The 57,671-nt window shown below is 70.2% G+C and carries 37 protein-coding genes, 1 tRNA gene and 1 pseudogene; 16 read left to right on the top strand and 23 right to left on the bottom strand.

Annotated elements, in window-relative coordinates; translation table 11 throughout:
* Positions 1-23 precede the first annotated feature (23 nt).
* Positions 24-881, top strand: a complete 858-nt coding sequence (locus tag ACFYW8_RS39560; protein ID WP_389090418.1) for a hypothetical protein — start codon at positions 24-26, stop codon at positions 879-881.
* Positions 882-1,091: 210 nt separating this feature from the next.
* The gene (locus ACFYW8_RS39555; protein WP_389090414.1) at positions 1,092-1,361 is read left to right on the top strand and encodes an SWIM zinc finger family protein; all 270 of its coding nucleotides are present in this window, start codon (positions 1,092-1,094) and stop codon (positions 1,359-1,361) included.
* Between the two features lie 188 nt (positions 1,362-1,549).
* Here ACFYW8_RS39555 and ACFYW8_RS39550 read toward each other — a convergent pair whose 3' ends face one another.
* From ACFYW8_RS39550 to ACFYW8_RS39515, 8 genes are all read right to left on the bottom strand, one after another.
* Positions 1,550-4,702 (bottom strand): hypothetical protein, encoded by a 3,153-nt coding sequence (locus ACFYW8_RS39550; protein ID WP_389090410.1) that lies wholly within the window; start codon positions 4,700-4,702, stop codon positions 1,550-1,552.
* Complete coding sequence (locus ACFYW8_RS39545) at positions 4,699-5,976, bottom strand: hypothetical protein (RefSeq protein ID WP_389090408.1); 1,278 nt, start codon at positions 5,974-5,976, stop codon at positions 4,699-4,701. The genes ACFYW8_RS39550 and ACFYW8_RS39545 overlap by 4 nt, the downstream gene beginning before the upstream one ends.
* A complete protein-coding gene (locus tag ACFYW8_RS39540) occupies positions 5,966-7,246 on the bottom strand; it encodes a hypothetical protein (RefSeq protein ID WP_389090405.1) in 1,281 nt (426 codons plus the stop codon). Before ACFYW8_RS39540 ends, ACFYW8_RS39545 begins: the two co-directional genes overlap by 11 nt.
* Positions 7,239-8,630, bottom strand: a complete 1,392-nt coding sequence (locus ACFYW8_RS39535; RefSeq protein WP_389090402.1) for a Wadjet anti-phage system protein JetD domain-containing protein — start codon at positions 8,628-8,630, stop codon at positions 7,239-7,241. The genes ACFYW8_RS39540 and ACFYW8_RS39535 overlap by 8 nt, the downstream gene beginning before the upstream one ends.
* Positions 8,631-9,338: 708 nt before the next feature.
* The gene (locus ACFYW8_RS39530; protein ID WP_389090399.1) at positions 9,339-10,859 is read right to left on the bottom strand and encodes a UvrD-helicase domain-containing protein; all 1,521 of its coding nucleotides are present in this window, start codon (positions 10,857-10,859) and stop codon (positions 9,339-9,341) included.
* A gap of 100 nt (positions 10,860-10,959) precedes the next feature.
* Positions 10,960-11,340 (bottom strand): hypothetical protein, encoded by a 381-nt coding sequence (locus ACFYW8_RS39525; RefSeq protein WP_389090396.1) that lies wholly within the window; start codon positions 11,338-11,340, stop codon positions 10,960-10,962.
* Between the two features lie 86 nt (positions 11,341-11,426).
* Positions 11,427-12,323, bottom strand: coding sequence for a DUF6083 domain-containing protein (locus ACFYW8_RS39520; RefSeq protein ID WP_389090393.1), 897 nt, complete (start codon positions 12,321-12,323; stop codon positions 11,427-11,429).
* Positions 12,324-12,481: 158 nt separating this feature from the next.
* Entirely contained in the window at positions 12,482-12,745 is a 264-nt protein-coding gene (locus ACFYW8_RS39515; protein WP_389090390.1) for a helix-turn-helix transcriptional regulator, read from the bottom strand.
* Positions 12,746-13,380: 635 nt separating this feature from the next.
* On the opposite strand from ACFYW8_RS39515, the gene ACFYW8_RS39510 reads away from it, so the two are divergent.
* The gene (locus ACFYW8_RS39510) at positions 13,381-13,905 is read left to right on the top strand and encodes a hypothetical protein (protein ID WP_389090387.1); all 525 of its coding nucleotides are present in this window, start codon (positions 13,381-13,383) and stop codon (positions 13,903-13,905) included.
* Between the two features lie 253 nt (positions 13,906-14,158).
* On the opposite strand, the gene ACFYW8_RS39505 is transcribed toward ACFYW8_RS39510, so the two are convergent.
* From ACFYW8_RS39505 to ACFYW8_RS39485, 5 genes are all read right to left on the bottom strand, one after another.
* Complete coding sequence (locus tag ACFYW8_RS39505; RefSeq protein WP_389090384.1) at positions 14,159-15,193, bottom strand: hypothetical protein; 1,035 nt, start codon at positions 15,191-15,193, stop codon at positions 14,159-14,161.
* Positions 15,194-15,293: 100 nt separating this feature from the next.
* Positions 15,294-16,067, bottom strand: coding sequence for an AAA family ATPase (locus ACFYW8_RS39500; RefSeq protein WP_389090381.1), 774 nt, complete (start codon positions 16,065-16,067; stop codon positions 15,294-15,296).
* Positions 16,064-17,563, bottom strand: a complete 1,500-nt coding sequence (locus ACFYW8_RS39495) for a Mu transposase C-terminal domain-containing protein (protein WP_389090454.1) — start codon at positions 17,561-17,563, stop codon at positions 16,064-16,066. The genes ACFYW8_RS39500 and ACFYW8_RS39495 overlap by 4 nt, the downstream gene beginning before the upstream one ends.
* Positions 17,564-18,148: 585 nt before the next feature.
* Positions 18,149-21,358, bottom strand: coding sequence for an AAA family ATPase (locus ACFYW8_RS39490; protein ID WP_389090378.1), 3,210 nt, complete (start codon positions 21,356-21,358; stop codon positions 18,149-18,151).
* Entirely contained in the window at positions 21,355-22,593 is a 1,239-nt protein-coding gene (locus tag ACFYW8_RS39485) for an exonuclease SbcCD subunit D (RefSeq protein WP_389090375.1), read from the bottom strand. Before ACFYW8_RS39485 ends, ACFYW8_RS39490 begins: the two co-directional genes overlap by 4 nt.
* 124 nt (positions 22,594-22,717) lie before the next feature.
* Between ACFYW8_RS39485 and ACFYW8_RS39480 the strand changes: the two genes are divergently transcribed.
* The 4 genes from ACFYW8_RS39480 to ACFYW8_RS39465 are packed head-to-tail and all read left to right on the top strand — an operon-like array spanning position 22,718 to position 27,582.
* Positions 22,718-23,539 carry a hypothetical protein gene (locus ACFYW8_RS39480; protein ID WP_389090372.1) on the top strand — a complete coding sequence of 274 codons (822 nt, stop codon included), beginning with the start codon at positions 22,718-22,720 and terminating at the stop codon, positions 23,537-23,539.
* Positions 23,540-23,585: 46 nt separating this feature from the next.
* Positions 23,586-24,731 (top strand): hypothetical protein, encoded by a 1,146-nt coding sequence (locus ACFYW8_RS39475; RefSeq protein ID WP_215103690.1) that lies wholly within the window; start codon positions 23,586-23,588, stop codon positions 24,729-24,731.
* Positions 24,728-26,230: a hypothetical protein gene (locus ACFYW8_RS39470; RefSeq protein ID WP_215103698.1), complete on the top strand. Its 1,503-nt coding sequence runs from the start codon at positions 24,728-24,730 to the stop codon at positions 26,228-26,230. Before ACFYW8_RS39475 ends, ACFYW8_RS39470 begins: the two co-directional genes overlap by 4 nt.
* Positions 26,227-27,582 (top strand): AAA family ATPase, encoded by a 1,356-nt coding sequence (locus tag ACFYW8_RS39465; RefSeq protein WP_389090366.1) that lies wholly within the window; start codon positions 26,227-26,229, stop codon positions 27,580-27,582. The genes ACFYW8_RS39470 and ACFYW8_RS39465 overlap by 4 nt, the downstream gene beginning before the upstream one ends.
* Positions 27,583-27,876: 294 nt before the next feature.
* On the opposite strand, the gene ACFYW8_RS39460 is transcribed toward ACFYW8_RS39465, so the two are convergent.
* A complete protein-coding gene (locus tag ACFYW8_RS39460) occupies positions 27,877-29,058 on the bottom strand; it encodes a hypothetical protein (protein ID WP_215103702.1) in 1,182 nt (393 codons plus the stop codon).
* A complete protein-coding gene (locus tag ACFYW8_RS39455; protein WP_389090362.1) occupies positions 29,055-34,307 on the bottom strand; it encodes an AAA family ATPase in 5,253 nt (1,750 codons plus the stop codon). The genes ACFYW8_RS39460 and ACFYW8_RS39455 overlap by 4 nt, the downstream gene beginning before the upstream one ends.
* Before the next feature lie 109 nt (positions 34,308-34,416).
* Between ACFYW8_RS39455 and ACFYW8_RS39450 the strand changes: the two genes are divergently transcribed.
* On the top strand, positions 34,417-34,563 hold the full coding sequence (locus tag ACFYW8_RS39450; protein ID WP_215103706.1) for a hypothetical protein: 147 nt from the start codon (positions 34,417-34,419) through the stop codon (positions 34,561-34,563).
* Here the strand turns inward: ACFYW8_RS39450 and ACFYW8_RS39445 are convergent.
* The 4 genes from ACFYW8_RS39445 to ACFYW8_RS39430 are packed head-to-tail and all read right to left on the bottom strand — an operon-like array spanning position 34,547 to position 39,788.
* The gene (locus tag ACFYW8_RS39445; protein WP_389090357.1) at positions 34,547-37,267 is read right to left on the bottom strand and encodes a TerD family protein; all 2,721 of its coding nucleotides are present in this window, start codon (positions 37,265-37,267) and stop codon (positions 34,547-34,549) included. The two genes, ACFYW8_RS39450 and ACFYW8_RS39445, sit on opposite strands and share 17 nt — an antisense overlap.
* Complete coding sequence (locus ACFYW8_RS39440; RefSeq protein ID WP_389090354.1) at positions 37,257-37,568, bottom strand: hypothetical protein; 312 nt, start codon at positions 37,566-37,568, stop codon at positions 37,257-37,259. The genes ACFYW8_RS39445 and ACFYW8_RS39440 overlap by 11 nt, the downstream gene beginning before the upstream one ends.
* Positions 37,535-39,196, bottom strand: a complete 1,662-nt coding sequence (locus ACFYW8_RS39435; RefSeq protein ID WP_389090350.1) for a DEAD/DEAH box helicase family protein — start codon at positions 39,194-39,196, stop codon at positions 37,535-37,537. The genes ACFYW8_RS39440 and ACFYW8_RS39435 overlap by 34 nt, the downstream gene beginning before the upstream one ends.
* Before the next feature lie 58 nt (positions 39,197-39,254).
* Positions 39,255-39,788 (bottom strand): hypothetical protein, encoded by a 534-nt coding sequence (locus tag ACFYW8_RS39430; protein ID WP_351490231.1) that lies wholly within the window; start codon positions 39,786-39,788, stop codon positions 39,255-39,257.
* A 564-nt stretch (positions 39,789-40,352) separates the two neighbouring features.
* Between ACFYW8_RS39430 and ACFYW8_RS39425 the strand changes: the two genes are divergently transcribed.
* From ACFYW8_RS39425 to ACFYW8_RS39410, 4 genes are all read left to right on the top strand, one after another.
* On the top strand, positions 40,353-40,616 hold the full coding sequence (locus tag ACFYW8_RS39425; protein ID WP_215072324.1) for a hypothetical protein: 264 nt from the start codon (positions 40,353-40,355) through the stop codon (positions 40,614-40,616).
* 2 nt (positions 40,617-40,618) lie between these two features.
* Positions 40,619-41,581, top strand: a complete 963-nt coding sequence (locus tag ACFYW8_RS39420) for a hypothetical protein (RefSeq protein ID WP_215111811.1) — start codon at positions 40,619-40,621, stop codon at positions 41,579-41,581.
* Positions 41,582-43,072: 1,491 nt separating this feature from the next.
* Positions 43,073-44,953, top strand: coding sequence for a DnaB-like helicase C-terminal domain-containing protein (locus tag ACFYW8_RS39415; RefSeq protein ID WP_389090343.1), 1,881 nt, complete (start codon positions 43,073-43,075; stop codon positions 44,951-44,953).
* Complete coding sequence (locus ACFYW8_RS39410) at positions 44,954-45,574, top strand: hypothetical protein (protein WP_215109913.1); 621 nt, start codon at positions 44,954-44,956, stop codon at positions 45,572-45,574.
* A 219-nt stretch (positions 45,575-45,793) separates the two neighbouring features.
* On the opposite strand, the gene ACFYW8_RS39405 is transcribed toward ACFYW8_RS39410, so the two are convergent.
* From ACFYW8_RS39405 to ACFYW8_RS39395, 3 genes are all read right to left on the bottom strand, one after another.
* Positions 45,794-46,882, bottom strand: coding sequence for a helix-turn-helix transcriptional regulator (locus tag ACFYW8_RS39405; protein ID WP_351490224.1), 1,089 nt, complete (start codon positions 46,880-46,882; stop codon positions 45,794-45,796).
* 10 nt (positions 46,883-46,892) lie between these two features.
* Positions 46,893-47,210 (bottom strand): hypothetical protein, encoded by a 318-nt coding sequence (locus ACFYW8_RS39400; protein ID WP_215109911.1) that lies wholly within the window; start codon positions 47,208-47,210, stop codon positions 46,893-46,895.
* 821 nt (positions 47,211-48,031) lie between these two features.
* Complete coding sequence (locus ACFYW8_RS39395) at positions 48,032-48,229, bottom strand: hypothetical protein (protein WP_327216512.1); 198 nt, start codon at positions 48,227-48,229, stop codon at positions 48,032-48,034.
* A 1,190-nt stretch (positions 48,230-49,419) separates the two neighbouring features.
* On the opposite strand from ACFYW8_RS39395, the gene ACFYW8_RS39390 reads away from it, so the two are divergent.
* The 4 genes and pseudogenes from ACFYW8_RS39390 to ACFYW8_RS39375 all read left to right on the top strand — a co-directional run.
* On the top strand, positions 49,420-51,381 hold the full coding sequence (locus tag ACFYW8_RS39390; protein ID WP_215109910.1) for a hypothetical protein: 1,962 nt from the start codon (positions 49,420-49,422) through the stop codon (positions 51,379-51,381).
* Positions 51,381-51,794, top strand: coding sequence for a hypothetical protein (locus ACFYW8_RS39385; RefSeq protein WP_215073653.1), 414 nt, complete (start codon positions 51,381-51,383; stop codon positions 51,792-51,794). Before ACFYW8_RS39390 ends, ACFYW8_RS39385 begins: the two co-directional genes overlap by 1 nt.
* Before the next feature lie 592 nt (positions 51,795-52,386).
* Entirely contained in the window at positions 52,387-56,163 is a 3,777-nt protein-coding gene (locus ACFYW8_RS39380) for a hypothetical protein (protein WP_389090332.1), read from the top strand.
* Between the two features lie 216 nt (positions 56,164-56,379).
* Positions 56,380-56,454, top strand: a pseudogene (locus ACFYW8_RS39375) (transcriptional regulator); the annotation flags it as partial.
* A gap of 107 nt (positions 56,455-56,561) precedes the next feature.
* Here ACFYW8_RS39375 and ACFYW8_RS39370 read toward each other — a convergent pair.
* Positions 56,562-56,638, bottom strand: a tRNA-Met gene (locus tag ACFYW8_RS39370).
* Positions 56,639-57,671 lie beyond the last annotated feature (1,033 nt).

Raw genomic sequence — 57,671 nt, 5'->3', positions numbered from 1 at the left:
ACACGTCCGGGGGAAGGGGCAGCGTGCACATTGTTGGAATCCACGGCATCTGGCAGGGCAATACCAACGCCGTGAAACTCTCGGCCGACTGGGCCGGCGCCTTAACCAAAGGCCTGCGCCGCTACCAGGGTCCCGACTGCCCCGTTCCGCCGCTGCACGTGGCCTACTACGGAGACCTCTTCCGCACCCCGAGTCAACGCCTGGGCGCGCGCGAGGACGCCCCCCTCGTCGACGACACCGAACCCTTCACCGACCAGGAGGAGGCGTTCATCCTAGACACTCTCGCCCTATACACACCGCCCGGACTGGATCCTGAACAGCTCGAGACCGAAACCCTCGGCCTGGGCGTCCCCTACATCCCCCGCCCCGTCGCCCAGGCACTGGCTGCCGCCGACCACAAGATCGGCCGTGACATGGGCCGGCGCCTGCTGCGCTTCGTCCGCCAGGTCTACCGCTACCTGCACCACGACATCGGTGAACGCATTCGCGCCGAAGTCCGGACCGAACTACACCGCCCTGGACCCCGTCTCGTCATCGCCCACTCCCTGGGCAGCATCATCGCCTTCGACATGCTCACCCGCGCCGACACCGGACCCGGGCCCGACGGCCTGACCGCCCTCGTCACCTGCGGATCCCCCCTCGCCTGGCCCACCGTCCGCCATTCCCTGGGCCAGGACGGCCCCCTCCAACTGCCCGACGGCATCAGATGGATGAACCTCCACGCCGCCGGCGACATCGTCGCCCAGAGCGGACTGGCAGCCGTCGCTCCAGCCGTCCGCGACGAACTCGTCCACAACGGCATCGCCGAGCCGCACGCGGCCCTGCGTTACCTGGACAAGCAGCCGCTCGCTGACCTCATCGTGAAAACCGGCACCCCGTGAGCCCAAGGCGCCGCCCCCGCAAGACCACATGACAAACCTGGTGACGCGGCACTGCTGACCTTTCGGACTGGCTTCGCCCGCCGCGTCGATGCCGCCGGCGCAGACGTCACCGCTGCCGTCCACCAATGGCTGGTCGGTCCGAAACCGCGACTCTCTCGTCCTCCGGACAGCACCCACGACGACGCTGGGTACCCCGAACCGTAAGGGCTTGTGGCTATCGGGCCTTTAGCGCCCTGCAGTCAACGATCGCGGAGCCTGGAGAAGCGTTGCAAAATAGGCGCGGGGCCGTTCCCACTGTGCTGCCTCGGCCGCCCTCAGCCCGCCGGGGTCTGCGCCTGGCTTTCAGCGTTTGCCTCGCCAAGACCGGCTACCTGCAGCTGTGGCGCGGGGCTGCCCTGTCGACATGCAACGCAGGGCCCGTCCCTGGGCTTCGGGCGACGTTCGGCGTTGTGGTCAGGTGTCTGTCGTGGGCTTGAATAGGCGTACGTTCCTGGCAGTGAGCCGGGACTCAACTCACCTACATGGGGAATTGGTTAGGCCCCGCTTCTGGCTGCCGCGATGTCACGCCGGGTGGCAGCCAGCTGGCGGGGTTGAGTGGCATCTGCGCGTTGGCGGATGCCGCAGCCGCAGGCTGGGCCAGCGACCATCGGCGGATGCGCACACGTCGTTCAGGATCGGCTGACCACGAGATCATTCAAGGTGAGCTTGACGCGGCGCCGGTTGGCGTCGAAGCCGTACATGGCAGTGGGCCGGTTCAACGGGTCGGATTTCGAGTAGTAGCGGAACTGCAGTACCTGGCCACACATCGGTCCTACGTCCGCCATCAGGCCATCCTGGCATGTGGCCAACACAGTGATGCCGTGTTCCAGCGCGGCGTCCCGCAGCGCGGCGATCACTTCACGACGGTGCTCCGCGCCGAGTGAGTCACCGAGTTCGTCGAGGATGAGGACGCGGCCCCGCGCGTCGGGTGCGGCCAGCAAGGCGGCCAGGACGAGATGGATGGAGAACAGCTTCTCCTGGGCGGTGTTGGTGGGCGCATCGTAGGCCAGCAAGGAGCCGCCGGGGTTGCGCTGCCACCGGGGCACGACATGGCAGATCCACTGGCCCTCGGCGCTCTCCGGCGCGCTTACGTTGTAGACCAGGTCGGCGGCGTACCCCTCTTTCCTGTGCAGCAGATTGAGCTGGTTGCTGATGCGCTCCAGCGCACTGTGCACGCGTTCCTTGATGGACTCCTGGGTTTCTTCGAGGGCCTGGCGTGACTCCTCGACGAGGTCGTGGAGGTAGCTCTGTTCGTCCTCCCGCTCCCGCCTTTTCACCTCCACCTGCTCCCGAGCTCCTGCGTCCCGCTCCTCGTACTCATCCAGCCACGTCTTCAGCGCGGTCAGCGAGCCACGGAAGATGGTGTCGTGCGGATCGTGGGTGTGCGCCTCGTGATGGTGCAGGGCGTCGGCGATCTCCACGGTGGCCACACCGGTGGTTGCAGTGTCTGCGGCGAGCCTCGTCAGCGCCGCCGTCAGCCGGGACCGGCTCTCGCTGCGAAGATCCGCACAGGTACGGACCTCGGGCGGGTGCTCAGTGTCCCGCGGTACGACAGCGTAGGAGCTGATGCCGTCGGCCGGCTCCGCGCCGGGCTCATCCTCGGGCAGGTAGCTCCAGTTGAGCTCCTCCAAAGCCTCCTCTTCAGAGCCCGTCCAGATCATCCGTGCCCGGTCGGCGCTTGGCCCCTTGCGGAGCTCCTCCAGCTTCTCCTTCCTCCGCGTCGCCTGCGCCCTGTCGTCCTTCAGCTTCCGCAGTTCGCCCTCGAGCTTGTCAGCGCGCTCCTTCGCGGTGAGAAACGCCGTCTGGGCCTCATGCGCCGTCTCGCTTGCCTCTTTGGCCAACGTGCGCAGCCCGGGCAGCGCGGCAACGCACTGGGCGTGTGTGTCCTCGAGGTCGCGGATCTTGGGAACGAGCTGCTGTACGAGCTCTTGGGCCTCGGCCCGTTTGATGTCCTGGCGAAGTTCGGCGATCCGGCGGCGGTGCAGGCCGGCTGCGGTCTCCAGCGCAGCGCACTGGGTTCGGGCCTGATCCCGCTGCCCTTCGAGGTGGGCACAGATGTCCTCCTGGCCGGCGATCGGCTTCTCGAAGCCTCCGATGACTCGGACCCCCAGCCCGGACAGCCAGGCATGCGGAGGAACCGTCACCTCGGTGGCATCGGCCAGGGCATGCAGGAACGGCACCGTCAGGGGATCGGCGTCCACGATTCCCTCGGGCAAGCCATCCGGGGCGCCGGAACCTGCCGCCTCCGGTTCGCTCGACGGCCCGCAGATGAGGATGGTCCCGGGCAGAGTGCTCACCGCACGGGTGGCATCCTCCAGGGCATCGGAGGCGATACACACCGCCTCCCTCCACGGCGCCAGGCGGGCCTCCCACTGGGGCCGTGCCTCAGGACGGACGCGAGTGGTGGCCATCAGCCCCACCCTCCGGTGGGACGTTGCCCCCTCCAGGGCCCGCAACGCCGCCCCCGCCTGGCCGGTGCGCCCCTCCCGGGCCTCGGCGAGCTCTTCCTCCAGCGCCCCGACACGTTCCTCGGCCAGCAGGAGTTCCGCCTTCACCTTGAGCTGACGTGCCTCTTGGTCGCTGACATGCTCGGCGAGCTCGGTGAGGGAGGGACCGACGTAGTCTTCGGCCTGCTGCCGCGCCTGGCGGTGATCCTTTTGCGCCCGTTTCAAGTCGCCTCGAAGCAGTCCCAGCTTCTCGCTGGCCTCCTCCACCTCTCGCTGACGCTCTTCGCTGCGCAGCTGTGCGGAACGGGCTGATTGCCGGAGCTGGCCGATGTCGCGGGCTTTGGTGAGCTGGCCCTGCACTGCGTCATGCTGCGCAGCCAGAACTGCCAGATCATCCTCGACACGGGCGAGGCTGCTGCCGATCCGGCGCTCGTAGACGACGGCATCAAGGGCGGCGCGTGCCGATGCCAGGCGCCAGAAGCGGTGAGCCCGGCCGGCCTCCACCCGTGCCCGCTGTCGGGTTTCGACGGAGTGAAGGATGATTTCCTCTTCGTGCCAGGACTTCTCGGCATCGGCCAGTTTGTCGGCCAGGTTCTTCTGCGTCCTAGCCAGATCCTTACGGGCCTGTACGTCCGTGGCGAGCATGCCGGCCTTGCCGGTGAGATCGAGCAGCGCCTCCCCGATCTGCACGGGCGTGAAGGTGCCCGCATCCAGCTTCAGCAAAGAGGGCCGCGACCGCATGCCGCCGCGGCTGATGATGTAGGCCAGCAGGCGCGGGGCGCGGCCGTAGAGGACCTCCGCGTAGTCCGTGGCCCCCAGGGGTTTACCACCGAGCGCGCGGAAGAACCCCGGAGCCAGCTCGTGCTGGCTGCGATCGTCTCCGCCGAGCAGAAGGTGCACCCCTACCTTGTGCCGTACCTCGATGTGCGGTGACTTGGCCGATACCTGCAGCCACACGGTGTGCGCGCTGCCCAACGGATCCTCGGGTTCGGCGAAGACGCCCACCACATAGCCGATCGAGGCGGCCTCGTTCACCTCTGGCGATGCGCCAGCGGTGACGGGCTCGAACAGCAGCTTGGGTGCGTGCACGGAGCCACCGCCCGTCATGCGCCATTCCGGGTCTCCCAGCAAGAGGGCCAGGGCAGACAAAAAGCTGGTCTTTCCCGACTCATTGGAGTCCTTCGGCCCCCGCCCGGTCACCGCGACGAATGTGCCGGGGACGATCGCCACCGGGTGGGAGGTCAAACGGGCAATGGAGAACGTCTGGACAGCAACCAGCTGACGGGTGCCGATCACTCCCCGCTTGCCACGTGCACTATGGATCTGCTGACTCACATGCGGTCCGTCTCTGTCAGGATCTCAGGTAACTCGCCTCGAGGCGTGGGAACTTCGAGGCCGCGCCGCCGACGGATGGCGGCGGCCAGCTGCCCACCGGGCCGACCGACCAGAATCAGGTCCTCCCAGAGCAGGTTGCTGCGGGCCTCGCTCATGCGCTCCAGGGCGGGACCGGGCAGATAACGGCCCGTGGTGGTCTCCGCGACCATGCCCGCCGCTCGCAGCCTGCGCAGAGCCGTCCTCATCGCGGCCTTGGAGATCCGCCGGTTGGAGGCGAGCTCCGCCAGGGTGACGGTGTGGGCTTCCCCCGTCCAACGGCTGTGCCGGTGCCGCCCCCGAGCTCTTGGAATCGCCACCGTGTGCAAGAGGACCAGAGCCAGCACGGCCCGGTCCACCGCGGCGAGGGTCCCGACCTCCTCGGCCACCAGGGCATCGGCGAGCGGGTCACAAAATCCGGTGACCCAGTTGCCCTCCGCCGTCTGCAGCAGCTGCCGCCCGCACGGCAGCAAGGCCTGTTCCACCGCGGCCCGCATCGCCGGATCAGCCAGCATTGGCAGCTCACCCCGGGGCACCGGCCGACGTGCCGTCTCCAGTGTGGCGATCACTGACCGCACCACATATCCATCGGACATCTCGAGCTCTGTACCGGCATCGGCCCAGACCTCATGCGGCGGCATCACCGAATCCGGGTCCCCGCTCGCCTGCTCATCCGCTCCGGGAGCAGGCAGCAGATGGTGCCCTCGGCGCAGACCTTCCACCACCACAGCAGGAAACGCCGCAACGGCTGCCCCCAGCCGCAGCTTGTCCTCGTCCACGGAGATCAGGCTGGCCTCCGGCAAGGTCCGCTCGAGTGCCCGCTCCACCGCTTCGCGGTCCGCGCCCAGCTGGGAACACAACGCCACAATGGCGGCACGCCTAAACGGCCCGCCCGGAAAAGGCGCGTGCTCAGGCCGCGGCCACGCCGCGCGCAGGCATGCCGCCCACACCAGGGTCGGCACCGGCGACAAACCAATCCGGAACGCTGGCCCCAGGCCGGCAGCCGGTGTCGTCTCACTGTCCCACCCCAAGACCAGCACATCGGCCAACCGTCCCACTCCGTGCACGCGGATCACCCGGCGTCCGATCCGGGCGGCCGCGGCCGCAGCGGCAGCCGCCACGGGACCAGTCGTCTCGGCCGACGTCACTCCAGCGGCCCGCAAACGCCCCAGAAGCAAAGCTGCTTGAAACGCTCTGTCCTCATCCGCCTCACGAATGGCGTCCTGTTCAGAAGCCATCCAAACCCCCATCGGGCCTCTGAATCACATTCTGGCGCCGAAGACGCAGGGGATGCAGATAAGTGACGGAGGCCTCCGGATCGGCTAGCAAACCGTCCTCCACCACGACCGAATAGGGCTCGTCAGGATCGTCACTCAGCGCCAGCACATCGGTGATGATCGACGCAGCCGCAGGCCATCCCGCTTCGTACAGCGCCTGCGTGAGATCGACTTCCTCGTCTGCCGCCAACAGCTCATCGGCCCGCAGCCGACGCCGCTCCCGTAGACGCACGTGTGCCTCCTCGGCCCACTGCAAAGGATCGTCCTCATCCTCGTCGTCGCCCTCGACCACGAGAGGCCGCACACGTGCCCGCGAGCGCGGCGCGAAGCCCTCCACTGTCTCCAGAAGCTGAGCCGGTTCGATCCACACCGCCGGCACGTCAGCGACCAGGGCTGTTCCCACCTGCGACAGCAGCTCAACGCCACCCCGGACTGCGGCGTGGTCGTACTCCTTCACGGTCAGCACGTCAAAGTTCAGACTGCCGCCGCCCTGCTCGAGCACTCTGTCCGCAGCAGCCATGACCTGCTGGCGGTAGAACTGCTCTGCCTCGATCAGAGCCGAACCAGCTTCCTCCAGCGCCCAGTCACCACTGAACCGGTCCGTGACCAGTTTGTTCAGTTCCTTCACCTGGCGCGTGAACCCCTGATGATCATGCTGTCGATGGGACTCCATCAACTCGGCCGTCGTGCCGGTGACGATCTGCCGCTGCAAATCCAGAGCGAACACCCGCAGCGCGTTCCGGCAGGACACCAGATAGTCCAGAGCCGCCTCGGGGTCGGGATTGCTGCGATCGAACACTGCCCTCGCCCGATCTAACAGCAAGATCAACTCATCGACACCCCCGTGCTCCGCCAGCCGTTCAGCCGCCAAAGCACCCGCCAGCCCTGCGGGCCGCACGACATACCGGTCCTGATGGGACTTCAGAAGATAGGGCTCAAGGAACCCCAGCCGGATCAGGACCGCCAAACGGCGATCTATCAGCTCCTCCGACCACCCCGAAGGATTGCCCTTCAACGCCTGTACGACCTCAGCCTTCGATAGCCCGTGCGCCCCGGCATGCTCGGCAAACACTTTCAGGATTGCAAGCGCCACCCGCGCCACCTCCGGGTGCTGCGCCACGGCACCAGCATCTTCAGCAACGGGAGCCATGAACGCCCGCCAGTTGGCCAGCTGAACAGCCGCCGCCAGATCCTCCCGATCGCCCTCCCCGAACGCGAGCTGTTCACCCACCGGCAGGCACCGCCTCCAACAGCCCAACCAAGCGAGGAAGCACTTTCCGGTGCAACGGCTCCTGCTCGCACGACTCGCCCGAGACCGCGATCTCCGCCGCCAAGGCCCGCAGTTCCACCGGTCCCTCCGCCGCCATCCTCTTCGCCAGCGCGCGCGCCTTGGGAAACTGCTCAGGCTCCTGATCCCGGTAGGGGCCGGCACGCCACATTTCCACTTCCATCCCCACCGGATGCACTTTGCGGTCCAAGCGCCGGGACAGGTCATCGATGATGGCAATCCCATCGGCGTCCAGGTCTCCCCAGATGGCCATCCGCTCCGGACGCATCCACTCCAGCAGGGCAACCAGCTTGTTGGTGACGTACCCCCTGCCCCAGATGCACAGCCACTGCGACGTGACCTCCGGGATCGCACACACGCGTTCAAACGTGTCGGAGTTCTCAACCAAGAAGACGCCACGCCCTCCGTGCTCGACTTCCCCCACCAGCCGCAGAGCCCCAGCAGGCAGGGCAATCCACGGTTTGGCCACCGCAGCGTCGGCGGCCACCGCCCCCACTCGCCACCGCAAAGGCCCCCGCACTCGAATATCGACATCAGCCTCATCGAGCGCCAGGTCAAAGCTCATCCCGACCAGGTTCTCGAAAGCCGTCTGCCGCGGAGGGGTCCACTTCTTCGACCCGCTCAACGCAAGGCCAGCCAACTCTTTGGCGGACAAACGCTCCCCGTCCCGGTACGCCGGCCACCACACCGACGCCGCGCGCACCGCCGCCTCATAGGCAGTCCATGCCTCGGTCGCGACCGCACTGTCCTGCGGGACCCTCAGCGGCGAACCTGCCGGACAGGCATCCAGCAGCACCTGCTCCCGCTCCAACTCCGGTACCGGCGCCATCAACGCAAGCAGTTCCTTGCGCACCTCATCGGGATCCCGCCATCCGCGCAACTCCTGCAACAACTCGTCCGCCTGCAATGCCCACGAATGAGACAGACGCCATGCCAACGGGCCGGCGAGCTCGAGATCGTCATCAACCGCGCAACGCAGGACCACGCCTCCGCACCGCACCAGCGCCAGAGCCACATCCCACGCCCTGTCTCTGAAACGGGACTCCACCGTGGCCCAAGAGCGCCGCTGCGCCGAGAGCACCCACACCAGATGCCGGCTATCCAAAGTCTCCGGGGGTTCATAGACCGGCTGCTGCCGCGCAGTCACCAGGTCGACTTCCCGAATGCGCAGCAAGCCCCGGCGATTACGCGGTGCGCGGTTCATCCCCTCGCGACGTACCGGCACGGACAGAGCATGTGTGCCCTCCGGGGCTTCAGCCACCGATACCCGGATGCGGCCTTCCGCTTCACTGAACAACAGAGCCATAGCGCCCGCCCCGGCACTCATACGCCCTCCCCAGAGACACATCGGGCCTTGAACCCAGGAAGATTCACTCTGTCAGGAAGGCATACACAAGGCCTCTTGCGCCCCACAAAAAGACAAAGTGAGTTCAATCCAACACTGCTCCAAAGCGGGCGCGGGGACCTATCGTCATCTGCTGCCCGCCCCCAGGCTGCCCGCAAGGAGGATCGACGCCGTCCTGTCACGGAGCAGGGTGCCGACCTCATGCCATCCGCTTTTCCCGCCGCAGTTCGACCGTGATGATCTCCCGGACGCGTGTCCTGATCTCCCCGGCACTGGAACCGGCTGCGTCGGCGCCCCGGCCGTCGCCTCCGGATCCTCCCACCTGCGCCCCTCATCGCCGGCCGAGCGCACGCCGGCCCAGCGCGGAACAGCGGTGCCAACTGCCTCAGCGTGGCCCCGGTCCTCCAGCTGCAGGCTCCAGCGGCGGAGGTCCTGAAAGCGACCCTCGCCGGAACGCCGGTCGAGGCCTTTGCCCTGCAGGTCGCCGAACTCGTCGCACGCCGGAGTGTCTGACCGAATAGTTCCCCGAATTCTCGCTGCTCCGGTGCCCGGACCCTGGTCGATCAGCGTCGATCAAGACCGAACAGGCCACACCCGGATATTCGGGCCCAGTCCCTGACACCGCTCAGACCAGCGGTTCGGAGTGCTGGGCCGGGCATGCTGCCGGTGACGGCGCAGCGCCCGTGACGGTCAAGCATCACCTGGAGCTTCATGCCGCACCGCCGGTGCAGCTGTTTCAGCCTGCACCCCCTGGCAAGGCCAAGGGCGGTCGTTGATCCAGTTCAGGCCGCCGAGGTCGAGGTGTCGGCGGGCGCGGGTGACGGCGACGTAGGCGAGGCGGGCGTCGGTGTCGCTGACGGGTTCTGGGACGGGGCGTCCTTGTGCGTCGTTCTGGTCGGTGTCTTTCGGTGGTAGGAAGTCCTCGCCGATGCGGACGGTGGGCCATTCGCGGCCTTTGGCGCTGTGTGCGGTGGAGACGGTGACGTGGGCGAGGGTTTCGTCGGTGAGTTGGTGGACGGCAGTGAGGATGGCGTCGGTGCCGTGGGTGTCGACGAGGTCGATGAAGGGCTGGAGGTCGCGTCCGGCGGGGTCGTGTGCGGCGTAATCCTGCAGTTCGCCCCAGGAGGGGAACAGGACGAGTTCGGGGTGGGTGGTGCGGCGGCCGCTCTGGAGATCTCGTGCTGCGAGGGCGAGTTGGGTCAGCTGGTGTTGGCCGCGGGTGAGGGCGACGCGGTGACCGGCGGAGAGCAGGCGCATGACCTCGGCCATGGCGCCGATGTTGGTTCGGCAAAGGACCGCGTCGGGGCGGGTGAGGCTGCCGACCTCGGTGGCGAGGTCGTGGGTGCCGGTGAGGCGGATGGGGGCGTCGGCGAGGGTGAGCCACCGGTTGGCTTCCTCGGCGATGAGGGGGCCGAAGCGGAATGAGCGGGTGAGGGTGAGGGGGGTGGCGTCGAAGCCGGTCATCACGTCGCGGGCGCCGCGCCAGCCGTAGATGGCCTGGGCGGAGTCGCCGACCATGACGAGCTGGGTGTGGCTGCGCTGGGCGGTGAAGACTTCCTCGAGAACGGGGTTGGTGTCCTGGGCCTCGTCGAGGAAGAGGAAATCCGCTTCGATCCTGGGCTCGGTCAGGGCCCACATCTTCAGGTAGTGGTCGTGTTCGAAGCGGACGACACCGCGGTCGGGATGGTGCAGGTCTTCCCAGGCTTTGGACGCGAACGGCAGTACCTCCTGGGCGAGTTGCTTCTGTTCGCCGGGGCTGCTCAGGCCACGCAGGTAGGGTACGTGGTGGTGGGCTAGGGCGCGGTCGGCGGAATGGCAGAAGTGGGTCACGGTGCGCAGCACGGTGTGGGACAGCAGTCGGGGGCCGATCTCGTGCGTGCCGATGCGGACCGGGCGGGTGATGCCGAGTGCCTGGCCGGTCTTCCAGGCCGGCTGGCGGGGACTGTTGAGTCGGCTCGTGTAGCGGTGGCCGAGCGCGGCGTAGGCCGTGGCGTGGGCGGTCTTGCAGATCACGGTGCGGGGGAAGCGGGTGGCGGCATCATGCGCGATGTCCTTGTTGAAGGCGAGGTAGCGGCCGCGGCGCTGGGTGTCGGCGGCGAGCTGGGTGAGGGTGCTGGTCTTTCCCGTCCCGGCGCCGGCCTGCAGGACGAGATGGTGGCCGGCCCGGAAGGCGTCGGCGGCGTGGGCCTGTTCGTCGGTGGGAGTGTGCAACAAGGGCTCCGCGAGAGAGATGAAGAGGATCAACGGGGGAGGGGCCTGTAGCCGCCGCGTTGGGAGCGGCGGAAGGAGGAGTTACGGCGTTGTGCGGGTGTCAGGCACGCCGGTGGTTGTGCAGGAAGCCGGCCACGCAGGCCAGGACTTCCTCGGGCGTGTGGTCGGCGAGCAGGCTTTCGAGCCGGATCTCCAGGTGCCGGGCGCGTTCCTGGGCGTCCCGGGCGAGGGCCGCGGTCACCCGCTGCCGGAGTACTTCCTGGGGCCGTTGCCCCAGAATTGCCGCCGCCTGGCGCAGCGCCTTGTCGGCGGAGCGGTGCAGGTCGACGTTGACCAGGACCTGGCCGTGCCGGTCGGGGTAGTGCGTGGCCAGGACGTCGACCGGCAGGCGCGCACCGATCCGGCGCCGCACCGCGTGCAGGGCGCCGCCGGGACTGCGGGCGCTGTGGACCGTCATCAGCCGGGTGCGGTCCGCGCTCACGGCCAGGGCCATACTGCGGCGTGCATCTCGCAGTTCGCCGGGAGCAGCCGGTCTGGTCAGAGTGATCTCGATGGCGTGGTGCGGCATCAGGGCCGGGCCGCCTGCCGCACGCAGCCGTGAGGCCCGGGCCGTCGGGCACTGGTGGGCAGGCGGGTGTGGACGTGTTCGTGGTGGCGCAGCGGATCGAAGGGCTCCCAGTCGGACACCGCCAGTTCGGCGGCCGTGGGCGTGGCGGCGTGCTGCGGGCAGCGCTGGGCGCGCCAGCGCAACTGCTCGGCGTAGGGGACACGGCTCAGGTCGTAGACGGCCATGACACCGGCAGTCAATGCCAGCTGGCCGCCCGCCGCGGTGACGGGCATCAGCCTCCAGATGCCGGCCGGGGCACCGGGAGTGAGCAGCGGACCGGTGCAGCGATCGCGTCGCCGGGTCTGCGCGACGCACCGGATCTCCTCCACCGGCCGGGACGCGAGATAGCACACGTACAGCAGCTGCACCACGGGCCGGGCCGGACGGCAGGCCCGTGCACCCGCGACCGCGGACGCTGGGTGGTCTGGCGCGGGGGTGAAGGCGCCGGTGTCGATCAGACGGCGTGTGGTCACGGCCAGGGCCCGGCGCAGACCGGTCAGGCAGGCAGGGGCCGAGTCCGTATCCCGGGCAGGGCAGACGGCCGCGTGTGGCAGGCGGCACCAGTTGCTGCCGTCATCGACCGGGTAGGCGAGACCGGAACTGACGTGCCAGCGGCACGCGGCGGGCACCTGGGCGATGGGCAGTTCGTCGGGATGGAGGCGGACGGGGCGCCGCTGCGTGCCCAATCCGCGGTGATACCACTCGATCCAGTTGCCGCACTCGCGGCATCGGTCGCGCTGGCCGGAGCGCAGCAGGCGGCTCGTTCCGCCGGGGGAGATCTGCAGAAGACGGCGCGGGCGCGTGGAGATCGGGGTGCCGTCCCAGTGCCGGGCTGTGGAAGGTGGTGTGGAGCGCATGCGGGTGAACCTGCCAGCCGACACGCCGGATCAGCGTCGGCGGCGCCGGACGATCGCCTGGTCGGCCCCATCTGACGAGACGGGCGTGCGAACATGCGGTCGCCTGTTCGGTGGCTCTCGCCGGTTCGGGTGGTCTGCCGCGGACGTGCGGCCAAGGGTCAGTCGTCGGCCGGACCGGGCAGGTCGTGCCCGCGGCACAGCGTGCTGAACAGCTCGTCGAGCGGTGTGCCCAGAGCATGGGCGAGAGCGTGCCAGGTCTTCAGAGTGCCGATGGTGCGACCCTGCTCGATCTCGATGAGAGTGCGTCTGGCCAGGCCGGTACGGGCCGCGAGTTCGTCGTAGCTCCATCCGCGTGCGGCCCGCAGACGCGCGAGCTCCAACCGCAGTGCGTTGAGGTCCGGGTCGGGCGGCAAGATCGTCACTCGTCCATCCGACGGTGCAGACCCTTGCCCTGGCAGTGTAGACCTCTGCCCTATTTCCGCAGGTCGCGCGCACCCCGAAGAGGGCAGGGGTCTGCACTATGGTGACCGCCGCCCCATACCGTCACAAGGTCGGCCCGCGCCGAGCGCAACAGGAGGAACACGCGCCCATGAGGCCGCGCACAGCATGCCCGGCACCACCCGGCACCTGGACCGTCGAACTGCACGCACACCCCGACGGCCCCGCCCTCACCTGCCAACAATGCCCCCACACCGGCCGCCAAGTCGCCACCGGCTCCGCCCGCCAAGCAGCCCTCGCCCACCTCGCACGCCACGCCCGCGGCGACCTCCGACCACCCCACCTGCGCACCTGCCAATGCCGCGAACACGGCTGCCACTGGCACCCACGCCACCGCGGCTGCGCTGGCCCCATCCGACTCCTCCTCGCCTGCGAACGCGGCGGACGAATCTGGAGACTCGCCGACACCTGCACCGCCTGCGCCGCCGCAACGGAGCGGGCGGCCGTCGTCCCCGACACGACCCTTGCCCCGACACCACAGTCCAGCCCGCCCCGACGCCGCAACCGGCCACCCAGAGGGCCGGATGAAAAGACCCGCGTTCGCAACATGCTCAGCTACATGGCCGCCACCCTCCCCGACAATGCCTCACCCCCAGCACGCCTGCTCGCCCTCCAATGCGCGCTCCGTGCGGACGACACCCTGCACGTCCGGCTGCCCAGAGGCGTACTGCGCAGCCTCCGCCTCGACGCCCTAGAACCCTGGCGCGACCTGGAACGGGCGCACTGGCTGCACAACGCGACCCCGAACGCATCCCGCCAGATCACCGCCCGACTCCTTGACACCAGCCTGCTCGGTCAGGAACCGGCCCGCCCAGACCGGCGCCGGGCCGCGGACTGGGCCTTGCGTGCAGGCAGCCCGTCCCGGACCGGAGTGGGCGGCCCGTTGCAGCAACTGATTGTCACCTGCCTCGCGGCGCACACCGACACGTCCGGCAACGGCTGGAGCGAACCTGGCCGGATGGCACGGGGCTGCGGTCTCTCACCCGGACAGCTCCCTTACCTGCTGGATCAGTTGACGGCAGCCGGGATGCTTGCCGCATGGTGGGGCTGCCCGTACACCGAAGACCTGCACTGGACCCTTTAGCGGTCGCCCGGTCCGCACGCGAAATGAGGCCTGCGGGACCTCGCCGAGAGTCAGCAACCGGCATCCGCGCTGCTTCGCCACACCACCCTGCTGCGCACCACCCAATCCCCGAGAAGGCCCTCTGCGCGGCAGCCCTCAGGCTTCCCGATTGCTGGCGGGTTCTACATGCCAGAAGGTGCGTTCCAGGGTGTCCCGGATCGAGAGCAGAGCTGGCGTTTCCCTGGTACCCAGAGCAGGTGCTTCGCTGCGTAGCTCAAGGGGCAAAGGCACCTGCGGGCAGGGATAGGCCGAGCCGGGGCAGCCGTCCGGCGTGCGCCCGCAGATGCTGGCCTTCGGCGAGCATCACGGGGGCGAACATGCCGTCTCCGGGCGGGCGGAGCATCAGACGATGGTGAGCGCGGGCGCCGGCCAGCAACGGCCGTGCCCAGGCAGGCACCGCGTGCAGCGGGCAGTACCGGTGGCCGACCCCATGGAGCTTGACAGCAGAGATGTCGCCGGTGATGTCAAGGTCGCGGGTGAAACGCAGGCCGCCCAAGCCGGCCTGGGTGAAGGCCAGCACGCTCAGCGCTCCGGCGATGAGCGGGTGTGCCAGAACGGCCAGAGCCGCGGCCTCTGCGGACGCGATATTGAGGGCAGGGGCGGCTTGGACCCCCTGCGCCGTTGCCAGCGCTCCGGCGCATGGGGGAGCCAGCCGCCTGGGCCTCAGCGACGCCGACCGAGTCTCCCGCGGCTGCCGGGCGGATGGCGGCCCCGCAGCCACCGCGGCCGGTCTCGCCATCAGCGGAGCGGGAGAGAAGGACGGGCGCGCGGGAATCGGTCCCGGCTCGGCGAGGAGCGCTTCGAACTGGTCCCGGCCGCTGATACGGCGCTCAACAAGGGCCAGCGCAGGCGGCAGTCCCTGCGGGGTCTTTTGCCACAGCAGGGTCAGCTGAGCTCCCGTCGACTCGCGCCAGGCGAGCAACTGGTCGATGCGCCGGACGGTCAGCAGGTGGGCCCGGGGCACGACAACGTGCCGCACCCTCATCGCGACACCCCAGGCAGCCGCGGCGAGCCAGGCCTCGTTCACCGAGTCCAGCCATACATCGGGGGAGTCGGGTTTGGGGGCTAGCCGCTTGCCCAACGCATACAGCATGTCGTGCGCCAGCGCGGCCGGACTTGCGCTGGCCGGTGTCGGCTGCACGGTGATGCGGCCTTCTGCGGGCAGGTGGGCGTGCAGCGCCGCCCGGGTGTAGAACAGGTCGTCCTGCTCGTCCACCACGATTGTCACGTCACCGTAGACCAGTGCCACCGTCTCCCTTCCGGCCCGGGCCGCGCCGGCCAGGCGCCAGGACGGCCCGTACGGCACACGGTTGTTGGGCCCGGGCTGCAGCCCACCACCGAGGCCACTGCTACATGCCGCCCAGCTTGCTGTACACCCAGTTGACGAGGTCCTGGCTGATCTCGGTCAGTCCCTTCTTCTCCATGCCGTTGAGCAGGTGCTTGGTGATGGTGGCCCAGTTGCGGAAGTTGCCGTGCGCCGCAGCGCGGTCGATGCTGCGGATCATCTGCGGGTCCACCCCGGCCCACAGGGAGTGGAACGCAGGCAGGGTGCCGACGACCTCCGACTCGGGCATGCGCCTGAATTTCTGCCAGATGAAGATCCGTGACGCCAACATCGGTTCGCGCTTGAGGACCTTGTAGCAGCCATCGCCCCCGGCGAAGATCACCGCGATGTCGGTGTTGCGGTCGTCCCACAGGTGGCGCCAGTACTCGAACGAACTGCGGCCCATCCACTGCGCCTCGTCGCACACCAGCACACGGAACGTCTGCGACAGCGTCTCCTTCAGGAGCGTGTCGAATTCGATCGGCCGGGTCGGCGGTTCCCCGGGCAGCCCCAGGGCGTTGAACAGTCCGTGGCGGATGTCGCGGGGGGTCGGCCCCGAGCGCAGCTCCAGCCGGTAGGTGTTGTCAGGGGCGATCTTGCGCAGCGCCGAGTTCACCGACATCGTCTTGCCGTACCCGGCCGCTCCGTAGGCGACCATCATGGCCCTGGCGTCGATCGTCTCCTGGACGTCGTCCAGCGTCGTCATGAGCGTGTCGGTGGCCACCAGGTGCGCATCAAGGCGGTGGAAGTGGTCCTCGTCCTCTGCGGGCAGCCTGCCGTAGTCCATGTCGCCGCTCACAAGCTCTCCTCAGGGGTGTCGTCCTTCGGCGCGTTTGCGGCCGGCGGGACTGGACGGGCCCAGCCGTCCGGGACGGGCTGGTGCGGGATGTAGCCGGGATCCGCCCGCCGCAGGTCCGCGGCGGTCGATTCGGCAAGTTCGGCCTCGGCCTCCGCCTCGGTTAGCGCCCCCAGACGCTCGGGCGGGACAGCTGTGGTGACAGCCTCGAAGCGCTCACGGCGCAGCCGGGCCGCCGCCTTCATGTCCGCGCGGAGCTGCCGCGCCTTGGCGTTGCGGACCTTGCGGACCTGCTCCACGCTGGCCGCCTCGGCCAAGACGGCGCTGCCCAGGTGCACGCCGTCCAGGCCGAAGACCTCGATGGCCCCATCGCGGTGGGGCAGGTGGCGCACCGCGACGCGGACGCTGGCCTGGCCCACCATCCAGGAGGCGATGTAGTGCCGGTTGCGCCACCGCACGCCCTGCGTGGTGATGGTGCGGGTGCGCCCGTCGTCCTCGAGCCCGAAGAAAGCCAGCTGTTTGGCGGGGGCGTCGTGCAGGGGAGTGGGGTCGCAGCGCCATGCCTCCATCGGGGTGCGGCCGCCCAGCACCCTGGGCCGGTGCTCGGTGTTCCACCAGCGCACCCACTTCAGAAGCAGTTCCACGAACGCCTCGAAAGGCAGCGCGGGTTCATCCGGATCCGAGGTGCGGCCGCCGACGAGCGTCTGCCGGTGCACGTAGCGTGGCATGGAGACGAACAGCATGTCCTCCACCGCGCCGTTGAGCGCCTCGATGGTGCCTTTCAGATGCGGGCTGTAGGCCGGGAGATCGACGATGGGCACGGCGAAGGCGCCCAGGGCCGATGCCACGGTGGCGCACAGGAACTCCTTGCCGCGGTCCACCCGGATCAGGTCCGGCAGACCGCCGGCCGGGCCGAAGGGCTCGGCACGGTCCAGCGCCATCCGTAGGGCCGCCAGCACCGCATCCGCGCTGGGTGCATGGGGCGTGACGGCCACTCCCGTGACGACTTTGGTGTGGCAGTCGATGAACCAGGTCACCCAGGGCTGCACAAGCTGGTCCTCGAGCAGCACCCGCACCGGCACACACTTGTGGTCGCCCTCCCAGGCGGCGTTGCGGTGCGTGGCCGGGCGCTGCCCGAACACGTCGAAGGCCCGCCGGGCGGCCTCGCCTTTGGCGAGCCCGGCCCGCTGCCCGGGCGTCAGGTCCCGGCGCAGCGCCCGGTGGATCGTCGACAGCGACGGAGCCGCGGGCAGCCGGGGATCGGCCAGGGCCCGCTGCTGCAGCTCGCGCTGCACGGCGGAGGCGTTGCCTCCCCACAGCACCAGCAGCCGCCGCAGTTCCGGGGTGACACTGAACCGCGTCCGGGGTGCCGCTTCGATGTGGCCGGTGGCGCGCGCTGTGGCGACCCACCGCCACACCGCCCGCTCCGATCGGCCCACGGCTGTGGCGACCAGTCGCACGTGTGCGCTGGTCAGCTCGCCGCTCCGGTCCAGCGTCATCAGCCGCGGCAGTGCGGCCAGCCGTCCCGAGCGGGCGGTGAAAACCACTTTGCCAGCACCCTGCGTGCCGGCGGAAGAGTCATTCATGCGGGCTGCTCCTTACATGGATACGAAGCGCTGAAGGGGCACAAGTGCCGTGCTTCTGCGGGGTATTGCCGGCCGTTCGGGACGGAGGGTGCGGGCGGTCCACGGGGCGGCGTCAGGGCCGTGACGTGGCGTCATGGCAGAGGAGGCGGGCACGGCGGAGCCGTGAGCCCGCGCCGGGTGCGGGCGTCAGCAACTTCGCTGGGAAGGGGGCGTGTTCGTCGCCGGCCCGGCTGCCCCCTAGAAGCACCCCTGCGCCGGGATACCGGGGAGGAGCGGCACCGGCCGTCCTGCCGCGGTTCCGTCGGGTGGACGGTTGCGGTCGGTGCCGAGCCAGCCTCGTGTCAGCGCCATGCAGGGGTGCCCTGTGACGGGGGGGGAAGGAAGTGCCGGGCCTGCCGGTCGTCGTACGGGGCAGGGGCAGTCACCGGCGTCCGAAGAGGACGTCCGGGGCCGGGAGACGGGCTCCTCGGTGACTGTGGTGGCTGGCCCGGTAGCTGCTCAGGTGTGTTCCAGCAGGCGCCGGATCCCGTCACGGATGACTGCGGTGCGCTCATGCTCCGTCAGCCAGGCGGCCGTGGAACCCCGGGCGGTCTTGTCGACGAACAGCACGTCATCGACGGCTTCGGCCACCGGATACAGGTGGCTGATGACCGCGACCGTCTTGTCCCGGGTCACACTGCTGCGGAGGACGGAAAGTGTGTCGTCCAGGCGGTCGGAGTCCAGCGAGCCGAACCCTTCGTCCAGGAACAGGCTTTCCAGCTTGCTGTTGCTGCGGCTGTGCAGTTCCACGAGGGCCAGTGCCAGTGCGAGGGAGGTCTGAAATTTCTCCCCGCCGGAGAGAGTCTCTGGGCCGCGCGTGAGATTCGTGGCTGACTCCACGATCTTGAAGTCCTCGGTGAACGCGTAGAGCCCAGTGGAGATCTGCTGGAGGATTCGGCTGCCGTGGCGGAGCAGCGAATGGGTGCGCTGTTTGGTGAGATAGGTGAGGAACTTGGTGTCGGTGAGCTGTTCACTCACTCTCCGCCACACCATGGCCTGCTCGTCCGCAGCGGTGATGGCAGCGTCCAGAGCCTTGGCGTAGGGGATTTGGGACTGCGCGGTACGCAGGTCGGACTTGGCCTTGTCGTGCGCGGCTTCCGCGTCGCTCGTCTTGCGGCTGAGCGGGTCGAGAACGGCGGGTGCCAGCAGGTCGCTCTTTTCCGGTACGGGGAAGCCCGGGTCAGGGTCTGTTTCGTTGTGGGCGGCGCTGGCTTGGAGGGTGAGTTCCTTTTCGAACGCGTGGATCTCGTCGGCGGCCCGCTGCCTGGCTTGCTTCAGTGCGCCTGTCAGTTGCTGGCTCAGCGAGGACAGGGCCAGATGGTAGGCGTTGACCATGGCCAGGTCGGCCCCGTCCGGGGTCGGAGGCAGTTCGTTGGACGTCTCGCCGCCGAGGAGGCTTTCGGCATCGCTGGCGGCGTCCGCCCAACGCTCCAGTTTCTTGAGGAGATTGCGGGTGGGAGTCTCAACCTTGCGCTGGCGCCGTCCCTTCAGGGCCTGCCGGTGCTCGGCGTGCTCGGTGAGGGCCTGCTGTGCTTCGTCGTGAGCCTGTGCCGTCTGCTCGAGCCGTGCGAGGCGCTGGCTGGCCGTCTCCAGCGATGAGGCGATGTCCGTCGAGGAGGGCAGTGCCTGGGGCGTTTCCTGGGCGGGTCGGATCGAGGCCGGGAGGTTGATGACCTCGGTCAGCAGGGTCTGCAGGTCACTCTCGTACTGCAGTCGGGCCTTCTCCAGCTGTCTGCGTTCACGCTGCAAGCGGCCGCGCTGGCGTTTGAGGCCGGCCTGGGCCGCCTCCTTCTCGGCCTGTGCCGTCGCCAGCCCTGCCTGGGCGCCCGTGTGGGCGGCGAGCGCTTCTGCTTCGGCGTTGCGCAAGGGCTGCACGAGTGCTTTGACCGCACGGGTGATGTGGGCCCGGCTCTTGGGGTCGCTGCCCGTGAGGACACGCGCCTGCGCGGCCGTCTGCTGGCTCAGCGTGTCCAGAGCGGTGGCCGCGCCGGGCACGACGTCCGGTCGCATCGCGTCTACCAGCTCCTGCAGCTGGAGCAGTGCAGCGTCCATGCGTTCGAGAGCGGCCAGGTGCGCACGCTGATGCTTCTGAGCCGTGTGCCCGGCCGTGCTCAGCTGGGCTGTTGCCTCCGCCGCGGCGGTCACAGCCGTGTTCACGGCCTTGGAGTATTTGGTGACCTCACGTTTGGCCTTCCCAAGGGCCTTGCCGTCCAACGGAGACGGGGGAGTGAAGTCGCTCGGGACGGGCCGGGTGCAGACCGTGCAGGCGTCCCCCGGCGCCAGAGCGGAACCTGCCGTGTGGGCGGCATCGCCGCGCTCCAGCGCGGCTAGGGCATCCTGGGCTGCGTCCCGTGCCCCGCGCAGTTCACACAGCTCGGCTTCCAGCCTGTCGACGCGGCCGCGTTGCTCCTCGGCCGCTGCGAGCGTCGTGTTGGCCGACTGCAGATGTGTCGCCGCAGCGGCGGCTTCCTGCAGCGCACCCCGGACGGCTTCTTGGACCTGGTCGGTGTGCGCGCGGGCCTGAGTCACGGTGTGCTGCGCCAGGCCGGCGTCCTCGACGAGGGCCGCCAAGCGCTCCTCGCGTTCGGCCAGCTCCTGCTGTGCTTGCTCGTACTCGTGCTCTTGTTCGCTGTGCTGTAGCTGCTCCAGTTCAAGCTGCTGCGCGACGGCGTCCAACCCAGCTGTGCGGCCCGGCAGGCCGGACAGCACAGTCACCGCGCCGGACAGGGATCGGACCGTGTCACCGGCCTGCGCGGCCTTGTCCAGGGCGGCCTGTGCAGCGTCGAGCTCCATGCTCAGATCGCGCCCGGCCGCTTCCTGCACTGCGGCTTCGGCATCGAGTTCCGTCGTCACCTTGGCCAGCGTGGCCAGTGTGACAACCGCATCCGGAACGCTGCGCTCACGCAGCAGCCGCGCGGCCTTGTCCAGACCGGCTTTGCGGTGCTTGTGCCCGACGGCCCGCCCCTGTGCCGCGCGCAGAGCGGCCAGCCGCTCGCGCCGGCTGGCCGCGATGCCACGCGTACGCTCCACATCCAGCGCCGCTTGTGTGGCGACAGCATGGGGATTCCGCAGGAGCTCCGCCCGGGCGCTCCTGGCGTCGAGGATGCTCGTGCTCAGGCGATCCAGCCGTACGCCGGCGTGCTTGCGGACACGTTCCAGTTCGTTGATGCCGAAGACGTGCCGCAGGATGCCGGCACGGTCGCCCCTGTTCGCCTTGAGCAGGGTGTCGAACTTCCCCTGAGGCAGCAGGACCGTACTGACAAAGCCCTTCCAGTCCAGCCCGATGAGCTGGGTGACGGCTTCCGTCACCGCGCGCATGTTGTCGACCCGCAGGTCGGTGCCGTCTTCGGCCATGGACTCCAGAAGGGCCTGCGGCTTTTTACGGTTCGCATACAGAGTGCGCCGCACCCGCCACGGGCGGCCGTTCGCCGAGAACTCGAACGTCACGTGCATGCTGGGGCAGCCGTTGCTGATCAGTTCGTAGGCTTCCTCGGGTTTGTTCGACCACGAGTTCGCCCCGTACAAGGCGAAGATGATCGCTTCGAGGAGAGTGGACTTGCCAGCCCCGGTGGGGCCCAGGATGGCGAGCAGACGCTTCCCGGTGAAGTCGATGGTGCAGGTACCGGGGTAACTGCGCATTCCGCTGACGATGAGCCGGCTGGGCTTCACGAGGCCTCCGTCCAGGTGTCTTCCAGCGCAGCGCGGAGCATTTCCTCGGCGTGTACCGGGGGCAGCGTCTCGTCGTCGAGCTCGTTGAGAAGGTGGGTGAATGCGGTGACGGTGGATTCCGCAACGGTGCCGCTCAGCCCCCCGCGTGCCAGATAGGCGCGGAAGGAGTCGGGGAGCTCCGGCTCTTCGCCGGGGTCACTGTCCATGACCGTGTCGTCGTCCGCTTCGCGTGCCGGTGCGGGGTTGATGAGGATCGCGTGCGGGACGACCTCGGCGATCTTGTGGCTGAGGAGAATGTCGGGTTCCTCGCCGACGATCACCGGTTTGAGGAAGGTCCCGTCGTACTGGGCAGCTGACGCCCTGAGTTCGTCGAGGGTTCCGGTGAACTGCGTCAGGCGCCGTCCGCTCGAGAGCCGGCGAGGCAGGGCCCGCACCGGCCGTCCGGGTTCGGCGTCGACGATCACGACGCTCTTGAACTGGTCGGCTTCACCGAAGTCGATTGCGAGCGGACTGCCGGCGTAGCGGGCGGTGGACTTGGCGCCCCGCACCGGTTGCGGGCGGTGGATGTGTCCGAGAGCGGCGTAGGAGACCTCCGGAAGATTCTCGGGGCCGGTCTCGAAGTCGTCGTCCACGGCCCGTTCGCCCGGGGAGCGTGTGGCGCCGGTGACGTACACATGGGCCGCGAACAGCAGGATGTCCCGGTCGGGGTCGTACCCCTCGTGCATGGCCGTCATCAGCTCCGCCTGCAGCCCGCGCATTCCCTCGGCGTAGTCGGCGTACGACGTGTCGGTCGCGGAGCGCTGCCAGAACCGGTTCGGATGCACGAACGGCAGGACCGCCAGACGGATTCGCTGCTCACCACCGCAGGCGTCGAAGCTGAGGACGCCGCCCTCGTGCGCCGGGCGGAACTGGTCGGCGAAGAACAGGCCCCGGCCCCGGGAGGGGCCGGTCATGGAACCGAAGAACTCGAAGTACGCGGGGGAGTCGTGGTTGCCGGCCAGGACCACAGTGGGGGCGACGGCGGCGAGTTCGCTCAGCGTGCCCATGGCGCGCGTCATCGCCCGGATGCCGGGACGGGAGTGGTGGAACAGATCGCCGCTGTGGACGATCAGGTCCGGCCGGCTCTCCTGGGCGATGGCCACGATTTCGGCCAGGACGGCGTCGAAGTCCTCGTCGCGTGGATGCCCGTGAAAGACGTGGCCTAAATGCCAGTCGGAGGTGTGGAGCAGTCTCATGCCCGTGCGCCCTTCTGGGAAGCGAGGCGTAGGAGGGCACCGGTGGTGCCTTACGAGCCCGGGACACTACACCAAAAACACAGGAAGAAATCTGGTCGTCATGGGTCACTGCTAGCATGCGGGCATGGACGAGCATCTGGTCGCTCTCGAGAAACGCATGCAGCAGCTGCAGGAAGCGATCCGGCAAGCGCTCGCGGAGCACGACAAAACCCAAGCGAGCCTCCTGAGAAAGGAGCTGACGCGCACTCAACGCGCCTGGGACGTGCTGTGCGGTCTGGACGACGGCCCGGACAAGACAGAGGCCGAGCCCGCAGCACCGGCATCCTCAGAGCACGATGACAGCGCCCTGCCGGTGCGCGACCAGATCCAGCAGGCGCTCACTCTCCTCACCGTCCCCGCCGCACCCAAACTGCTCAGCCAGGTCCACCAGGCGTTCTTCTCCGGCCCGCTGAACACGGCACGCCTGACCACCCTGCGCCGCGACGAGGAACGCTCCTTCCGATCCGCTCCCTACGCACGCCCCTACTACATCTGCGCCGCTGTGACCTCCGACCTGCTCTCACCAGCCCGCGCCCTGCTCGCCCTGAGCACCTGGCCGCTGGAACAGCGCCTGGTGGGGCCGCTCACCCAGCGAGTCCACTTCCTCACCTCGGCTCTGCGGCTCGCCGACGCCGCCGAACACCGCCCCGGCGAACCCCAACCGTCGCCGCACGTCCAGCAACTCCTCCAGCACTACAGCCGCAACATCCACGGCTACACCACCCGCGGCCCGCTCGATCTGGACGCGCTGCGCCAGGCAGCCGCAGCCGAACTGGAAATCCACGCCGACGACGACGCTGACACCCGCGCCGAAGCCGCCCGGCGAGCACGCCAGCAACTCGGCGACGCGGAGCAGCTCTTCGGCAACACCCTGCGCAACGTCACCCGCATGCGCCGCACCGCTTAACAGCCCCGCAACCCGCACGGCTGTGCTCTGCCCTCCAAGGAACCAAGTGACCTCGCTCGACGCACGACTGGGCGCATTACGCGGAACCGCACCGCCCCTCCCGCACAACGCACGCACCCTGGCAGCGCTAACCACCAATCCGAGCTGCGACCGCCGCTCCCTGCTGGACGCGGCCGGCATCGACAAAGACGCCCTCGCCGCCCACCTGGGCCTGCCGCGGCCACTGAGGAAATCCCGGCTCGCCCTCGACTACGGCCTCGCCTTCGAACACAAGGTCACCGCCCAAGCAGGAGCCCCTCTCGTACCGCTACTCCGCCACGCCCTGGGCCTGACCCCGTCCGAGGTGTCCTACGAGGACGTCAACAGCGTCGGCAGCGACGACGACAGGTCCCCCCTGGCACTGCGCCGCGCCCACACCCGCTCCCGCATCCTCAGCACAGCACACCGCAGGTCAGACACCCCTCGCACCCTGCTCGACCACCCCGTACTGCGTCTGACCGTCGCCGGCCACCAGGTCTACCTCGAGCCGGACGTCATCGCCTTCCAGCGCGATGGCCTCTTCCACATCGTGGAGATCAAATCCTTCCCCGTCATCCACGGACAGCCCGACCCCATCAAGGCCAACGCAGCACTGACCCAGGCCGCCGCCTACGTCCTGGCCCTGCGAGAACTCCTCGCCGACGACGGCCTCCCGCCAGACCGCGTTTCCGACACCGTGATCCTGGTCAACCCGCGCAACTTCACCCGCCACCCCACCGCCACGCCCTTCAGCGCCCACAAACAGATCAAGAACCTCAGCCGCCACCTCGGCAGACTGAGGCGCCTGCCCGAACTGCTGGACAGGCTTCCCCCCAACACCACCTTCGACCTGGCGCCCGGCCCCGACCAGAGACCGACCCGGCCCCGCGACGAACTCGCGGACGCGCTCGCCACCGCGCGGCCGCACTACACCCCCGGCTGCCGCAACCACTGCGACCTGGCCTTCCACTGCCGCACCGAAGCCCGAAACCAGAGCAGGACCGCCGCCCTGGGCACCGCAGTCCGCGACGACCTCGCGGGAATCGACACCATCGCCACGGCCCTGGCCCTCACCGACGGGCACCTGCACCCCTCGCAGGACCAGCACGACATCACCCGGGCCCTGCGCCACGCACAGCGCGTCCACGCAGACCTCCGGACGGACACCGCATGATCCGGCTCACCTCACTCCTGCGGATGCGCGCCGCCCACACCGGCCACGCCCAACGCACCAGCCAGCTGCGCCACCTCCACCTCAGCGACCAGCCGCTGATGCTGCTGGCGCTGAAACGCACCGGCCCCGCTGCACGTCCGCTGGCCGTCATGCTCGGCACCGACCCGCACCGCCCCCAGCTCCTGCTCGCGCCACCCTCGGGCAGCACCGCCCCCATGCTCGCCGCCCTGGCAGACGCCGTCACCGCCTACATCGAAGCCTGCCAGCGGCACAGCGAACACCTGCCCGCCACCTCCAGCAGACCGGCCCGCCGGCGCTACACCGACGCCCCCCAGATCCTCGTCCCCAACCCCCAGACCGTGCAGCACCTGAAAGACCTCGGAGACGACCTGAGGTTCCGCAGCGTCGACGACCAGACTCCCGGCTCCCAAGCCGTCCAGCGGCTGGGACACTGGCTCACCTATCTCACCGACCGCGCCGACCTGGCCGGCTCAGCCGCCCTCATCCCCATGACCGGCTTCCTCACCATGCACTGGGCCAGCGGCCAGAGCCCCCAGGAAGACGAAGACCTGGCCACCCTGCTGGCCTGGATCGACCCGCCCCGCCATGCCGTCTCGGGACGCGACGCCGCACGCACGGCAGAAGACCCCGCCACCCACCGCCCGGCAGGACCAGCCACCGACGCCGCCTTCGACAACGACCACCTGGCACCCCTGTTCGACGCCTACGCCCGTGCCCGGCGACGGGACTCGGGCCAGGAGCAGACCCGCACCCTGCAAGAACTCGACCACCTGCTGAGCGCCCACCTGCACCCCACCTGGGAGCTCATGTGGCAGGCCTACACGCTCCTGCAGGCCCTTCCCGAAGCCAGGGGCACCGCACGCCGCTGGGGCCACGAACGCACCGCCTTCACCGACGAATGCCTCCACCTGGCCCAAGACGGACGCCCCCGGCCAGCCCGCGACCACGCCGTTGCCGCCGCCGTCCGCCTGACCCGCATGGAACACGCAGCCGCCGCCTTCGCCGCCGACCGCGCCACCGACGACCCCTTCGTACGGGCCGAACTGCGCACCACCGGCGAAGCCTTCGGCGGTCCCGTCGCCACCGTCGACCCGGAGCACACCCTGCGCGGACCCACCGGACGGACCCTATGGCGGCCCCGGCTCACCGTGTCCACCGCGGACCCCGTGCCCATGGAACTAGGCCAGCTCCTTGCCTGCCACACCCACCCCAACGCCCTCTACAAGATCTGCGAGGTCACGCCCGGCGACGGCGACACCCTCGTCGAACTCGAGATCACCGCCGGCATGGGCACCGTGGCCCGCCCCAACCACGCCGTCCTGCCCGAAGCCGGTGTCTTCCTCGTGTTCACCCTCGCACCCGCCCCCTACCGGATGCCGGAATTCCCTACACGAGACCAGACGCCCTGGACCCACGGCGGGCCTCCTGCCGACCCGCCGGACCACAGCGACGGCGACGGGGACGAGGAGAAACAGTGACACCGCCCCACCCGCAGCAGCAGACGGCCCAGACCGCCCGCACCGTCCTGGAGCAGCTGCCCACCCTCACCCACCGCGCACTCGTCGTGGACTCCCCGCCCGGCGCCGGGAAATCCACCCTGGTCGCCCAGGCCGCCGACGCCCTCACGCGACCCGGCGCCCCCTGCGTCGTCATCGCCCAGACCAACAGCCAGGTTGACCACCTCGTGCGGCGATTCACCCGGCACCACCCGCACCTGCGGACCGCCCGGCTCACCGCAACGGATCACACCCTCCCACACGACCTGCAGACACATCCCAGCATCCGGATCGCCACCCGCATCGAACCCCTCGAGACGACGGCCGACGTCATCGTGGGAACCGCTATGAAATGGGCCACGGTCAGAGGCCGCCAATGGCCGTGGGCGATCATCGACGAGGCCTACCAGATGCGCTCCGACACGCTCTTGCTGACCGCAGGCCTCTTCGACCGGGCCCTCTTCGTCGGAGACCCCGGCCAGCTCGACCCCTTCTCCGAAGCCGACACCGACCGCTTCCACGGCCTGCCTCACGACCCCGTGAACAGTGCGATCGCCGTCCTGCTCGCCAACAATCCCGACCTGCCCGTCCACTGCCTGCCCGTGTCCTGGCGCCTGCCGCCCTCGGCCGTCCTCCCGATCAGCAACGCCTTCTACCCCTTTACGCCCTTCCACGCCGCAAGCTGCGAAGCCGACCGCACCCTCACGTTCTCCCCCCTCGACATCCGCACCCCCACCGACGAGGCCATCGAACACGCCGCCCGAACCGGATGGGCACTGTTCGAACTACCGGCCCGCATCGCCGGCCGGCACGACGCCGAAGCCTTCCACGCCACCCTCGGCATCGCCGAGCGGATGCTGACCCGGCGCGCCATCACCATCTGCGAGGAAAACCCCGAAGGCCACACCCTGCAGCCCGGCGACATCGCCATCGGCACCGCCCACCGCAGCCAGACCCACGACATCCGCGCGCTCCTGGCCCGCCACTACCCCCGGCTCCACGGCATCACCGTCGACACCGCCAACCGGCTCCAAGGCTGCGAATTCCGCGTCACCATCGCCCTGCACCCCCTCTCCGGCCGTGGCGACGCTTCCGCCTTCCACCTGGAAGCCGGCCGCCTGTGCGTCCTCACCTCACGCCATCGCCACGCCTGCATCGTCGTGGCCCGCGCCGGCATCGCCGAACTCCTGGACGCCCACCCCTCCAACGCCCCCGCACACCCCGGAGCCGCTTCCAAAGTCGCTGACGGCTGGGAGGCCAATCACGCAGTCCTGGACCACCTGGCCGACCACACCATCGGTTCCCAGGCGCAGCCCGGCCGCCGACGCGGATGAGCAGCATCCGGCACCACGCACACGATGTGCGCACTGGCCGGGCCGCAGACACCTGCGGCGTGCCAGCCAGGTGGTTGGTGCATCCGGACGCCCTGTTTTGAGGCCGGGGAGGCGGTAGCTGGGGAAGGCCTCGTTGATCTGTTCTTGCAGACGCTCCAGCAGCCCCGCCAGCCCGGCCCCACCGCGTGGATCCGCACGGGGATCTGTAGCGGGTGGGGGCCAGGGGTGGCGGGGTCGTCAGTCATTGCCTCGTCCACCCACGGCGTGTTCCTGTAGGCCCCGCCCACGCGGTGCTCAGTCCTCGTCGTCGTGGGTGGCGTCGCCTTCGGCTGCTGACATGTGGTGGATGCTGACGCCTGTTCGGCAGCGGGAAGCACCGATCGTGTCCTGCAAGCGGGTAAATAGGTCAGGACGGATGAGCAGGTCCGCTCCTGCGACCACGGGCAGGAGAGGCTCGTAGCTTCCGTCGTGGACGAGGTGACCGTGCCACTGACGACAGATCAGTGCTTCACCGGCGGTGTCGCTGAGGCTGAACCCGCAGATGCCGTTCGTGGGTTCAAGGTCGAGTGCGGCCACGACGCTGGCGGCGGGGGCAAGTATGTAAGGAGGTAGGCCGAGGCCGCTTCGGCGGCGGGGCGCGTCGACCATGCTGGTGCTGCCGGCGGTGGTGAGCGCCATGAGCGCCTGGTCCGCGGCGCTGATGTGCGCGGCTGCCGACTCGGCCCGCGGGAAGCCGAGTCCCAGCCGACGCCACGGACGGGTCCACAGCTGCCGGGGGGCCTGGGAGACGGGCAGCGTGTCAGGCGGTGGATCGCCGTTGAGGGCCTCCAGGCCGACGATGATCTGTAGTTGGCGGGCGGGCCGATCTGGATGGCGGCGTGCAGGGGTGCGCTGCCGCTCGAAGAGGCCGATCTGTACCCAGCCTGCATGGGGGCCGTCGTCCACGCGAGCAAGGGCTGCGGCGCCGCCCGGCAGGATGCGCAGGCCTGTGAGCGAAGCGAAGCCGGGCGTCGGCCACGGTTTGTCCGCTTGATGGCTGTCGCTGAACCAGGGTGCTGGATCGAGCGAGCACACCAGCGCCTCGGGACGGGTCAGGGGGCGGGGAACGCGGGCGAGTTCGGCCCGCAGGGCTGCCCGGGGGTCGTCACGCAGTCGTGCGGCCGCGTGATGTTCGAAGTTTTGGGCGTTGCCGAGCTGTCCGGCTTGGGCGAGTGCGGCGCGCAGGCCGGCGGCGGCGTGCTGCAGGGCGTCTTCGGCGGAGGCGTGGTCGGCGAGGTAGGCATCGGGAAGTTGGCTGCGGTGTCCATTGGTCAGCAGGTTCAGCTGAGTTCCCATCAGCGTTTCGACGTCGGGGAAGGCATCGGCTACGAGGTCGATGACGGTCTCACGAAGCCCGGGTGGGTTGCCGGCGGCATCGAGGCGATCACCCAGATAGTTGTCGACGAGGTCGGCCGCGTATTGCCGCGGGTCGTTCATGCGCTCTCCTTGGGGTCGGAGAGGGCGGCAACGGCGCGTACGAGTATCGGATGGGCCGCAGTCGCTGGCGGTGAGGGCGGCTGGTGGCCGGCGCGGGCCAGGACGGCGGCGGCCTCGGCGCGGACGGACAGCATGTCACTGCCGCACAGCGTCACGAGCTGGTCGAGGAGGGCGGCATCCAGGGGCCCGTCAGGCAGGTGGCTGTGCAGGACGGTCAGGAGCCAGGTCAGGGGGCCAGCGCCGAGGCTGAAGGAGAGGACGTGTGCGAGTGCAGCCTGGGCCGGGCCGGGGCGGCCGGCCAGGAGAACCGTCGCTGCGATTAGGGCGCGGCGTTTGTCGCCGCGTTCGGGCAGGGCGAGCGTGGCCAACGCAAGCCGGCACAGCGCCGTGTCGATGTCGTGCTGGGTCGTCTGCTCGGGCACCGGGAGGTAGGCGCCGTGGTCGAGGCGGGCGCGGCCGGGCAGGCGGTGGGCGATGACCTCGTATGCCGCGTCCCAGCAGGCGAGGGCGCTGGCAGCCGTGGGCGAAGCGTGCGGGGGCTGAACGGCGAAGGCCGAGACCAGGGCCAGGCTGACGCCGATTGTGCGGTGGTAGGACCCCTCGGTAACGGCGTGGGTCACCTGGTCTGCGAGATTGTGGGCTGCGGTGTCGGCGTCTGCGGCATGCGCCTGCCGCCACAGATCCAGCCGGTCGTTGCCGGCGAAGGAGCGCCAGCCACCGCCGCCGCGCGTCTTGGTGTAGGCGAGCATGCCCGCCGTGGCCGCGAGCGGGCCCAGGACATTGGGGTCGGTGTCCTGGCGCATCTGGAATCCCGAGGCGAGGTCGGCCAAGAGCTCAAGGGGGCTGGAGGGGGTCATCTCGTCGGCGATGCGGTGCAGGAGCTGGATGGCGGCTTCGGCTCCCTGGCCGTCAAGGATCTCCAGTAGCCGCCAGCCGACCGCGTTGGCCAGGGCGTCCCTCGACCACCGCGGGCCCGAGGGGGCGTCGTATGCCTTGCTGTTGCGGTCGCGGACTGCGGCAAGTACGCCGGCGGCACCTTCCGGCAGCGTCGGGCGCTGCTGGGCGTGCAGGTAGGCGCCTGTGGTGGGGCGCTTCTCGGGGCCCGACCAGTTGCGGGAATTGTTGGTGGGCACGGGACGGGGCGTCCAGGGCGGGCCGCCTTCGCCGCCACAGCGCTGTGCCGCCGTGCGCAGCGCAGCGGTGGGCTCGGCTCCGGCATTGTGCGACACGGCGAACAGGGTCTGGTCGTCGTAGGTGGAAGTGATCGCGTTGGCCAGCACCGGCAGGAGACGCAGTGTGTGTGCCGCGTCGTCGGCGGGCAGGTCGGCGAGCCGTGTGAGCAGGGCGATGTCCTGGTCGATGCTGCGGCCTCCGGGCCCTGCCGCGATGCGGAGCGCGGCCAGGACGACGGGATCGGCCCTGTCCGCCTGGGTGGTCAGCAGCTGGTGGTGGGCCGCGTCCACCCGGCTATCGGGCAGTCCGGGCTCGGTCAACAGTACCTGGGCGCCCAACTGCGCGGCAGCCTGCGGATCCAGGCGCGTCAGCAAGCGCCACCACTCGGCAGGCGTTCCCGCCGTCCCCCGCCCGTCGGTGCGGTCCGCGACGAGATAGACAAGAGGCTGCGTACGCGCCAGCCGCACACGCGCCTGGACGGGATCGGCTTGCACCAGCTGGGGCAGCGGATCGAGCAGCTCCTCGATCGTGATGTCCTTGTGGCTGCCGTAGGCGGCCAGGTCGCGGGCGGCGCGTTCCCAGCAGCGTTGCGCCTCGTGTGGGTCGTCGCAGGCGAGACTCACGCGGGCCATCTCAAGCTCGAAGTCGGCGTCCTCCGCGTACAACGCACGGCTCTCGGCTTGTGCTGTGCGCAGCGTGCCCATGAGCTCGCGCACGACATCGGCCCCGGCCTGGCCGACGCTCGCCGTGAGCAGGGACAGCAGCTCCGTGGTGACCAGAGGGCCAGTTCCGGCCATGCCCATGAGGGAGGTGGTGGTGCCGCGGCTGACGGTCTGCAAGGAGGTGATGCCCAGCGCGACGTCGTTGCCCCGCAGCAGCGCGACACCGTCGTGCAGCACTTGCCGCACCTGCCGATGGATGTCCGCAAGATCGCAGGCCCGCGGCTGGCCCGTGAACGCGTGCGCGTGCTGGGCCAGTTGCTCGAGTGCTACACGCACGGTGGCGGACGCGGTTTCGGCCGAAAGGGCGCCCGCCTCGATATCACGGTGCAGGCCGACAGTGGCGAGAGTGAAGCGCAGCCAGGCACGGTAGAAACCTTCGCCGTCCAGAAGGGGGAGCAGCCGGACGGGCGCCTGCGGATCGGCTGCGTGCGCCACCATGAGCAGTGCCAGCCACCTGCTCACCGGCTCCGACAGGCCGCTGGCACGGTCGGTCAGCACCTCGCGAGTTGCCTCAGTGAGAACAGCGCTGATATCTCCGGAAAAGACCTCCTCGGCCAGGTCCGCCGTTGTCAGACCATGACGGAGCAGACGCCGCGGGTCGCACGGGCCGCTCGCCCAGGCCGCCGTGGCCAGCGTGCGCGCCGACGGCAGTTCGCCGCCGGCGCTGTCGCGGGCATCGGCCAGATACAGCAGAAGTGCGGTGCGCCGGTCGGAACGGTCGATGAGCTCGATGCTCTCCACCAGCGGAACGAAACCGAGACAGTCCAGCAGCACATCGAGCGCAGGCTCCAACGGCGGCGGGTTCTCCTGGTCAAGGAATTCAGCCACCCGCCGCGCGAGCGGGCGTTCAGGGGCAGAACGGTCGGTATCGCGGTCCGGCAGCCGGATCCGTCCGCGCAACTCCGCAAGGAAGACGGACTCGTCGCTGTCGGAACCGTAGTGGGTACTCTCATCCTTGCGTGCCTCGTCCCAGGCCGTCAGGTACGCCTCCCATGGGGCGGCGTAACCCGCCCGGTCGACCGCCGCACACAGCTGCAGGCCCCACCGCGCCGCCATCGTGGTCACACCCTCGTACATCAGGCTTGCCGCCACGCGGTCGGCTCCCGACAGCGCCACCAGCACATCCGCATACGGCACCAGGGAGCCCGGCAGGCCCTCGTCCTCGTAGGTCGCCCGCGCCCGGGTCAGTTCGATACAACGCACCAGCGTGGGCCAGTCGTTGCGTGCCGCCGCCCGCCGTGCGGCCACGGTCAGGGTGTGGACGACGGCCTGCGGGGGCTGCAGCCCGGCAATTGCGCGGGAGAGGAAATCGGGCCCGATCAGCAGAGCGAGTTCGTCGTCGCGGCCCAGAGCGGACAGAAGTTCGGGCAGGTGCCGGAAGGCGCGAGGGTCCGTGAAAAACCCGCGCTCGGAGAGCCACTCGGCAGCCCGGACCCGTACCTGGTCGACCCACCCGTGGTCACCGTCGATCCGCCGGATGAAGCGGCTGAAACTCTCATGATGGATCTTCAGTCCGCCGATGCCCGGCTGCTGCGCGACGATCGGCGCCACGCTGGTCAGCGCGGCACCGAGCTGCATTCCGGGCAGCGGGAAGATCTCCTCGAGCTCCGATGCGGTCACAGCGAAGTCGCAGACCGCGAGCATGCTGACAGCAGAACGCTGCCCGGGGGTCAGACCGGCCAGCAGATAGGCGTAGTAGTCGTCGAGGTCGTGCGCCGACGACGGCACCGTCCGCAACCTCTCCAGAGGATTGCCGGCACCATCCGGCGCCGGCGCCGCTCCCAGGCCCGGGGCAGGACCAACGGCCTGCCGGCACAAATACGTGGCGTACAGGGCGTTGCCTCGAGAGCGCTCCTCGATCAGTGCGACCGCGGCCTTCGCCCGCGCAGCGGGATCGAGCCCCTCGCCGGCAGGGGAAGACGCCAGGGCCGTCAACACGCCCAGACGGTCCGCCAGAGCATGCAGTTCGGCGCGGTTGAGCGGGGCAACAGTGAGACGGGAGGCACCGGCGTCGACGGCCTCGAGGTGAGGGCCGGGCTGACTGGCCAGGACGATCACGACACCGTGCGGCAGTTCCAGGGCAGAGAGGTCCGCGACCAGAGAGGCCGCCGGGTCCACCCGCGGACGAAAGGCGCTGCCGGTGGTGGATCCAAGAACCCGGCTGACATGGTCGATACCGTCCACGATCAGCGCGATCGGCCGGTCCGGTGCCAGGCCGCGCGCGGCAGTGACCGCGGCCGTGAGCGTCTCCGGCGTGGCCGCGTAGCGTGGCCTGACCTGCGCCAGCGCCTCCGGAACGGCCGTCCCCAGCTGCTTCAGCAGGCTGCCGATCACGACCTCGGTCAGCACACGCTGCTCACGGTCGATGTCCGCAGCGCCGAGCCAGCAGTGATGCCGCACCGCCAGCCAGGTCTCCCGCAGCGCATCCCCGAGCTGCTCACACAACCACGACTTGCCGATGCCGGGAGCACCGGTGACCACCACGACACCCCCCTGCTGAGCAGCGTCCTTCACAGCCGCGACCACGCCCGTGAGCACCGTAGGACGTCTTACCTCGGTGGCACGGTCCACGGGGTGCCCCTCACGGACCGCTCCGAAGTCGACTTCCAGACTCAGACGAGGAAGCAGGTCCTCGACCATCACGGTCCCCGCCCGGCTGCGCGCCGCTTTGGCCGCCTCGATCAGGGCCAGCGCCACTTCCTCGGGCGTGCGGTGCCGGTTCGGCGGCCGTCCGGCACCGAGTTCTTCGGTGATGCGGTGCAGCAAGGCCGCCTCGGCTGGCCCGGGCTCGCGAATGTTGAGCGAACACGCCGGAAGATCCGTGTCGACGACCAGGGACGCGCAAGCGCGGTTGAGCAGGTCATCACTGACCTGGGCGAGTATCTCCTTCCACGGAGCGTGTGCACGCAGCGCAGCGGCGTCGAAACGGAACCGTTTGCTGCTCAAGCCGTGCAGTGCAGGCCCGGGATCGGTGCTCGCGTGGATCGGGCGCAGCACCCGGGTCAGCTCGGGATCCTCCGGCTCCGTGTCGCGCACCACGAGGCGGTGCGAGGCATCCGGATCCGAGGTGAAGCCGTGGTCCATGGAGGAGAAGAGCAGATCCAGGCGTAGGCCTCGCTTGTCCTTCGTGAAACTCTCCAGCGACAACGCGCGGTCGTGATCCGTGTGCTTGATCTGCAGCCGCTCGCGGCTGCCGGTGCCCCACTCGCACGTGATGTCATCGAATCGGTCCCCGGTGAACATCTTCGTGTCGACCAGCAGGGAATTCGCACGTCCCACCGCCAGGTCCACCAGCCGCAGCGCGGTGAGCAGGTCCTGGTAGGCGTAGCCAAGGTGTGTCGGGCGCAGCCCCATGCTCACCTCCAGCGTGCCTTGCTCACTTGGCACCCCCCATGGTGCGCGTCGCGGTCACCCTAACCTCCCTGACGTACCGGGACGGAACGGAAACCCAAGGGGAGATCGTGTGTGCAAGATCCAGCTGGCCCGGGAACACCTGGAAGGTTGGGCACCAGCAGCGGCTCTCGCACGCGAGATCGACGGCGGCGGCCGCACCGACCTGGTCGTCGACGGCTTCGCGTACCAGATCGGGGGCGTCAGGCTTCGACGTTGATGCCGTAATCGGTGGCCAGGCCCGCGAGGCCGGTGTTGTAGCCCTGTCCGACGCCACGGGCCTTCCAGCCGTTCGTATGGCGGTAGAGCTCCACTGCGATGGTGACGGTCTCGCCTGAGGAGAACGGCCCCGGCGCGAAGGCCAGTTGGGTGCCGGAGGGCTGGATGATGTCTGCCTGCCACTGGGTGTGCTGGTCGAAGACGGTGGTGGGCTGGGCGTCGAGGTCGATGCTGACGATGACGGTGATGGTGGTGATGTCGTCGGGGATGAGGCTCAGATCGGCGGTGACGGTGTCTCCTCCGACGCGGACTCCGTCGTGGTGGGGGTGGTTGTAGAAGACGAGGTCGTGGTCGTTGCGTACCTTGCCGTTGCGGCCGAGGAGTACAGCGGAGACATCGACGGGTGCGCCGGTGCAGGTGATGCGGACCGTCGTCGGCTCCGTGGCCACGGCCGTGTTGGCACCCTTGGCCAGCAACTGCCCAGCAGCGTTTTCCCCGTTGCGGGCCGGGACGGCGGGGGAGGGGGGTGCGATCGGCGGCAGGCTGGTACCAGTAAGAGCCGCGATGACATGCTGGAGGATGGGCCAGCCTTCGGTTTCCTCGCCAGGCCAGGGCCAGGTCAGTCGCTGAGCGCCGAACTCCTTGGCGGTCGGCGGCCGCCCGAGTGCTTCCTGTAGTTGAAGGTGGCGCAGGCTTTCGGTGGCCAGGCGGCTGAGCTGCCACTGCCGTTGGGTTTCCTCCGGGCTGTTAACCCAGGCGTCGTGGTCGACGGGCTTGCCGCCCAGCTCCTGGTACACCCGGCGGGCGAAGTCGTAGCCGTCGCCGGCCAGCAGGCGGGCGGGCCGCTCCTGCGGGGAAGACGCCGGCTCTCCGATGGCCGTGTACAGCGCCCCCAGGTCGCCGCCCGTCCAGTGGTTGGCTGCCGTGGTCGCGAACCGGGCGAACTGGGGCAGCGTGGGGGGACGCCCCTTGGCGGCGACGAAGCGGTGATGCTGGTGGGCGACCTCCTCCAACTCGGAGCGCCAGCGGCCCTCCACGAAGGCACCGAGATACTGCTCGGCCCAGGCCCGCCGGTGTCGTGTGATGAGGTCCCGTACCCGCTCGAAGCCGTCCCGACGGGCGCCGTGACTCATGCTGGAGGTGAACGTCATCTGCCCGTACGGGGTCTCGACCGTACTGTCCTCGCTGTCCGTGATCTCCTCCTCCGGCCCCAGGAGTTGTTCGGCGGCTTGCAGTTCGCGGAAGAAGGCGGTGTCGACCGGGCATCCGGCCGCGCGCAGGGCGGCCAGCGGCCTGCTGTAGTAGCGGTCGACGCGGTCCAAGGTGGTGCGGGAGTAGGGGCCTTCGCACACGAACCAGGCGGTCAGGCCCACGCCGTGCCAGAACTCGGCCGCGGGACCGAGGGCTTCGGCCATGGTCTGGTGCGGGCGCGGGTTGCTGACGATGCTGCTGGGATACCGCGCAAGCGTCACCGTCTCCCACAGCCGCCCCACCCGTTCGAGGACATCGGCGGGCAGACGCTGCCGGTACAACTGGGGGGTCAGCCCCTGCTCGGTTGGGTTCAGACTCATCAGATCCTGATCGACCAGCCCCCACAACGACGGCATTCCCCGTGGCTGGCCGGCATGCGCCTGGTCGAAGCCTGCCCACCAGCCGCGCAGGGCCGCAGCCCGCTCCTCCACCGGAGACAGAGAACTGCCGCCGCCGAGGAAGGCCGCGAGCATCGCATGGACCTCGTCTTCCGCGATGCCCGCCTCGGCAGCCATGCCGGCCGTCTGCGTGGCCATGCCGACGTACAGACGCGGCTCGGGCAGAGCGGTGATGATCTCCTCATCCGGGTGAGGGGGAGCCTGAAGGTAATCCAGCACAGCCAGCCAGTCGCCCCCGAAGTACGCGGAGACGACCGGCTGCAGCTCTTTGGTGAGCACCCGGCGCGCCAGGGCTGTTCCCGTCCTGGCCTTCTTGGCGAAACCAGCCATCAGCCCTTGCAACCGCTGGATCCGGTGGCGTGCGGCGAGCTGCACGAGGTCGGCGGCGGCAAGGGTGTCCAGCAAACGAAGGCGGGCCTGCTGCTGTCCCGCACGGTCCAGCTGGTGCCAGCCGCCGCCGAAGCGGAAGGCTTCCAGCGCGCTCTCGTCGATGCCCAGCAGCCGGTAACGCTCCTCGATGAGTGTCCAGAACCGCTGCTGTTCTGTGCGAGGGAAGATCTCTCCTGCCGCCCGCAGCCGGATGGGCTGAAGCAGTGTCTCGAACAGCGGCACCAGCAGCGCCCACAGCAGCACCGTGTCCCAGTCCTCCACAGCGGTGAGGCGGGCGGTGTCATCGGCGGCCAGCGTCAGAGCGTGGCCAGGGCGTTCACGCAGCAGATACGGCAGATTGACTGCCCCTGCCTTGACCGAGAGTTTCTGGGGCAGGTACCACGCCCCGAGCCGCTGCTGCTCCTGGACCCCGAAAGCGTTGGCGCAGAAGACTTCCTCTTCCCGGGTGAGGGCCGTCACCTTGGCGGTGTCCGGCGTGTGGCGTCCTCGGCCGGGGACGACGGTGGCCACCGGCCGTCCGGCGAGCCCTGTGGCCAGCAGTCTGGCCGCCAGGGCGTCGATGTCGGCGAACCGTTGCTGCTGCCCGGCCGCCCGCTCCAGGGCAAGTGCCTGCTCGGGACTACATTCCACGGTCGGCTGCCACCAGCGTGTCGGGTCACTGGCCACCAGTCAGCCTCCGCATGTACTCGACGAACTGCTCAAACGGCACCGGCGCAGCGGTGTTCTGCGCATAGACGGCGTAGCGCTGGGCCATCAGCTGCATCTCCCGCTCCGTCCTTCGGGCCTCCACACGGTCCAACTCGTGCACCACGCGCTGCTCGACGCGTCCCCGCTCGTACAGCACGAACGCGTCCACCCCGCCCAGGCCCCCACCGGCCCCCTCCGCGGCGCCGCCGGGGCCGGGGAGATCCCCTTCCATGGTGGTGGCGTCGATCAGCGGGACATCCAGGAGCACAGCGGGATCCATGTCGTTGTCCGCGCACATGGCCTCCAGATGCTCCTCCAGGCCGAGTTCGGCAGGCAGACCACGTCCAGGTACTGCTGGTCGGCAGCCACCGCGGTCTGGCGCAGGACGCGGACACCGCGGCCGACGAACTGGTAGAACTCGCCGAAGCTGCCATAGGGGCGCAGCGGCACGACCACGGTGATGGGCGGGAAGTCGTAGCCCTGGCCGAGCATCCGCAGCTGCACGATGCCCTGCAGATCCCCGGCGTCGGACTCGAAGCGCCGCCGGGTGGAGGCGATCGCGGAGGCGGGCATGCTGTGGTGCAGCGTGGCACTGGGGATCCCGTATTCTTCGGCGATCCGTGCGATCTGTTCAGCATGCGCCTGGCCCATCGCTGCGAACAGCGCCCTCGGCTTGACGGGTGCAAGCAGCTTGGCCTGCGCATCCAGACACGCCCGCGTCACGGCCATCACCTGGTGGATCGGCGCCTCGGACTGTGCGGTGATGCGTGCCATCTTCCGCTCGTCGCCCAGCGTGGCCAGCAAAGCAGCACGGCCCACGATCTGCTCGCGCCGCCCGTCCGGCCACACCGCCTCATACACCGTCGACGCCACCTCGGGAGCGAACCGGTGCACCCGCAGGTTCTTCGCCGACCCGTCCGCGACGGAGTCCACCAGCCGGTAACGGTAGACGACATCGGCGTCGATCGGCTTGCCGTCCAAACGCTGGAAGCACGCCGACATCAGCAGTGTGCGCGCACCCTGGAAGTGGGCGAACAGCCGCTGGTAGGAGGCGCTGGCCGCGATGTGCGCCTCGTCGACGACGATGAAGTCGATGTCCTCCGGCTCCAACTTGGCCAGCAGGTCTCCGTCACTGTCGCCCGTGCCCAGCGCATGGAAGTTGGTGACCAGGATGTCCGCGTCCAGCAGCCGCTCACGGCTGACCTGGCTGATCTGCCCGTCGTCCGCGTCCAGGACGAGCGTGGCCGGCGGGCGAGCGCCGGGCAGCAGCGGCCCGCCCGCCAGCCCATACAGGACGTTGCCCGGCATCCCCGGATCGAGGGCCTTGGCGAAGGTGCCGCGGATGACCGAGCCCGGGGTCACCACCAGCGCCCGCCGTCTGCTGAACGACAACGCGGCCGCCACCCCCAGGGCCGTCTTGCCCGACCCCACCGCCATCACCGCAGCCGCATGCCGGCCGCCGGAGGCGTAGTAGTTCGCCAACGCGGCCAATGCCTCGTCCTGGCACGCCCGCAGCGGCGCCCGGTCCACCCTGGCCTGTACACCGGCGAAGTACGCCCCGCCTGAAGGCAGTTCGGCACCGCCAGGCGGATCGGCTGCCCGCATCGGATCGCCAGCCATGTCCGGGATCTCGATACGCGGCATGGCTGTCACCAGCGGCGCCAGGAGCGGATCCTGCCTCAGCATCGCCTGCAGCTGGGCCACGCAGCGCGCCGTGTCCGTACGCACCGCGTCGTAGGAGAACCGCAGCACCGTCAGACCGGTCGCGGCCAGATCGTTCTGTCGCAGCCGGTCGTAGGTGAACGCGGCCCGGTCACTGTGGAAGGCGAACCCGTCGAGCTCGACGGCCAACTGCAGCGCCTCACCCGCGAAACGATCGACGCGTCCACGGCCGGCGTGAGCACCCACCGCAAGAACGCCTCCTCCAAGTAGGAGGCAGCCGGGATCAGTCGCTCCAGACCCGCACTCATGACGATCCACCCTGTGCCGCAGCCTCGGCAACCAGCGCTTGGGCTTTCTCCGACAGCCGGGCCGCCACATCCTCGCTCTGCCCGAAACGGGCCAACCGCCGCGCCAGCTCAAGTGCTTCCGTGAAGGCGCCCTCGCGCTCCAGCAGGCCGATCAACCGTGGCACCGAGGACACCCGCACAAACGCCGCCGGAGCATCAGTGGTGTCGAAGGACACCGCGTGCGGGGTTGCTTCCATCAACTCCAAGTCCAGCAGGGCGAACACCTCAAGCGCGGCGAGGGCCCCAGGCTCCGCACGACGTGTACTCCACAGCCGATCGACCGCGCTCTGCAGAACAAAGTGGTAGTCCCTGGCCGAGCCCGGAAGCTCCAGCGCCTCCCAGACACGGGCGATCAGCTCAGCGCCGCGCGCGTCGAACGGCACATGCCGGCTGGCCGGTGTCGCAGACGTACTCCCCTCGGCGGTCGGCCACATCGGCGAGCCGTACGACTCGTCCGGACGAATCCCTGCGCCCGGCAGCGCCTCCCGCACGACACCCGGGCTCCCGGCAAAGGCAAGGCCAGGGACAGCCGCCATGCGCTCAAACCATGCCCCCACGTTCCCCCTTCACGCAAAGAGGCATGCACCCTCACCTACAGCGAAGTCGCCCCACCCGCCCCCTGCGGTGCTTCATTGTCGCAGCCACACACTCTCTGCACCCCGAAAGGGGATATGTACTCCGCTCTCCGTCACCCGCCCCGGCGGGCTGCTGCCGGCCACAGAAGGGGAACCAGACGCCCTTGTCGCCCACTCGACCTCGTGTCCTGGGTCGGGAATTTCGCTTCACACGCCTCTCGGCCAGCTGCACCCGGGATGGCGCACACTCTGGATGGTTTCGGGTTAACTCGATTTTCCAGGTGGTCTGAGCAGGGACGAACGACGTACCTGCGTTTCACGACGGTGAACACGTCAGCCTGAACGGGCGCCGATCAGACTGGCCTTGAGAGCGTTGGCGAGGGAACCTTGAGGCATCGACGGCGGGCACGATCCCGCACCAATCCCTTCCCGAATCACCCGGGTTGGGTGCCTCACCCCTACCTTCCTGGAGTTGCTCTCATGTCCGCCTTTCCCCTGCCCGCCGCCAGCCCCGAGCCGTCGGCGTTCTGCTCCACCCGCCTCCCCGCCCGCACCCGGCCGGGTCGGCTGGGCATCCCCGAGGTCGTGGTCATCGTCGTGGTCGTCCTGGCATCGGCCGGACTGGCCGCCGGCAACCGGCCCGTCCCGGCCGCGCTGGTCGTGGTGGCCGCCGCCGTGGCCGACCTGATCACCGGCCGCCGCTCCAGCGAGGTCGCCAAGCCCTCCCGCCGCCGCAGCCGGTGACGATGGGCCGCCCCACCAAACCCGTCGCCGTCGGCACCAGCCCCCGACTGCGGGTCCTGGCCGCCTACCTGCGCCAGCTCAAGGGCGAGACCCGTACCACCTACGCCGCCCTGTCCGAGCGCACCGGCCCACCGGACACGCCCGGGTACCGCGGGGCTTCCACCCTCAGCCAGGCCGCCCGCGGCACCCACCTGCCCCCGCTCGAGACCGTCCTCGCCTACGCCCGCGCTGCCGGCGACCCCGGCAGCCACTCCACGCAGCGGCGGGAAGCGACAGCCCTGAGCCTGTGGAAGGCAGCTGCAATCGAGAAAGCCCGCCCGCAGCTGACCGGCCGCGGCCGACGCACCCGGCAGGTCCGCACCCCCGCCTCCCTGGGCCAGGAACTGACGCGGCTGCGCCTGCGGGCCGGCCGGCCCGCTTACAGCGCCATCGAGAAGGCGACCAAGGCCGACGGGCACCGTGTACCGCGTTCGACAGTCCACCTGATCCTGGGCGGGAAGGTCCTGCCCAGCCGAGAGCAGCTGTCCGGGCTCCTGAAAGCCTTCGACGTGAGCGTCGTGGACGCCGCCCAGTGGCACGCGGTCCTTGACCGCATCGAGGACCGCCGGCAACCGCCCGAGCCGCCCCGGCGAGGCAGAGGGTACGTGTGCGCGGACGCCGACCCGGCTGTGCAGGAGTACCTGGAACGCCGCGAGCGCGACGAGGAGATCAAGCGCCGTACCGGGCAGATCCATCCGGACGAGACGTACGAGGACTACGAAGAACGGATGCGCGAGAGGGTGTTCCAGCAGCAGACCTCGGACGACTGGCTGTACGAGGACTACGACGAACCTAAGGGCGACGACGAGCCGGAGGACGAGGCCCAGAGGCAAGCGTGGGCCGCTGAGCAGGCCGCCTTCCGAGCCCAGTTGAAGGCCTTGGTAGAGCGCGCCACCCCCACGGGGCAGGTTGCCGATCATGCCTGACAGCTCTACCGGCTACCGTCTTCCGCCCATCGCCACCCATCCTCCCGGGCAGGATCGGGCGTGATCACCCGCGACTCCCACCCTGGCGTTACATAATTCCGCCCGACATTATGTACCGTCAGCTAGGGTAGGTGGCAGCGTTACATTTTTTGGCGGTCCGGTCGTTCCGCACCTGCTGGCGGCCGCTGCCGAGCCGACTGCTCGACCTTCCCCTCGCAACCCGCTTGCCGCTTCTGCTCTTGGAGTCCCCGGGTGTCCTCCTCGCGTTCATCCCACACCGCCGGTGAGGCGTCTTCCGGCGCTGCCGTGCCGGAAAACTCCGCCCACACTGCCCCGCCTGGAGCCTCAACGGAGCCGTCCGACCAGGCTCCGAGCTGGGCGGGCAACTGGCCCCTGAGTTTCCCGACGCCTCCCACCCCGTCCGCAGCGGCCAAGACAGCCTCCGAAGACGCTGGCCGCCGACACGGCGAGGACAGCCAACCCGAGTCAGTTGAGGGCCCGTTGACCAAGCCGGGAACAACCTCCACCGCCCCTGACGTGGAAACACCACACTCCCTGCCGCGCACCGGCCCGGCGACGCTGCACGAGGCCCGCAGCACACTCAAGCAGATGATCAACGCCGCCATCGAAGGGCACCCCACACCCCTGACGCGCGGCCCGCACCATGCACTGCTTACCACCCCCGCCCACGCAACCGAACTGGGCTGGGACCTCACCCAAGCCCCAACCCACAGCTTCGCGGGCGCTCGCAAAACGCTGGGGGACCTGATCCAGTACGGCGCGGAGGGCCACCCCCAGGTGCTGTGCCGCCACAAGGCCCCCGTCGCCGTACTGCTCGCCGCAGCCGTGGACGGCACCCCCGCCCCGCCCGCACCTCAAGCCGAGCCCACACCCGACACAGCAGCTCCGGCTGCAACAGCAGCCCCGGACTCCACCACAACACCCCCTGAGGGCCGGCAAGCGGTCCAGAACCCCCTTCCGACCACAGCAGCCGAAGCCGATGCCGCCAGAGACCTCGCACCCGTGCCGACAACTACCCCTGCCGAAGCGGCCGCTGCACCCACCACGCCCTCGGAACCACAGCCGGAACCGGCGCCAGCAGCCCAAGACACGCCTGCGCCTGCCAGTACACCCCCCGCCTCACCCGGCACCATCCCGGCCCCACCGGCCCCGCCGACCATCCCCACCGGCTCGCCAGCCGCTACCGCTCCAACCCCCGCCACCCCCACACCCGGCCCCCCGGCACTCCAGCACCCGGTCACACCGCCGACCGCCCTCCCCGGACCCCCCTCGGCCCCACCCGAGCAGGGCCGGCCGGCCCCCGCTCCCGCGACGCCCGGTACCGGCCATGAGACCGCCATCGCGGCCGGCGGCCCACCAGCCATCACTGCGCCGCGCACTCTGCGGCGCCTGGCCGCACTCGCGCAAGCCCTGGACACCGTCCTCCCGACCACCGTCCCCACCGGTGAAACCACCACACCCACACCCCTGATGGGTCTGTCGACCGGCATCCGCGCCCTGGACGACGCCCTCGGCGGCCTGCAGCCCGGCCGCTTCTATCTCGTTGCCGCCGCCCCAGGCGCCGGGTCCAGCCTGATCGCCACTGCCGCCTCACGCACCAGCGCCCTCGACCAGCACCGACCCGTCCTGTACGCCGCCTCTGGACTCACCCGCGCCGACATCGCCGCACGCATCGTCGCCGCGCACCTGCCTGTCGACTACCGTCGCCTGCGAGCCGGCCGCCTCACTCCCACCGAGCAGGACGACGCCGCGGCCCTCCACCACCACCTGGCCTCAGCCCCGCTGTACATCGACGACGGCACCGATCTGACCACCGACGCGATCGCCGAAAGCGTCCCGGACCTGCCCGGCCTGGCCCTCGTCGTGGTCGACCGCCTGCAGACCACCGAAGACCCCCGGCTGCCGCTGTCCGGCACGGCCCAGATCACCGACGCCGCCCAGGCCCTCGCCCACCTGGCCCGCACCCACGAACTCCCCGTCCTCGCCGCCGTCGACACCGACGACCCCCAGCTGATCGCCGCGCTCAGCCTCGACATCACCATCACCCTGACCCGCGACGCCGACCAGATCCACGCCACCATCACCGAACGCGACCTCGGCCCGCAGACCACCCTCACCCTCCACGCCGACCTCGCCCACGCCCGCATCACCGACCCCACCCACCCCTACGCCAGCCCCACCCCAGCGCCACAGACACCACCGACCGCGAGCCCGCACACCCCCCCCGCACAGACACCGCAAGCGCCCCTCCAAGCCCCCACCAGCCCGCCCCCGGACCCCACGCCCACCGAGCCCGCCCCGACAGCCCACACCGCCGCCCCACGCAGGCCATCGCCCCGCCCCACCACCGCCCCACCCCCGCCCGAGGGCGGCTACGCAAACCGGGACTACAGCTACTTCACCGGCATGATCACCCGCGCCGTCGACGAAGCCCTCCACGACCACGACGGTGACATCACCGCCGCAACCGAAGCCCTGGTGAAAAAGGCCGTCCCGAACGCAATGGCCCTGTTCGAAGCAACCCGCGTCGGCGGGAATTACGAACACACCGTCTACCCGGAAACCCTCGAATTCCTCCGAAAGAAAACCAAAGACGGCGCCGACGAAATCTGGGAAGGCCGCCACAACTGGACCAACACCCACCTCATGGACGCCCTCCAAAACGGCACCCACCCCCCGATCACCGTCAACGCCCTCGACACCAACGCCAGCTTCCTGTCCGCCTTCAAAACCCACCTGCCCATCGGCGCCCTCATCCACGACCCCAACGGTGGCTTCGACCCCAAGCGCTCCGGCATCTACTGCCTCCCCACCCGCCCCACCTGGCACCACCCCGACCTGCCCGACCCGATCGGCAACCGCCGCGAAGACGGCCCCGTCCTCCTCGACGACGCCACCATCCGCCTCCTCGTCCGCTGCGCCCGCCTCGGCCTGTGCGAGGCCCCACACATCACCGAATGCTGGACCTCCGGCACCAGCGAAGGCCTCCTGGAAAAATTCCGCCGCGTCCTGACCGAAGCCCGCGAAAAAGCCATCAAAGCCGACGACGCGGTGACCATCGAATACATCAAAGCCATGTACTCGAAATTCACCTCCACCATCGGAGAATCAAGCGTCAACCGCGACATCCGCCGACCTGACTGGATGCACATCATCCGCTCCCAGGCATTCGCCAACCTCTGGTATAAATCCCACCGAGCCCACAGCAACGGCCTGACCGTCGTCCGCGTCCGCGGCACCGACGAACTCCACGTAGCAGGCGACTGGCGCACCGTATTCACCGAAGGCCGTCTCACCACCCAGATGAAACAAAAAGACCAATACCCCCTGCCGAGGAAGAGCGCCCGATAGATGTCGACCGACGGATGGAAGAACTTCGGCAACTACGGCGCAGACCGCGACCCCGGAAACGTCCACGGAAAAGTCGCCCTCGCCCGCGCTCTCGAAGACGCCCTCGAACGCATGATCATCGACGGCGGAATCAAATCCCCAGTCGACACCCGCCGCGGCCTGAAAGCCCGCATGCGCTACCTCACCACCACCAAAAGCGGCCCCCAAGCCCTAGCCAACGCCGGCATCCACGCCACCCCCGCCACCATCCGCGCCTGGACCCGCGGCACCCAGCGCCCACGCCCAGCCAACCTCGAAGCGATCGACACCGCCTACTGGAACCTACGAGCCCACAACGTGCTCACCAACCCTGGCGCCCTCAAGCAACACCTCAACCGCAACGGCCGCGGCACCCGCATCGAGATCCACCCCGTCAACCAGACCACCGTCGACGAGCCACGCCGCCGCGACAACCTGAGGATCCAGCACCGGCAGGTCCGCTACATCTGGGACGACGCCGTCGACGCCCTCGTCGCCAGCGACCTGGACACCATGGAAGACCTCTGGGACGACGTCATCGCCGAGCTCGACTCCGACTGGGGCGCCTACACCTACGTCTCCTACATCGGCATCGGCGCCTGACATGACCACTGACGGTCTGCGAGGGAGTGCCAATTGGACCTCGTCGTCTGGGCGTCAGTGGCGCAGGTGCGATGCCATCGTCGTTGGTGCGGACGGGTGGTGCTCACCCGTTGTGGCATGAGTGACGAAGAGCCATGTCATTCTCATGCGACCACCAGCCTCGCCGCCTCTCCGTGCTCGTGGGGCTGCTGCTCGCCGTGCTGGTCGCCACCGTGGTGGTCAGGCGGCGCGGGCGTCGGCCTTGGGCGGTGGCGGTTCTGGGACGCGGGCGCCCGTCAACGCCGGGGGAGGGCCGGGCCGTTGCTGGTGGGTTTTGATCTGGTAAAGGACCGTGCCGGCGTCGGGGGTGTGGGTGATGAGGTCGATGCCGTGGTCGTCGGTGGTGCGGGCGATGACGGGGGTGTCGGGTGGGGTGGTGCCGTTGCGGTGTGCTTCCCGGCTGGCCGACCGGTACATGACGGCGAAGGCGTCCGCGAGTACCTGGACGCCCGCGGCCATGACGGTGGGAGCGTTGCGGATGCCGGGGTCTGCGGCGAGGGCTTCGATGGCCGGTCTGATGCCTGCGGCCAGCCGGTCGACGTCGTAGCGGGCGCGGTGTGCGGCGAGGCCTTCGATGGCCGGTCTGATGCCCGCGGCGAGCCGGTCGAAGTCGTAGTGGATGCCGATGTCTGGTCCGCCGTACGCCAGGGGGACCGGGTGGCTGCGGCGGATCAGCTGCGTGAGCTGCCTGCGCGGGGGTGCGGGTCGGGTGCCGCGCTGGGCGGTGACGTGCTGGTAGGCGTCGAGGTACGGGCGCTGTGCGGCCGGATGGATGCCGCACACGGTGAAGAACGTGATCAGCTGCTCGCGGCTGGCGGGCAGGGCCTTGCGGTTGACGATCCGCCAGGCGGTGGCGAGCGGCACCCGTGCCCGGCCCGGCCGGTCGAAGTCGCGCAGGGGCGGGGCGCCGGCCCGTTCGTAGGTTTCGACCAGGACGAGGCTGAAGTCGCGCGCGTCGCGGACGAGGTTGGGGGCCGGCGCCTGGAGCGCGCGGGGCTTGCCGCGCTGGGCGGTGCGGCCGAGGGCGTACAGGCGGCGGGCCTTGTCCTGGTCGGCCGGGCTGGCGCCGCAGGCGCGGACGTAGGCGTCGAGGACGGCCGGGGTGGGGGCGGCGGTGCCGGACTCGGCGCGCTGGACGGCGCTGCGGGAGATGTTGGCGGCGTGGGCCACGGCGCGCTGGGGCAGCCGTGCGGTGTGGCGCAGGGCGGTCAGGTGTTCGGCGAGGTGGGCGAAGGGGCGCTCCGCGTCGCGGGCGGGGGTATGGGTCATGACGGACCGCCTACTTGCCCGCGTCGCGCACGGCGGCCTCGGCGAGGACGGCGAGCAGACGGCGGCCGCCGCCGGCCGCGGCCAGGGTGGCCGCGCCGATCGCGCCCAGGCCGCCCAGCAGTGTGAAGACGCTCTCCAGCGGGGTGTCGGCGAGGAACAGGCCGCTGCCCAGCGCGAGGACGCACAGCAGCAGGATCAGCGCGTGCGTGGGGCCGAACCGCCCCGCCGCCGGGGCCGGTTCGGCGCTCTCCGCCGCCGCGGTGGCGGTGTGGGTGCAGGAGCAGGGCGCGGCCGGTGTGGCTGGGCGGGAGGCGAAGGTGTCGCTCATGGTGCGCAGGACTCCGTCCTGACGGGGGCCGCCGGCAGAGTGCCGGGGCCCGGGGTACTGGTCGCAAGGGTGCGCGGCCCAGGGGCAGTTGGACCCTGCCGGTGATCGGGCTGCGCGGCACAAGCCTTCCACGCACGGCGGTCGCCCCGCCCCGCACAGCGCCCCTTATAGCCGTTATGAGAAGTTCTGGCCTCGCGGGTGTTCCCCGCCTCGCAACCGAATCAGCGGCCCGGCCGGGGCGGGAACACCGGTACGTCGGCGGTGAATTGCCGGGGCGCCGCCTCCGAGGCGGCCCACCGTTTGTTCCAGCCGATTTGCGGTCTGGGCCCCTCCACCAAGACGGTGGTGGACAGCACGGCACCGGCGGCGAGTCCGCCGGTGTCCTCCTGACGGCTCCTGGTCGCAAGCCCGAACCCGTTTTGAGGACTCTGGCAGGCGCGTTGGACCCGCGCCCGCCGACACGTCGGTCCGGCACCGCCCTCGGTGCCGGACCGACGCGCATGCCCGCCACCGCACCGGCGCCCGGCCGGGGTGCCGGTACGAGGGGTGTTCTGCTACTCACCGCCCGCCCGCGAACCGGTGCTGTGCTCCTCCCCGCCCGCTGCCGGTCCGGTGAGTGAGCGTTGTTGGCCGGCTGCGCCGCGCACGAACATGTCGACATCGCCGCCGGCGTATCCCGTCTGGCCGGCATGGAGGCGGGACACGAGGGGCTGTGCCGTCCGCCGGTACCTCTCCGGGTATGCGGGGCTTCCCGGCCGCTCCCGGGGGCCGGTCGGCATTATGACCGACCGGACCCCGGACGCATCCCGCCCCGAGGCGGTTCAGCAACTGCTGGGCGGGGACGGGCAGGACGGCGCCGGAGCGACGACCGGGGTCTGCGCGGCCGGCGGCTGGGACGCCAGGCCGAGCCCCACAAGGACCGCCGCGACGGCGGCACCCGCCGTGATCGCCATGTACAGGTCCCCGCGGGGCGGGATCTCGCTGCTGCGCCTCTTGGTGTCGAGGTAGACGGCGACCAAGGGTTTCTCCTGCTGCCTGTACGAGGGGGCCGGGGGACCCGGACACCGGGAGCTCCTGGGACATGGCCAGCCGCCAAGCAAGGACCGTGTTTCCAGGGCTCTCCCGTATGCGCGGGCCCGTGGACACCAACGACGCTACCGGCAGGGTCTGACAATGAGACGTCCGTGCCAAAACCCTCCTGGCCAGGCCTGTTGTCAGTGCCGTGAGCGCCACGACCGACCGCCCCGACGCGCCGACCGGCACCATCCCCTCCTCCCGCACCGGGGCCGACGGCCCCGGTCCCGCACCTCACCGACCAGGGTCCCGGCAGGGACCCGGCCTCCACCCCCACACGGCCCCCGACAGGGGGCACGCCTCACGCCGGCCAACGGCCGGCCCGGCGTTCGACGCGCCGCTCTCCGCCCGGCCGCGCCCCGGACCGCCCGCGAGGGGTCAACTGACCTTCCTAGTGCGGTGGTTGACCTGCAGTTCTGGTCGAAATCTGCGTATGGGTGATCGGCCGGAGCGGGTTGGAGGCCTTCGAGCGGACGCCGCCGGCGGCGCGAGCGTCGTACGGCGCCGACCGGGTCCGAGGGAGCGACCAGCGCAACTCGGCGTCCCGGCCCGGGGATTCGTCCGCCGTACGGCGGACGTGCTCCCGGAGCCGGGGGAAAGCGCGGGTCTCCGTACGTCGTGGAACGGGTCCGGTTCTGCTGCTCGTCCACCCGCCGCGCGCCGTACGCGCCGTGGCGAGGCTGTACGACGGTGTCGTCCGCGGCGCCCCGGCGGAGCGGACGTCGAGGTGACCCGCCGGCCGTACGGTAGGCGACCCCCACTCAGCCCCTGACGGGCCGTCGGGCGAGATCGTGCAGGTCGCAGCCGGTCGGATCGGAAAGACCGTCAACTCGCGTACTGCGCCCGTTCGGATGGGCGTACCCTTTTGTCATCGTCGCCGCCGAGGGCGGCCTGTTGTGCAGCCGGTGGACACCGCGGTATCCACCGGCAAGACCTGAGTACGCCGCCCGCACGTCACGGGGCGGGTACCCGGATCCGCCTGCGGGTCACCGAAGCGACGCCGGGTCAGCCCAGCGACGGACCGCGGTCCTCACCAGGCGGGCACGGGTGCGTTGCGCTCCGATGGCGCTCTGCTCGCGTACGCCGGTCACCGGCCGCGAGCCCGCCTCGCGCCGGCCCATTCGATTGAGGCCCTGTGAGCACCATCGACATCCCTGACGAGCACGACGACATCGACGGCATCGAGGTCATCGACATCCGCTCCGGCGACCGCTCGACGCCGTTCGAGCACCGCGTCGAGCCGGTCAGCAAGACCACCAAGGCGATCAAGTTCCTCGAGAGCGCCGGCGTCCAGATCTCCCCTGCCGCCGTCCGCCGGATCGCGTTCGGAGCGGTCGAGCCCGGACTCCTCGAAGGCGCCCGCCTGGAGCGCCACCGCGTCGAGACCGGCTGGCTGAGCGTCATCACCTACCGCGCGTACACGCTGCTGCTGTCCCCCGCGATCGAGAACGACCGGCTCCTCGACGAGGCCCACTACGCGGCCGACCCGGACACCAGCGACCACCAGCGGGTCCTGTCCATGCCCACCGCGCACGACACCGACGCCACCCTCGTCTACGCCGACGCCATGGACGACCTCCTCGCCGCCATCGACCGGGCGTCCAAGGGCGTGAGGAAGAACAACCCGCAGGAAGTCGGCCGGCGCATCGTGGAGCGGCCCCTGACGGCCGTCCCTGTCACCTTCCTCAACCCCGGACGCCACCCCGACGACGACCTGAGCCTCGTCGACGGCAACAGCCGCTGGGCGTCCTGCACCGCCGACATCAAGGTCCCGTCCAGCTCGATCCGCCCCACCAACGCCAAGGACCCCGACAGTCTGCTTCCGTCCCACCTCATGCGGCTTCCCCTCGCCGAGCGGCGGGATCTCGTCCGGGAGATCGTCAAGAACGCCCACCGCGACATCAACGCCGCCACCGGCACGAGCAGGGCCGCCTGTGCCAAGCGCGACCAGGCCGCCAGGCTCCTCAACGCGATGACCGTCCCGGTGCAGGTCATCGTCGGCTACACCGACGACAACCCGACCATGGGCATGGGACGCTTCCCCGTTGCGGTCCGCTCGCTGCTGATGCGAATGAACGTCGGGGTGAAGTCGTTCGATCCGTCCTCGAAGAACAGCGTCACCGCCGAGGAGATCGTCACCGCCCTGTTCGATGCCGGCGAGCTCGGCGACAACGCCCAGGCCGTGCGGGACGTCCTCCTCGGCCGCGCCGACGTCACCGACGCCATGAAGTCCCTCGGACTCAACTCCGCCTTCCGCGACCTGCGGTTCACGTACGTCGTCCAGCAGCTCACCCGCAAGGAGCCCCGGCTGAACGCGGTCATGGCCGCGAAGCTCGACAAGCGCCGCCTCCAGGTCACCCACCGCAGCGGCCCGATCGTCGAACTCGGCCTGCGCTCCTACTCCAGCCTCCCCAAGGAGAAGCTGGCGCCTGTGCGCACCGCGCTGGACACCGGCTGCCTGTGGCAGGCCCTCGCCGACCATGAGTGGTCCGTCGAGAACATCGACAACGACCAGGCCGTGGACGACCTCCTGGAGCGCGCCGACAACGGCGACGTCCCCGCCCGGCTGCTCCTCGGCGTGATCGCCATGGTCACCCTCGTCACCAGCGGCTACCTCCTCGCGCCAGGCGGCTCCGCCGAGCAGATCGTGGGCAACATCAAGGTCATGCGCGCCGGCGTCGGCACGGTCATCAAGACCGTCCTCGACACGAAGGAGGGCCGGCAGGTGCTCGCCGACGCGATCAAGCGGATCCGGGCCAACCTGCGCCCGCGGTGGTGGGCCGACGGCCACCTCGTCGAGCAGGACGGCTGGAAGGGCAGCGACTTCAACGCCCACCTGCGCCTCGCCGCCAACCACGGGTTCGCCCCCGAGGGCTACCAGAACGATCCCACCGCCACCGAACTGGAGGACAAGGCCCTCACGGCCTTCCAGATGTCCCTCACCGCGGCCGGCGCCGACCTCGACGACCTGATCGCCCTGCGCAAGATGAACGGCACCACCACCGAACTCTCCTGGACCGTCGTGGAGCCGTCCTTCAAGCAGCTCAGCTTCATGGGCAACGACCTCGCCCGCATCGCCGAGGGCGAGCCGCGCTGATGACCGACACCACCTGGGCCGGCGTCGTCGTCATCACCGACGAGCGGTACGCCATGCTCGCCCGGCTCGCGGGCCAGTGGCTCGTCGAACCGCAGCCCGAGCCGATCCCCATCGGCGAGGACTCCGGGTACGAGGACAAGGCCATCTACATCGCGGTCAACCGCAACGGCAACGCCTGCTACTGCGGGAAGACCGCCCCCACCCGGGCCCTGAACCGGGGGGCCGCCGCGACCAGGCTCGGCCAGCACATCAACGGCAGCACGTCGAAGCGGGACGAGTGGGTCGAGTACTGGGTGATCCCGCTGCGTGACGCCACCCCCGGCCACGTCGTCTCCGCCCTGGAAAAAACCGTGGCCGCCCGCCTCGGCATTCCGCTCGTGCACCGGACGCGCATGCCGCGCCGGCGCACCTGACCCCCGACCGGCCGAAACCACAGCCGACACCGGAAACACACATGGGCCCCCGCACCGGGAGGACGGTGCCGGGGGCCCACCCGCTCCGGGGCCAACAGCCCCGGTCCCGCACCCGAGTCGACCAGGGTCCCGAAAGGGACCCGGCCTTACCCCGCACGCGGCCCCCGACAGGGGGCACGCCCCCGCCGGCCAACGGCCGGCCTCTTCCCGATCGAAGCGCTGCTCCCCGTCCGCCCTTGCCGCGGCTGCGCACCAACCTGACCACCAGGGCACTGGGCGCCGCCTGAGGGGCTTTCACAAATTCACACACTTTCACGCACGCGCCCATGCGAGAGCGTGCGGCCGTACGGCGACGCCCGCCATGTGCTGCGCCCCGGGCGAGGCCGTACGCCGGGTGCCCACCGGGACCCGGCCGTGGTGACGAGCAGCAGCCGGCCGTGTCGTACGACCGCCTTGCCTCGGTGCGCGCCGAGGCGGGCAGGGCGGTGTCGGCGGCCGGCACGTGGGGAGGAGCGGCAGGTCGGGCGGGTGGCTATGGCGGATTCGCCATAGCCGGTCCGCCGGTGGTGGCCGGCGGGTCTACGGTGCGGGGATGAGCGACGAGGTGGCGCCGGCCGGCGCGAGCGTGCTGCCCGAGGTCGACGACGTCCTCGCGGACGCCCTGACGGCGCAGGGGGAGGCGGGCGTACGGGCGTTGGGGCTGCTGCGGGACGCCCACCGGGTCCTGGCCGGGGCGGGGTTCGTACGGCCGGCGGAGGTGGCCGCGGCGTGTGTGCGGTCCGCGGCGGACTCGCTGCTGGGCCTGCCCGGTGCCCCGGTCACGGTGGGACTGAAGCCCGCAGCGGAAGGCCTGCTGGCCGCGGTGGATGCCGTCGCGCCCCCCGCCGCCGAGGTTTCCGGGCCGGACGGGCCGGCCGGGCCGGCCGTCCCGGCAGGCGCCGCGCCCTCGGCCGGTGCGGCCTCCCCGTCCGACGGGCCGGCCGCCGAAGCCGGCACCGCCGATGCCGACGACGCGGCTGGTGGCGCGTCCGCCGGGGCGAGTGCGGCGTGGGAGCGGGTGACGGCCGCCGCGGACGTGCTGCGCGACGAGCTCAACCGCCCGGGCCGGTATCACCAGGCGCGGGCGCGGGGCATCGTCGAGCGGCTGATGAAGGTGGAGCTCGGTGCGGCGCAGGAGACGGCGCTGGATGTGTGGGGGACCGTCTACGGGGTGGCCTCGGGGATCCTGCACGGCCGTGCGGCCCACGCCGGCGAGGCCGCCGTCCTGTACGCGGACATCCTCGGCGCGGCCCGCAACCTGCTGGTGCCGCTCCCGGACCGTGCGGCCCGTGTCCTGGAGCTGGTCGCCCTCCAACACTCGGAAGCCACCGAGGCGAAGGAGCTCGCCGGCTGGGCGGACCCGCGCGCCACCGACTACTTCTTCCGCTCCGGCCCGGCCACGGCGTGGCTGAACGTGCTGCAGGAGCACGCGCCGCACCTGCTGATGCCGGACGGGGCGGCCGGCGGACGGTGGCCGGCCGCCCCGTTCCTCGACCACGTCGCCGCCGCCGACCCGGATGCCGTCCGCACCTGGCTGAGCGAACCCGCCGACCAGGGTGCCCCCGGTGTCCTGCGGGCCCAGCAGATCGCCGCCACCGGCCGCCTCGCCCTTAACGCGCTGCTGGGCGTGGCCGTACGCCGCTGGGACGCCGTCGATGCCGCCCAGCTCCAGGCCGTGTTGGCCGGCCCCGGTGTCCGGGACGGGGGCGGCCTGGAGGTGGGGGCGACCCTGCGCCTGGCCGCGAGGTGGGCCCGCGCGGTTCCGCGCGCCGAGCGGACGGGGCAGTGGATCGGTGTGGTGGAGGAGCTGCTGACCGGCGCGGTCGAGGACGAGCACACCGGCCACCTGGCACTGCGGACCGTCGCCGAACGCGCCGCCGCCGAGACACAGACCTCCGGCGGCGCCGCCGGGGAGCCTGCGGCGGCCGGTGTGGTGGACGAGAAGGAGATGCGCGAGCTGGCCGCCCTGGAAGGCGCGTCCCGTCTACCCGATCACGACGTCGCCATGCTGGTACGGGAGTTGGCATGCACCGCCTACCCGGCCGGCCACCGCGGCCCCGCGCACCGCAACATCGGCGCCGTCCGGGTGGTCCTGGCCAAACTGCTCGCCCACGATGTCGAGTTGACCGCCGAGGAGGCCCGGCCGGTCGTCTTCCACGCCGACCTGGACCGGGTGCGCCTCGGTGACACCGCGGCGTTCGGCGGGCCGCGGCTGGCGCGCGCCGTGCTGGACGTGGCCGCGGCGGACGCGGACGCCGGCACCGGCCTGGCCCAGCGCACCCGCCAGTTCCGGCGGGTGGCCGGCCTCGATGCCCGCCTCCACACCCGCCTGATGGCCGCGCACCTCGCCCACCGTCCACCGGCCGCCGGCGCCCTGGACGGCCAGGAATGGTGGCAGGAGGGCCTCGCGCTCGTCCCGCAGGCCCTGGCCGCCGGTCCCGACCCGGAGCCGGCCCGCCTCGTCGAGCTGCTCCTCGCCGCCTGCCCGCCCGAGCACACAGCGCAGCTGGAGTCGGACGTCCGTACGGCCCTGGGCACCCCGCCGCCCGCCGCCCTGGTCGAGGAGGTGCTGCCCGCCGACGCCGACCAGGCCGACGGGAGGGCCGAGCCGCTCGCCGGCTGGCTGCGGGTGTGGGACTGGTCGCCCGTCCTGACCTCCACGGTCCTTCAGGGCTGGGAGCCGTTCCTCCAGGCGCTGCGCCGCCTGGAGCCCGCCGGCCCGTCCGACCCACGCGCCCAAGCCGTGCTGGAACCGAGCAAGACCACCACGGCCCTTCAGGCCGAGAACCTGGTGGAACTGGCGGCCGGACAAGGGCCGGTGGCCACCGCGGCCCGGATCGCCGCCGCCCCGGACGCCGGCGACGACGGGTACGCCATGGTGCTGCTCCGCCTCGTCGCCGCCGACCCGGCCACCTGGACGACCGACGTGCCCGCCGTCCTGGCCGCCCTCAAGCTGCCGGAGCTCGCCGCGTTCTACCTCGCCGCGGCAGCCGTCCACGCCGACCACCCCGGCGCCTTCCCCTCCGGCGCGCTGCCGGCGGCCGTCGCCGCAGCGCTCGAGGTACGCCGCGGCCTCGGCGAGATCGCCCCCACCGTCGGCTCCGACGGCGTACGGCGCCGGCCCGCCGGGGTGTTCTTCGCCGACCAGGCGCTGTTCGACTTGCTCACCGCCGCCTGGCGCGCCGATGCCCTCGCCGGTGACCAGGACAAGGACGCCATGGCGTACCTGAAGGCACTGGTCACCCCGCTCACCCGCCCCGACGGGGCCACCGCCCCCGCCGCGGAGACCAAGGACGGCACCACCACCTCGGTCACCGCTACCCCGGCCCCGGCCGGCGGCCCGGGCGCCGCTGCTTCGGGAACCGCAGGAGAGGCGACGACGCCGACGCTGGTGGGATCGGATCCGGAAGTCCGGGCGCTGGGCTGCCTGCTGGAGTACGCCGTCCACCGGGCCCGTACCGCCGGCGAGATGCCCGAGGACGTCCTGGACACGATCGCCGGCGTCCTCGCCGCGCACGCCGGCCAGGAGGCGGTGGCCACCGCGATCGGGGTGCACCTGCCGGCCCTGCACCGGTACGCGCCCGCGTTCGCCTCCGCCCACCGCACCGCCCTCTACGGGATCGAGCCCGGCCGGCCGTCGCCGGCCGCCTCCTGGCTGCGCTGGGGAGGCCCCGACGGGCAGCTCCTCGCCGCCCTGGACCGCGCCGAGCTCCTCGCCGCGCTGCGCGAGGTGCCCGGCGCCGCCGAGCACCTCGCGCACGCCCTCCTGGCCGACCCCGCCCTCCTGGGCGAACCCGCCGCCTGGTGGACCGAGTTGGCGGCCGGCCCCGGCGACGGCGTGGCCGCGGTCTCCCGCCTGCTGGAGGCGATCGCCGCCCGCACGCCGCACACCGGCGACGACGGCCCGCTCCCGCCGGCCGAGCAGACGCGGGTGGGGGCGGCGGTGGACCTGTGGCGGGCCGCGCTCGCGGCCAGCCTGCCACAGGGGGCGCTGGCCGGTGCGGGTGCCTTCGCGGACGCGGCCGTGGAGGAGACTGTGTGGCTGGAGCTGATGCGGGCGAGCGCTGAGCACTCCCCGGTCCTGACCGACGCCGATCTCGTCGCCGACCGCGCCGCCGCCCACCCCGACCGCGCCGACGCCCTGCTGCTGGCCGCGCTGCTGGTGGCCCAGGCGCCCGGGACGTGGCGGGAGACGGCCGTACGACGCAACGCCCGCGCCCTGCTGGACGCCGCAACCGCGCTGTCCCCCGGCGAACTCCCCCACGGGGTGGGGGAGTTGAGGGCGGCGCTGGTCAACGCGGGCGACGTCGGCGCCGCTGCCCGCCGGTGAGCCGCCCGGCGCCGCGCCCGGCCCACCGCGGCGCCGGCCGCAGCCGTTCACGAGTACGAGCACGAGCCTGAAGGGAGCCGACATGCTGGGAATCCGCGTCCACATCAAAGGGCCGGCCCGACACAAGATCGGCGCCGAGCTGAAGAAGGCGTACGACAAGGGACCCGACAAGGGACCCTCGCCCAGGGCTGCAACAGGTCCTACGGCTTCGTCCACCGCCTGCTCACCGAGGCCGGCACCACCATGTGCTCGCGCGGCGGCCCGAACAGTCGGAGCCGGACAGCCCGTTGACGCGTGACGCCACCCCGGATACGCCCCCGCGACGGCGTACGACGCGGGAACGCTGCTCCGGAACGGTTCCGGCCCCCGGCGACGTGATGTCACCGGGGGCCGGATCGTGGTAGCGGGGGCGGGATTTGAACCTGCGACCTCTGGGTTATGAGCCCAGCGAGCTACCGAGCTGCTCCACCCCGCGTCGGTCTGACCAGGGTAGTGGATGTCGGCGGGACCGGCGGGGTATTTCGCGCTGCGGCGCGGCGGAAGCTGCGTAGCGCGGTGCCGGCGGCGAGCGGGCATCCGGCCGGGGCAGCGGAGTTGAGGACGTCGCTGGACGGTTCTGGACGTCGCCCGGGTCTGAACGGTCGTACGACCGCGTCGGGCAGCTGCTCCCGCTCGCACGACGGTCACCGGCTCGCGGTGCCGTGAGGCCGCCCAGCGGAGGCACGCTGATGGTCTGCGGGGCAGTGTCAGTCGAACGTCGTCGTCCGAGCGTCAGTGGCGCAGGCGCGGCGATCTGGTCATTGACACTGACGGGTGGCGCTCACTCCGTTGCTGGCATGAGTGACGAAGAGCCATGTCATTCTCACGCCGACCGCCACGAGGGCCGACCAAAGAAACCCGAGCACAAGAAAAACGAGCTCCGAATTAGATCCTGATATTCTGCTTCGCGACACAACGATTCACCTCTTTGGAGAACACCATCCGGAGAGGATCAGTACAGAATACCCAACACCCCACCAGAAAGCAGATAATGTAACGCGATTGAATACACCGGAAATGTGCGCCGCTCTCGGTGAGTTACATAATCCCTCTGGGAGATTTTCTGTCACCTTTTCGGGCATCGAATGTTTCACAAGAGGTCCAGACCACTACACCCAGCACGAAGAGTAGCCGTTACATAAATTATGTACCGACCTGAGAGCGTTACATAATGGGTACACATCAGGTGAAGGAGAGGCGCCCGGAGGGCGCTTCAACGCAAGTCAGCTCCACCTCGTCACTAGCAGTCGAGCACCCCAAGAGATAAAACCGCAGGTCAAGAGCGTATGAGAGCACCAAAGCCAAACGATGCCGCTACTCCAATTACGTAACGGGCCAGCGAGGGCCGGCACTCGTTCCCCTAGCCAGCCTGTAACGCCGCGGAGCGGCGTTACAAACCGTCGCGGAGCGACGGTGCAACTCTCCGTCACGTAGTGACGGCGCGGCATGTCTCCGGAGGAGACGGCGCG

Source organism: Streptomyces sp. NPDC002742, from assembly GCF_042888885.1.
Taxonomy (GTDB): Bacteria; Actinomycetota; Actinomycetes; order Streptomycetales; family Streptomycetaceae; genus Streptomyces.
The sequence above is the reverse complement of the archived record's forward strand: the minus strand, read 5'-3'. Positions and strand labels throughout refer to the sequence as shown.

Excerpts from the sequence above, each read along its gene's own strand:
- ACFYW8_RS39545 (WP_389090408.1), bottom strand. The coding sequence starts at position 5,976 with ATGGCTTCTGAACAGGACGCCATTCGTGAGGCGGATGAGGACAGAGCG.
- ACFYW8_RS39535 (WP_389090402.1), bottom strand. The coding sequence starts at position 8,630 with ATGAGTGCCGGGGCGGGCGCTATGGCTCTGTTGTTCAGTGAAGCGGAA.
- ACFYW8_RS39520 (WP_389090393.1), bottom strand. The coding sequence starts at position 12,323 with ATGCGCTCCACACCACCTTCCACAGCCCGGCACTGGGACGGCACCCCG.
- ACFYW8_RS39510 (WP_389090387.1), top strand. The coding sequence starts at position 13,381 with ATGGCCGCCACCCTCCCCGACAATGCCTCACCCCCAGCACGCCTGCTC.
- ACFYW8_RS39495 (WP_389090454.1), bottom strand. The coding sequence starts at position 17,563 with ATGACGCTGGACCGGAGCGGCGAGCTGACCAGCGCACACGTGCGACTG.
- ACFYW8_RS39485 (WP_389090375.1), bottom strand. The coding sequence starts at position 22,593 with ATGAGACTGCTCCACACCTCCGACTGGCATTTAGGCCACGTCTTTCAC.
- ACFYW8_RS39480 (WP_389090372.1), top strand. The coding sequence starts at position 22,718 with ATGGACGAGCATCTGGTCGCTCTCGAGAAACGCATGCAGCAGCTGCAG.
- ACFYW8_RS39470 (WP_215103698.1), top strand. The coding sequence starts at position 24,728 with ATGATCCGGCTCACCTCACTCCTGCGGATGCGCGCCGCCCACACCGGC.
- ACFYW8_RS39460 (WP_215103702.1), bottom strand. The coding sequence starts at position 29,058 with ATGAACGACCCGCGGCAATACGCGGCCGACCTCGTCGACAACTATCTG.
- ACFYW8_RS39455 (WP_389090362.1), bottom strand. The coding sequence starts at position 34,307 with ATGGGGCTGCGCCCGACACACCTTGGCTACGCCTACCAGGACCTGCTC.
- ACFYW8_RS39440 (WP_389090354.1), bottom strand. The coding sequence starts at position 37,568 with ATGGATCCCGCTGTGCTCCTGGATGTCCCGCTGATCGACGCCACCACC.
- ACFYW8_RS39425 (WP_215072324.1), top strand. The coding sequence starts at position 40,353 with ATGTCCGCCTTTCCCCTGCCCGCCGCCAGCCCCGAGCCGTCGGCGTTC.
- ACFYW8_RS39420 (WP_215111811.1), top strand. The coding sequence starts at position 40,619 with ATGGGCCGCCCCACCAAACCCGTCGCCGTCGGCACCAGCCCCCGACTG.
- ACFYW8_RS39415 (WP_389090343.1), top strand. The coding sequence starts at position 43,073 with ATGGGTCTGTCGACCGGCATCCGCGCCCTGGACGACGCCCTCGGCGGC.
- ACFYW8_RS39410 (WP_215109913.1), top strand. The coding sequence starts at position 44,954 with ATGTCGACCGACGGATGGAAGAACTTCGGCAACTACGGCGCAGACCGC.
- ACFYW8_RS39405 (WP_351490224.1), bottom strand. The coding sequence starts at position 46,882 with ATGACCCATACCCCCGCCCGCGACGCGGAGCGCCCCTTCGCCCACCTC.
- ACFYW8_RS39400 (WP_215109911.1), bottom strand. The coding sequence starts at position 47,210 with ATGAGCGACACCTTCGCCTCCCGCCCAGCCACACCGGCCGCGCCCTGC.
- ACFYW8_RS39385 (WP_215073653.1), top strand. The coding sequence starts at position 51,381 with ATGACCGACACCACCTGGGCCGGCGTCGTCGTCATCACCGACGAGCGG.
- ACFYW8_RS39380 (WP_389090332.1), top strand. The coding sequence starts at position 52,387 with ATGAGCGACGAGGTGGCGCCGGCCGGCGCGAGCGTGCTGCCCGAGGTC.